56 protein-coding genes (1 of these 56 cut by a window edge) are annotated in these 57,671 nt (G+C 30.3%); 4 read left to right on the forward strand and 52 right to left on the reverse strand.

Going from position 1 to position 57,671, the window contains the following annotated elements; translation table 11 throughout:
* Positions 1-216: 216 nt before the first annotated feature.
* The 5 genes from ACJDT4_RS12040 to dnaG all read right to left on the reverse strand — a co-directional run bounded on the left by ACJDT4_RS12040 (position 217) and on the right by dnaG (position 5,654).
* Positions 217-1,020 carry a Nif3-like dinuclear metal center hexameric protein gene (locus tag ACJDT4_RS12040; RefSeq protein ID WP_406787820.1) on the reverse strand — a complete coding sequence of 268 codons (804 nt, stop codon included), beginning with the start codon at positions 1,018-1,020 and terminating at the stop codon, positions 217-219.
* Entirely contained in the window at positions 1,005-1,700 is a 696-nt protein-coding gene (locus ACJDT4_RS12045) for a tRNA (adenine(22)-N(1))-methyltransferase (RefSeq protein WP_406787821.1), read from the reverse strand. The genes ACJDT4_RS12040 and ACJDT4_RS12045 overlap by 16 nt, the downstream gene beginning before the upstream one ends.
* 16 nt (positions 1,701-1,716) lie before the next feature.
* Entirely contained in the window at positions 1,717-2,604 is an 888-nt protein-coding gene (locus tag ACJDT4_RS12050) for a PH domain-containing protein (RefSeq protein WP_406787822.1), read from the reverse strand.
* Positions 2,605-2,752: 148 nt separating this feature from the next.
* Positions 2,753-3,862, reverse strand: a complete 1,110-nt coding sequence (gene rpoD / locus ACJDT4_RS12055; RefSeq protein WP_406787823.1) for an RNA polymerase sigma factor RpoD — start codon at positions 3,860-3,862, stop codon at positions 2,753-2,755.
* A 22-nt stretch (positions 3,863-3,884) separates the two neighbouring features.
* Positions 3,885-5,654 carry a DNA primase gene (gene dnaG / locus ACJDT4_RS12060; RefSeq protein ID WP_406787824.1) on the reverse strand — a complete coding sequence of 590 codons (1,770 nt, stop codon included), beginning with the start codon at positions 5,652-5,654 and terminating at the stop codon, positions 3,885-3,887.
* 309 nt (positions 5,655-5,963) lie between these two features.
* Between dnaG and ACJDT4_RS12065 the strand changes: the two genes are divergently transcribed.
* On the forward strand, positions 5,964-7,025 hold the full coding sequence (locus tag ACJDT4_RS12065; RefSeq protein ID WP_406787825.1) for a CotS family spore coat protein: 1,062 nt from the start codon (positions 5,964-5,966) through the stop codon (positions 7,023-7,025).
* Between the two features lie 145 nt (positions 7,026-7,170).
* Here ACJDT4_RS12065 and ACJDT4_RS12070 read toward each other — a convergent pair whose 3' ends face one another.
* From ACJDT4_RS12070 to ppdK, 4 genes are all read right to left on the reverse strand, one after another.
* Positions 7,171-7,737: a hypothetical protein gene (locus tag ACJDT4_RS12070; protein ID WP_406787826.1), complete on the reverse strand. Its 567-nt coding sequence runs from the start codon at positions 7,735-7,737 to the stop codon at positions 7,171-7,173.
* 99 nt (positions 7,738-7,836) lie between these two features.
* Positions 7,837-8,550: a protein kinase family protein gene (locus tag ACJDT4_RS12075; protein WP_406787827.1), complete on the reverse strand. Its 714-nt coding sequence runs from the start codon at positions 8,548-8,550 to the stop codon at positions 7,837-7,839.
* Positions 8,551-8,677: 127 nt separating this feature from the next.
* Complete coding sequence (locus ACJDT4_RS12080; protein WP_406787828.1) at positions 8,678-8,884, reverse strand: hypothetical protein; 207 nt, start codon at positions 8,882-8,884, stop codon at positions 8,678-8,680.
* Between the two features lie 236 nt (positions 8,885-9,120).
* Complete coding sequence (gene ppdK, locus ACJDT4_RS12085) at positions 9,121-11,751, reverse strand: pyruvate, phosphate dikinase (protein WP_406787829.1); 2,631 nt, start codon at positions 11,749-11,751, stop codon at positions 9,121-9,123.
* A gap of 588 nt (positions 11,752-12,339) precedes the next feature.
* On the opposite strand from ppdK, the gene ACJDT4_RS12090 reads away from it, so the two are divergent.
* Positions 12,340-14,256 (forward strand): LTA synthase family protein, encoded by a 1,917-nt coding sequence (locus tag ACJDT4_RS12090; protein WP_406787830.1) that lies wholly within the window; start codon positions 12,340-12,342, stop codon positions 14,254-14,256.
* 83 nt (positions 14,257-14,339) lie between these two features.
* On the opposite strand, the gene ACJDT4_RS12095 is transcribed toward ACJDT4_RS12090, so the two are convergent.
* The 25 genes from ACJDT4_RS12095 to gpr all read right to left on the reverse strand — a co-directional run bounded on the left by ACJDT4_RS12095 (position 14,340) and on the right by gpr (position 37,733).
* Complete coding sequence (locus ACJDT4_RS12095; protein ID WP_406787831.1) at positions 14,340-14,930, reverse strand: DUF4342 domain-containing protein; 591 nt, start codon at positions 14,928-14,930, stop codon at positions 14,340-14,342.
* Positions 14,931-14,937: 7 nt separating this feature from the next.
* Positions 14,938-15,681 carry a DNA repair protein RecO gene (gene recO / locus ACJDT4_RS12100; RefSeq protein ID WP_406787945.1) on the reverse strand — a complete coding sequence of 248 codons (744 nt, stop codon included), beginning with the start codon at positions 15,679-15,681 and terminating at the stop codon, positions 14,938-14,940.
* Between the two features lie 43 nt (positions 15,682-15,724).
* Positions 15,725-16,606, reverse strand: a complete 882-nt coding sequence (gene era, locus ACJDT4_RS12105; protein WP_406787832.1) for a GTPase Era — start codon at positions 16,604-16,606, stop codon at positions 15,725-15,727.
* 17 nt (positions 16,607-16,623) lie between these two features.
* The gene (locus ACJDT4_RS12110; protein ID WP_406787833.1) at positions 16,624-17,013 is read right to left on the reverse strand and encodes a cytidine deaminase; all 390 of its coding nucleotides are present in this window, start codon (positions 17,011-17,013) and stop codon (positions 16,624-16,626) included.
* A 67-nt stretch (positions 17,014-17,080) separates the two neighbouring features.
* On the reverse strand, positions 17,081-17,779 hold the full coding sequence (locus tag ACJDT4_RS12115; RefSeq protein WP_406787834.1) for a diacylglycerol kinase: 699 nt from the start codon (positions 17,777-17,779) through the stop codon (positions 17,081-17,083).
* A gap of 140 nt (positions 17,780-17,919) precedes the next feature.
* Positions 17,920-18,420: an rRNA maturation RNase YbeY gene (gene ybeY / locus ACJDT4_RS12120; RefSeq protein WP_406787835.1), complete on the reverse strand. Its 501-nt coding sequence runs from the start codon at positions 18,418-18,420 to the stop codon at positions 17,920-17,922.
* Between the two features lie 6 nt (positions 18,421-18,426).
* The gene (locus ACJDT4_RS12125; protein ID WP_406787836.1) at positions 18,427-20,490 is read right to left on the reverse strand and encodes an HD family phosphohydrolase; all 2,064 of its coding nucleotides are present in this window, start codon (positions 20,488-20,490) and stop codon (positions 18,427-18,429) included.
* Positions 20,491-20,729: 239 nt separating this feature from the next.
* Positions 20,730-21,863 carry a sporulation protein YqfD gene (yqfD, locus tag ACJDT4_RS12130; RefSeq protein WP_406787837.1) on the reverse strand — a complete coding sequence of 378 codons (1,134 nt, stop codon included), beginning with the start codon at positions 21,861-21,863 and terminating at the stop codon, positions 20,730-20,732.
* Positions 21,853-22,155, reverse strand: a complete 303-nt coding sequence (yqfC, locus tag ACJDT4_RS12135; RefSeq protein WP_406787838.1) for a sporulation protein YqfC — start codon at positions 22,153-22,155, stop codon at positions 21,853-21,855. Before yqfC ends, yqfD begins: the two co-directional genes overlap by 11 nt.
* 171 nt (positions 22,156-22,326) lie before the next feature.
* Positions 22,327-22,776: a GatB/YqeY domain-containing protein gene (locus ACJDT4_RS12140; protein ID WP_406787839.1), complete on the reverse strand. Its 450-nt coding sequence runs from the start codon at positions 22,774-22,776 to the stop codon at positions 22,327-22,329.
* Between the two features lie 20 nt (positions 22,777-22,796).
* Positions 22,797-22,973 carry a 30S ribosomal protein S21 gene (gene rpsU, locus ACJDT4_RS12145; protein WP_010964600.1) on the reverse strand — a complete coding sequence of 59 codons (177 nt, stop codon included), beginning with the start codon at positions 22,971-22,973 and terminating at the stop codon, positions 22,797-22,799.
* Positions 22,974-23,111: 138 nt separating this feature from the next.
* A complete protein-coding gene (locus tag ACJDT4_RS12150; RefSeq protein WP_406787840.1) occupies positions 23,112-23,456 on the reverse strand; it encodes a histidine triad nucleotide-binding protein in 345 nt (114 codons plus the stop codon).
* Between the two features lie 31 nt (positions 23,457-23,487).
* A complete protein-coding gene (mtaB, locus tag ACJDT4_RS12155; protein WP_406787841.1) occupies positions 23,488-24,792 on the reverse strand; it encodes a tRNA (N(6)-L-threonylcarbamoyladenosine(37)-C(2))-methylthiotransferase MtaB in 1,305 nt (434 codons plus the stop codon).
* Positions 24,792-25,544 (reverse strand): 16S rRNA (uracil(1498)-N(3))-methyltransferase, encoded by a 753-nt coding sequence (locus tag ACJDT4_RS12160; RefSeq protein ID WP_406787842.1) that lies wholly within the window; start codon positions 25,542-25,544, stop codon positions 24,792-24,794. Before ACJDT4_RS12160 ends, mtaB begins: the two co-directional genes overlap by 1 nt.
* Positions 25,545-25,570: 26 nt before the next feature.
* Entirely contained in the window at positions 25,571-26,506 is a 936-nt protein-coding gene (gene prmA, locus ACJDT4_RS12165) for a 50S ribosomal protein L11 methyltransferase (RefSeq protein WP_406787843.1), read from the reverse strand.
* 74 nt (positions 26,507-26,580) lie between these two features.
* Positions 26,581-26,760, reverse strand: coding sequence for a hypothetical protein (locus ACJDT4_RS12170; protein WP_406787844.1), 180 nt, complete (start codon positions 26,758-26,760; stop codon positions 26,581-26,583).
* A gap of 90 nt (positions 26,761-26,850) precedes the next feature.
* Positions 26,851-27,975, reverse strand: coding sequence for a molecular chaperone DnaJ (dnaJ, locus tag ACJDT4_RS12175; RefSeq protein ID WP_406787845.1), 1,125 nt, complete (start codon positions 27,973-27,975; stop codon positions 26,851-26,853).
* Between the two features lie 192 nt (positions 27,976-28,167).
* The gene (dnaK, locus tag ACJDT4_RS12180; RefSeq protein ID WP_406787846.1) at positions 28,168-30,036 is read right to left on the reverse strand and encodes a molecular chaperone DnaK; all 1,869 of its coding nucleotides are present in this window, start codon (positions 30,034-30,036) and stop codon (positions 28,168-28,170) included.
* A 22-nt stretch (positions 30,037-30,058) separates the two neighbouring features.
* On the reverse strand, positions 30,059-30,682 hold the full coding sequence (gene grpE, locus ACJDT4_RS12185) for a nucleotide exchange factor GrpE (RefSeq protein WP_406787847.1): 624 nt from the start codon (positions 30,680-30,682) through the stop codon (positions 30,059-30,061).
* 17 nt (positions 30,683-30,699) lie between these two features.
* The gene (gene hrcA / locus ACJDT4_RS12190; protein WP_406787848.1) at positions 30,700-31,737 is read right to left on the reverse strand and encodes a heat-inducible transcriptional repressor HrcA; all 1,038 of its coding nucleotides are present in this window, start codon (positions 31,735-31,737) and stop codon (positions 30,700-30,702) included.
* 187 nt (positions 31,738-31,924) lie between these two features.
* On the reverse strand, positions 31,925-33,049 hold the full coding sequence (gene hemW, locus ACJDT4_RS12195) for a radical SAM family heme chaperone HemW (RefSeq protein ID WP_406787849.1): 1,125 nt from the start codon (positions 33,047-33,049) through the stop codon (positions 31,925-31,927).
* A 3-nt stretch (positions 33,050-33,052) separates the two neighbouring features.
* Positions 33,053-34,861: a translation elongation factor 4 gene (gene lepA / locus ACJDT4_RS12200; protein WP_406787850.1), complete on the reverse strand. Its 1,809-nt coding sequence runs from the start codon at positions 34,859-34,861 to the stop codon at positions 33,053-33,055.
* Positions 34,862-34,996: 135 nt separating this feature from the next.
* Positions 34,997-35,521 (reverse strand): hypothetical protein, encoded by a 525-nt coding sequence (locus ACJDT4_RS12205; RefSeq protein ID WP_406787851.1) that lies wholly within the window; start codon positions 35,519-35,521, stop codon positions 34,997-34,999.
* A gap of 53 nt (positions 35,522-35,574) precedes the next feature.
* The gene (locus ACJDT4_RS12210; protein ID WP_406787852.1) at positions 35,575-36,678 is read right to left on the reverse strand and encodes a stage II sporulation protein P; all 1,104 of its coding nucleotides are present in this window, start codon (positions 36,676-36,678) and stop codon (positions 35,575-35,577) included.
* A gap of 68 nt (positions 36,679-36,746) precedes the next feature.
* A complete protein-coding gene (gene gpr / locus ACJDT4_RS12215) occupies positions 36,747-37,733 on the reverse strand; it encodes a GPR endopeptidase (protein WP_406787853.1) in 987 nt (328 codons plus the stop codon).
* 202 nt (positions 37,734-37,935) lie between these two features.
* Between gpr and rpsT the strand changes: the two genes are divergently transcribed.
* Positions 37,936-38,202 carry a 30S ribosomal protein S20 gene (rpsT, locus tag ACJDT4_RS12220; protein WP_406787854.1) on the forward strand — a complete coding sequence of 89 codons (267 nt, stop codon included), beginning with the start codon at positions 37,936-37,938 and terminating at the stop codon, positions 38,200-38,202.
* A 59-nt stretch (positions 38,203-38,261) separates the two neighbouring features.
* On the opposite strand, the gene holA is transcribed toward rpsT, so the two are convergent.
* The 4 genes from holA to ACJDT4_RS12240 all read right to left on the reverse strand — a co-directional run bounded on the left by holA (position 38,262) and on the right by ACJDT4_RS12240 (position 44,391).
* Positions 38,262-39,296 (reverse strand): DNA polymerase III subunit delta, encoded by a 1,035-nt coding sequence (gene holA, locus ACJDT4_RS12225; RefSeq protein WP_406787855.1) that lies wholly within the window; start codon positions 39,294-39,296, stop codon positions 38,262-38,264.
* Between the two features lie 2 nt (positions 39,297-39,298).
* Entirely contained in the window at positions 39,299-41,044 is a 1,746-nt protein-coding gene (locus tag ACJDT4_RS12230; protein WP_406787856.1) for a ComEC/Rec2 family competence protein, read from the reverse strand.
* 68 nt (positions 41,045-41,112) lie between these two features.
* Positions 41,113-43,668 carry a P-type ATPase actuator domain-containing protein gene (locus ACJDT4_RS12235; RefSeq protein WP_406787857.1) on the reverse strand — a complete coding sequence of 852 codons (2,556 nt, stop codon included), beginning with the start codon at positions 43,666-43,668 and terminating at the stop codon, positions 41,113-41,115.
* 87 nt (positions 43,669-43,755) lie between these two features.
* Positions 43,756-44,391, reverse strand: coding sequence for a helix-hairpin-helix domain-containing protein (locus tag ACJDT4_RS12240; RefSeq protein WP_406787858.1), 636 nt, complete (start codon positions 44,389-44,391; stop codon positions 43,756-43,758).
* 318 nt (positions 44,392-44,709) lie between these two features.
* Between ACJDT4_RS12240 and ACJDT4_RS12245 the strand changes: the two genes are divergently transcribed.
* On the forward strand, positions 44,710-45,969 hold the full coding sequence (locus ACJDT4_RS12245; protein WP_406787859.1) for a serine hydrolase: 1,260 nt from the start codon (positions 44,710-44,712) through the stop codon (positions 45,967-45,969).
* 47 nt (positions 45,970-46,016) lie between these two features.
* On the opposite strand, the gene ACJDT4_RS12250 is transcribed toward ACJDT4_RS12245, so the two are convergent.
* The 14 genes from ACJDT4_RS12250 to ACJDT4_RS12315 form a co-directional block, all read right to left on the reverse strand.
* Positions 46,017-46,913 carry an RluA family pseudouridine synthase gene (locus ACJDT4_RS12250; protein ID WP_406787860.1) on the reverse strand — a complete coding sequence of 299 codons (897 nt, stop codon included), beginning with the start codon at positions 46,911-46,913 and terminating at the stop codon, positions 46,017-46,019.
* A gap of 13 nt (positions 46,914-46,926) precedes the next feature.
* Positions 46,927-48,150, reverse strand: coding sequence for an LCP family protein (locus ACJDT4_RS12255; RefSeq protein WP_406787861.1), 1,224 nt, complete (start codon positions 48,148-48,150; stop codon positions 46,927-46,929).
* 9 nt (positions 48,151-48,159) lie between these two features.
* A complete protein-coding gene (yqeK, locus tag ACJDT4_RS12260) occupies positions 48,160-48,729 on the reverse strand; it encodes a bis(5'-nucleosyl)-tetraphosphatase (symmetrical) YqeK (protein ID WP_406787862.1) in 570 nt (189 codons plus the stop codon).
* Between the two features lie 10 nt (positions 48,730-48,739).
* Positions 48,740-49,342, reverse strand: coding sequence for a nicotinate-nucleotide adenylyltransferase (gene nadD / locus ACJDT4_RS12265; protein WP_406787863.1), 603 nt, complete (start codon positions 49,340-49,342; stop codon positions 48,740-48,742).
* A gap of 26 nt (positions 49,343-49,368) precedes the next feature.
* Positions 49,369-49,662: a ribosome assembly RNA-binding protein YhbY gene (gene yhbY, locus ACJDT4_RS12270; protein ID WP_406787864.1), complete on the reverse strand. Its 294-nt coding sequence runs from the start codon at positions 49,660-49,662 to the stop codon at positions 49,369-49,371.
* Positions 49,663-49,672: 10 nt separating this feature from the next.
* A complete protein-coding gene (obgE, locus tag ACJDT4_RS12275; protein ID WP_406787865.1) occupies positions 49,673-50,947 on the reverse strand; it encodes a GTPase ObgE in 1,275 nt (424 codons plus the stop codon).
* A gap of 301 nt (positions 50,948-51,248) precedes the next feature.
* Positions 51,249-51,551, reverse strand: a complete 303-nt coding sequence (rpmA, locus tag ACJDT4_RS12280) for a 50S ribosomal protein L27 (RefSeq protein ID WP_406787866.1) — start codon at positions 51,549-51,551, stop codon at positions 51,249-51,251.
* A gap of 4 nt (positions 51,552-51,555) precedes the next feature.
* Positions 51,556-51,930, reverse strand: a complete 375-nt coding sequence (locus ACJDT4_RS12285) for a ribosomal-processing cysteine protease Prp (RefSeq protein WP_406787867.1) — start codon at positions 51,928-51,930, stop codon at positions 51,556-51,558.
* Between the two features lie 2 nt (positions 51,931-51,932).
* A complete protein-coding gene (gene rplU / locus ACJDT4_RS12290) occupies positions 51,933-52,244 on the reverse strand; it encodes a 50S ribosomal protein L21 (RefSeq protein WP_053241922.1) in 312 nt (103 codons plus the stop codon).
* Between the two features lie 126 nt (positions 52,245-52,370).
* Complete coding sequence (locus ACJDT4_RS12295; RefSeq protein WP_406787868.1) at positions 52,371-53,822, reverse strand: ribonuclease E/G; 1,452 nt, start codon at positions 53,820-53,822, stop codon at positions 52,371-52,373.
* A 1-nt stretch (position 53,823) separates the two neighbouring features.
* Positions 53,824-54,543 (reverse strand): TIGR03936 family radical SAM-associated protein, encoded by a 720-nt coding sequence (locus ACJDT4_RS12300; RefSeq protein ID WP_406787869.1) that lies wholly within the window; start codon positions 54,541-54,543, stop codon positions 53,824-53,826.
* Positions 54,512-56,380, reverse strand: a complete 1,869-nt coding sequence (locus ACJDT4_RS12305) for a TIGR03960 family B12-binding radical SAM protein (RefSeq protein WP_406787870.1) — start codon at positions 56,378-56,380, stop codon at positions 54,512-54,514. Before ACJDT4_RS12305 ends, ACJDT4_RS12300 begins: the two co-directional genes overlap by 32 nt.
* Before the next feature lie 96 nt (positions 56,381-56,476).
* Entirely contained in the window at positions 56,477-57,331 is an 855-nt protein-coding gene (locus tag ACJDT4_RS12310; RefSeq protein WP_406787871.1) for a M50 family metallopeptidase, read from the reverse strand.
* Between the two features lie 41 nt (positions 57,332-57,372).
* Positions 57,373-57,671: the end of a M23 family metallopeptidase gene (locus ACJDT4_RS12315; protein WP_406787872.1), read on the reverse strand. 499 nt of this gene lie beyond the right edge of the window; only the last 299 of its 798 coding nucleotides appear in the window; the start codon falls outside the window, past its right edge; its stop codon occupies positions 57,373-57,375.

A 57,671-nucleotide genomic window follows, 5' to 3' on the forward strand; every position in this document is an offset into this window, starting at 1 on the left:
TTCCCTCCAATTTAATTTAATAGAATCATACGCTGAGCTTGGGTGTAGTTTTTAAAAATATTTTTTATTTGTTTTGTATTACATATATAGCGAAATAAACTGCTTTACTTGTTAGCAATAAAAAATACTAATTGTAAAATCAAAGTCCTCTTATCTTAACTCTTCGTGTGATATATCTATATATAAATAAAAGTAGACACAGTGAAAAAACCATATCTACTTTATTTTGTACGGATCAACATTACTATTTGATACATATACGTCAATATTTAATTTTCTTTCATCCAATGCACTTTGAAGTTTTGAAGCGGCAACCTTAACTGCTGGCCATTCAGTGCCAAAATGTCCAGCATCAATAATACACATACCAAGTTCATTATAATCACTAACATAATGGTATGAAGTATCACCTGTAATTATGCATTGTACACCAAGTTTCTTTGAACTTTCAAAAAAATCTTGACCACTTCCATTTATAATTGCAACTTTATATATTTTTGTATTATCATTTCCACAATATCTTAATTTTTTAATTCCAAGTTTATTCTTTACATTAAGGCATAGATTTTCAAGGGTAATTGGAGTTCGTAGTTCAACTAATCTTCCTATACCAGAATTATCATTGCCATAACTAGCTGCAATAACCTTGCCCCTACCAAAGCCAAGAAGTTCTACAATTATATCATTTAACCCTCCTTGCACACTATCAAAGTTAGTATGAGCTGAATATAAATTAATCTTATTTTCAGCAAGCCTTAGTATTTTTGTTCCTTGAAGAGTTTCGTTTGTTATAGAATTAGGTCTTCTAAAAAGAAGTGGATGATGAGTTACTATAGTATTGCATTTTTTTAATACAGCCTCATCTATTACATCCAAAGTACAGTCTAGTGCCATAAGCACAGAATTCACCTCAGCTTCTGTATTTCCAACCATAAGCCCAACATTATCGTAATCCTCTTTTAAATTTTTAGGTGCAAATTCTTCAATTATATAGCACAAATCCTTTACTTTAAAAGACATGAAAACAACTCCTTAAGAATATAGTTTTTATGAACTAGTTCTTCTTTCCTCTTCAATGCATTACTATTACAAAGATCTATATTATCAATTATATGCTTATTTTTTTTAATTTTATACTCAACATACTGCTTTATAAGTGGATGTTTTTTTTCAATAAGCTTTTCGCTTATTTCATAATATATATCATCCTTAATTACGACATGATTATCGTATCCTACCTTTATTATCTCATAATATTTGTTTTCGTCAATACATAATTCTTCATCAAAAATGTTAAAACCTTCATTATATAAATATTTCCTAAGCACTTCCGGGTTTTGAACCGGTTGAAGTACAGCATATTTTAAGGATTTAAACACTTCCAAATTCTCATGTATAATATCACTTATGAGATTTCCTCCCATGCCTGATATAACAGCACAGTCCACCTCATTCGGATTTATAGTGCTTAGTCCTGCCCCTAACCTGCATTCTATTCTTTCTTCCATTCCATATTTTTTTATATTAATTTTTGCTTTACTTATAGGTCCCTTCTTAATGTCCGAGGCAATCGCAGTACTGCATACGCCATTCTTTATAAGATATATGGGAAGGTATCCATGATCCGTTCCTATATCTGCAATACACCTGCATTTATCAATCATAGAGGCGACGCATTTTAATCTATTTGATATTTCCATACTTTCTCCTTAAACCTTAAAATAATTGCAAAATTCTTATCTGTATTATAAAAAAAACAGAAGATATTATAAGTGATATATATATATATTTATATGCCAACTTTCTACTATACTTAGAATAAAAATATGATACATAATACATACAAAATAATATAATCATATTATATGCTCCATACATCATCTGCTTAAAAGCAAATCCTTTAGCCGTTCCATATACTATAGGGTTAAATTTAGCATCAAAGCTAAGAGGCATTTTGGCAGGCAGCATGTCCTTCCAATAAAATATAAACGGAACTATGGTCATTGCAAGAATAACTATAGTTACAATTACAAAAGGAATCATAAAGTGTCTGTCTTTTCCTAAATTTAATCTTTTATTTTTCTGGTATGCCCAATGTTCAAACGGTATGTTTAAACTCCTCAATTTATCTTCTATTTCTTTTACATTTTCAGGTGAAATAGCATATATCATCTCTTTAATCTTTATATAAATAACATTTTCTGTAGAAGTACAATACATGTTAGTAGTACCTATATTTTCAACAAAAAATATTCCAAAGGCAAATTTATTTTTTCCATAGCCTGAAAGTTTTATGCCATTAATCTCACCTTCAGATTTTTGGTACATATCCATTTCTTTAAAAGGTATTGAAACTTTTTTCAACCCATTAAAAGCTGTTATATATAAATTATCTTCATCATAATAATACTTAAGTGTAATGCATTTCAGCAAGTAATAGATTTGATACAAATTAAATACTACTAAAAACACCTTAAAGAAAACTATAATCGTATATGTATTAATATAGTTACCTATTACAAGTGTAACCATATTAACCAGTACTGAAACTAAAATCACATCTATAGCTAAAAATATGCTTTTGCAAGGTTTTATATACTTCAAGTTTTCACCTTCTTCTAATCTTAATAAAATTCCAGATAGTATTATAGAACTAGTTGCATCTATATCTAAATCACCTTAATGAAAATAGAAAGGACATTGAATCCTTTCTACTATGGATATACTGTTATTTAAAATCATCTAAACTTTTTTAGTCAAGATAATCCTTTAGCTTTTTACTTCTGCTTGGATGTCTTAACTTTCTTAAAGCCTTTGCTTCTATTTGTCTTATTCTCTCTCTTGTAACATTAAATTCTTTTCCAACCTCTTCAAGCGTTCTAGCTCTACCGTCATCCAAACCAAATCTTAACCTTAAAACTTTTTCCTCACGTGGAGTTAACGTATCAAGAACATTTATAAGCTGCTCTTTAAGCATTCTAAAAGCTGCTGCTTCTGCTGGTGCTGGTGCTTCATCATCAGGTATAAAATCACCCAAATGACTATCTTCCTCTTCACCAATAGGTGTTTCTAAAGATACTGGCTCTTGTGCTATCTTCATTATTTCTCTAACTTTATCTACGGACATATCCATCTCTTTAGCAATTTCCTCTGGTTGAGGTTCTCTTCCAAGTTCCTGCAGAAGACTTCTGGATACTCTTATAAGCTTATTTATAGTTTCAACCATATGAACAGGAATTCTTATAGTTCTAGCCTGATCCGCAATAGCTCTTGTTATAGCCTGCCTAATCCACCATGTTGCATAAGTACTAAATTTAAATCCCTTACCATAATCAAACTTTTCAACTGCCTTTATGAGTCCTAGATTACCTTCCTGTATTAGATCAAGGAAAAGCATTCCTCTACCAACATACCTTTTAGCTATGCTTACAACCAACCTTAAATTTGCCTCTGCAAGCTTCTTTTTTGCATATTGATCGCCATTTTCTATTCTTTGAGCCAACTCTATTTCTTCATCAGGACCTAAAAGAGGCACTTTACCTATTTCTTTAAGATACATTCTAACTGGATCATCAATGGCAATGCCTTCAGGTATTGTGAGATCAAGATCTTCCTCTTCAACCTCAACTTCATTCATATCACCAATTACTTCTATTCCAACAGACTCCAGTACCTCATATATCTTTTCAATTTGCTCTGGATTTAAATCAATTTCTTCCAGCTCATCAATTATTTCTTTATAAGTAAGACTTCCCTTTTTCTTTCCCTTATCAATTAGAGTTTTAACTATTTTCATTTTTTCACTTTTTTGACTTATATTATCTTTTTTTGTATTATTACCAGCAGCATTCTTATTTTTCATTAATGATACCTCCTTCCGTTAATTACAGATTGTTTAACTTGCTTTGTACTTCTTCTCTTTTCTTTATGAGTTCAAGCGTTTCTTGAAACAATCCTTTTTCTTCAAGTATCTTTATTTTATTCATAATTTCCTTTTTCGACTCCTCTAACCTAAATTTTTTAATATTTACAATAAAATCATCTATCAGTTTCCTTTCATTACCATCGGAAAGTATTATATTCTCACTAGCTATTTTAATCCATTCAGAATAACTTTCTTCATCATCACATTTAGCTTCAATCATCTTTAGCACGTTTTTTTCATCAAGTTTATTATCTTCTTTAACCACATTTATTATGTTTGTATATATCTTTTTATGACTATCTATTATTAAATCTTCGGAGTTAATTTTAGAGATAATATAATTTAACATGCTCTTATTTTGTATCATAATTTTTAAAAGTGATCTTTCAGATTTAATATATGCTGATTCTACATATAAATTTTGTCCATAATTATCCATTTTATGCATATCATAGCCATCTTTTTGAGACTTTTCACTTAACAAATCATATATAGCCTGCTCACTTATTCCTGTTTTTTCTGACACCATTTTTATATATACATCTTTTTCTACAGGATCTAAATCTTCAATTATGGTAGAAACTTCCCTGATATATTTTATAACACTCTCATTATCCTTAAGATTGACCCTCTCAAAGGCTTCTTTTAATCTATAATCTACTATTGGAAGCGCATTATCTATAAGCCTCATAAAAGCTTCCCTGCCATTATTTTTCACAAATTCATCCGGATCTTTACCCTCAGGTACTTTTATTATACTTACTTCAAGACCAACTTCCCTCAATATTTTGAGACCTCTTAGAGTCGCCATTTGCCCTGCTGCATCGGCATCATAGGATATAATAACTTTATCAGCATATCTCTTCAAAAGTTTTGCCTGATTTTTAGTAAGAGCTGTTCCCAGCGATGCCACCGCATTTTTTATACCATATTGATGCAAGGATATGCAATCCATATATCCTTCTACAATTATAAAAGTTCTATTAATGTTGTTCTTAATAGCAAAATTTAATCCATAGAGATTTATACCTTTTTTGAATAATGCAGTTTCTGGGGAATTTAAATATTTTGGTTTTGAATCATCTAAAACCCTTCCTCCAAACCCTATGACCCTACCTCTATAATCAAAAACAGGAAAAATAACTCTATTTCTAAATCTATCATAAAAGGAATTGTTCTTTTGTATTATAAGGCCAGCTTTTATTAAATCCAGCTCTGAATAGCCCTTTTTTTTCATATAATACAAAAGCCCATTCCAGTTATTTTTTGCGTAACCTAATCCAAAACTTCTAATTACACCTTCTGTAATGCCTCTTGCCATAAAATAATTTTTAGCTGCCTTATCAATTCTTAAGTTAGAAAAAAAGTATCTAGCAGCTTCAACATTAATTTTATATAGTTTATTATTTTGGTTTACAATTTCATTATGTTTAGCATCATTATTCTCAATTGAAATATTAACCTTATCACCTAAAAACTTAACAGCCTCGACAAAAGGAAGGTTTTTTGTTTTCATAACAAATGTTATTACGTTCCCGGATTCTCCGCATCCAAAGCATTTGTATATTTGTTTTTCTTGAGACACACTGAATGATGGTGTCTTTTCATTGTGAAAAGGACAAAGTCCTAAATAATTATGACCTGCTCTTCTTAATTTTACTTTTTCAGATACAACATCAACTATATCATTTAAATCTTTAATTTTTTGAATAACCTCTTCACTTATCAATAAGACATTCCACCTAACATTATATTAAACTTTTCTAATTAAGCAAGATTATATTCGACAAAAAATCATAAATTCCTTCTATATTTAATATTTTCATTAAATATTTCACTAGCGAATAATCTTTTAGAACTACAAATCTCTTATATTTTACCCATTTAATAGTAAATTTTATTCCGATAATGTGATGAATTTTCATCTTCATACAATAATTTATTCTATACAAATATTTAAAATCCTTTTTATTAGATGTATATTATAAAAAAATATTTAATATCATAGTTAATGAAGATAATTTTAGGGAGTGTGAATATGAAAAGTTCCAATATATTACTGCCTTATGATAAGATAAAAGAATTTGTTCTTTCTAAATATAATTTACAAGATTCAGAAATACAGCAAATAAAATTTAAGGATACAGAAAAACAAAGAGCTGTATATGCTGTAGGTTATGGTCCCCAAAAATATTGCTTAAAAAAAGTTTATTATAAAAAAGAGGATTTACTATTTGTATATTCAGCCACAGAATGGCTTTATAGATATAATATAAACGTTACAAGAGTCCTTCCTACCCATAATAATATGCGCTTTGTATCGTATAATGATATGATTTTTATATTAATGCCCTGGGTAAATGGTAGAAAATTCAATTATGATAATAGTAATGACCTCCTTAAAGCATCAAAAAATTTAGCTCTTATGCACAAATGTTCCTCTAGTTTTTTTCCTATACAAGGCAGCAGTTTAAGAAATGGATTTGACAGAATAGATCTTTCAACAAAAAAACACTTCGAACAAATTTTAGATTTTTGTAATACAGCCTATAAGATAAATGATGAGTTCTCAAAGGTACTTTTAAGTAATTCTGAAATTTGCATATCTCTTGCAAAAAAAGCCTTAGAAGCTTCTTCTTTTATTAATACAAATAATTTAAAAAGAAGCCTATGTCATTTAGATTATGTAAATAAAAATATAATCTTCGACGAATCAGATAATATATGGATAATAGACTTCGATAACTGCAAAATGGATTTTTGTGTTCACGATATATCCTATTTTTTGAGAAGAATTCTAAAAAGAGATTCAACTGTATGGAACAATGAAATACTAATAAACACACTAAACAGCTATGAAGATGTTAAAAATTTAAATTTAGATGAATATTTATATATACTATCCTACTTAGCATTTCCACAAAAGTTCTGGAAAATTTGCAGAGATTATTATAAAAATATAAGAAAATGCAATAAAGGTTCTTTTATCAATCTTCTTAAGGACAGTATAAAATACAATAGAGAACAACTTGAATTTTCAAAGAACCTTGCTAATTATATTAATAATAAATTTAATGTTGACCTTAAATATAGTGATTAGTATTGATTCATAATGGCATAGCACTATTAACATAAGCCTAAAAATAAATTAGCCTAAAAATTAGCAATAAGTTGATTCTTTTAATTATATTAAATTTTTAGACTTAATTTATAGTGCTTGCCAAGTATACACTTATTCTGTGTCACTAAATTTCATTAAATATATCTTCTATAAATTTCTCAAAATTTTCTCTTTGAGTGTAGCTATTACCTTCATATATTTCTTTTGAAGTTATTATAGTATTTAATTTATATCCGTCTAATGAACTCATTTTTTCAAATTCATTATTTTCATACAAATCTCTTAAGGTTTCTCCTATTTTCAGAAGACTTTTATAATATCTTCCATTAGAAAATCCTCTAAGCATTGAGCTATGATCATGTTGCTTTGAAAAGAATACTGATTTAGCTAACCATCCCTCATATGCCATTCCTTTTTTCGTAGTTTTTGACAATATAAAATTCAAATACTTTGTAAATTCTGTAAACTCTCCTGTATGGATTTTTATTCCCACAATTGGATACCATAATCCCTTTATTTTCCCACTATTATTTCCTGATGACCTAAAGTATGCCAAAGTTACTCTTTCTATACCATAAATATATTTAATATTTACATCTATCAATCCAATCATCCTAAAATGTTCAACCGAATATAAATTACATCTAAAACTTTCCGTATATATTCTTAGTATCTCTAATGAATTTGGCATAATAAATACCTCCTGCAATTTAATCATATGCTTATTATGAAAAATAAAGCCATACGATATTGGAATCAATCTTCCTAATCATATGGCATATCTTCAATATCAATTTATATTTTTAATTCTTTCAAGTTGCTTTCTTATTTCTTCCATGCTTTTATAATTTTCTCCAATATTCATTAACTTTTTTAAAAAAACTTCTTCCTCAGAATTTAAATCAAGCTCTTCATACCAAGGTCTATCTTCTATTTCAGTTATTTCATATGATGAATAGTACAAATGAATTAAAAAATCACCTATAAACCAATAATCTATATCCTTTACATATCTCTTATTATCAATAATTCTAGCCAATCCAAAGTCAATTAATGCTATATTTTTATTTTCTTTCAATATCACATTAGGAAGCCTAATATCGCGGTGCACTATACCATTATTATGCAATACTTCCACTGCATTTAAAAGCTGCTCTCCAATTTTGTAAATCTCATATTTATTAAACTCATATTTATCTATGGCTAATAAATCTTCGAATACTTTCCCCTCAATATATTCTAATATATAGCCTTCTCTACCTTTATTATTAAACTTTGATATAAATTTAGGGAACATTGGATTATTTAGAGTTCTTAATATCTTCTCTTCATAAAACAATTTTTTTCTAGTACTATTAAGCATATTTTTTTTCAATTGTTTTACAACAAACTTTTCACCTTTACTATTAACTGCTAAATATGCAATCCCATATCTGCCCTCACCTATTATTTTTAAGATACAATATCCATCTATCTTTTCTCCTGCTTTATAATATCTATCCATACTAATAATCCTATAGCTAAAGATAAACCACTCTGAAACTTGAAATTTATTTGTACCAAAATGCCGTCTTTTGTGAGCTATGATGCAAATGAATTTTATTGGTTGAACTGGTTATCTATATTTCATTTCAAACGATATTATCGACTATATGATCTACTTCTCGACCAGCTCCTTGATCTGCTGCTTGACCAGCTTCTTGAACTGCTCCTTGACCAACTTCTTGATCTACTTCTCGACCTGCTTCTTGATCTACTACTTGACCAACTTCTTGATCTACTTCTTGATCTACTGCTAACTTTATAATAACTATGGCCATTATATGATTCATTAACATAAGAATTCATACATAACACCTCTTTTGTACTTTTTAAATCAATATGATTTATTTTTACAATTATATAATATGAATTAAATAAACACTGTGTTACCTATTTAAAAATAATAATAAAAAAATGAGGTGTTGTAACTTCATTTTAAGTTGCAATACCTCACTTTTTATTATTTAATTCCTATCAAATGCTTATTATACAAAGATCTCTAAGAAAAATCATATTATTTTAGTATTCAAATTTATCTAGGATTTTTAACTTGAGCCTGTGCAGCTGCAAGCCTTGCAAGAGGAACTCTATAAGGAGAGCATGATACATAATCAAGCCCAACATCATGACAGAATTCCACAGACGAAGGATCTCCTCCATGTTCACCACAAATTCCAAGTTCCAAATTAGGATTTGTTTTTCTTCCTAATTCAGCAGACATTTTTATAAGTTTTCCAACACCTATTTGATCTAATTTTGCAAAAGGATCAAATTCATATATTTTCTTTTCATAATAATCCTTTAAGAACTTTCCTGCATCATCTCTGGAGAAGCCAAAGGTCATTTGAGTTAAGTCATTAGTTCCAAAGGAGAAGAATTCTGCTTCTTTTGCTATTTCATCTGCTGTAAGTGCAGCTCTTGGTATTTCTATCATAGTTCCAACCTTATATTTTAAATTAGCTCCTTCTTCCTTTATAACCTTATCTGCTGTCTTAACTACTACATCCTTAACAAACTTTAATTCCTTTACTTCACCTGCAAGAGGTATCATAATCTGAGGTTCAATATTAAGATTCTTTCTTCTATTTACATCTATAGCAGCTTCTATTACAGCCGTAGTCTGCATTTCAGCTATTTCAGGGTAAGATACGCTTAATCTGCAGCCTCTATGTCCCATCATAGGATTAAATTCGTGTAAAGATAAAACTGTATTTTTAAGTTCATCAAAGGTGATTCCCATTTCTTTTGCTAAATCCTCTATATCTTCATCGTTAGTAGGTAAAAATTCATGTAAAGGTGGATCCAAGAACCTTATTGTAACAGGTTTTCCTTCCATTGCCTCATATATTCCTATAAAGTCCTCCTTCTGCATTGGCAAAAGTTTAGCAAGTGCTTTCTTCCTTTGTTCTACAGTTTTTGCAAGTATCATTTCTCTAACTGCCGGTATTCTGTCCTCATTAAAAAACATGTGCTCAGTTCTGCAAAGTCCTACGCCTTCAGCTCCAAATTTTACTGCCTGCTGTGCATCTCTTGGAGTATCAGCATTTGTTTTAACTTTAAGCTTTCTAACTTCATCTGCCCATGACATAAATGTTCCAAAGTAACCACTTATTTCAGGAGAGGTTGTTTTTATAGCATATCCGTACACATTTCCAGTACTTCCATCCAGTGAAATAAAATCACCTTCATTGTATACTTTTCCACCTACCTCAAACTTCTTTTCCTCTTCCTTAACAACTATGTCTCCGCAGCCTGCAACGCAGCATGTTCCCATTCCTCTAGCAACAACCGCTGCATGTGAAGTCATACCACCTCTTACTGTTAGTATTCCTTCTGAAGCTACCATTCCTTCTATGTCTTCTGGTGATGTTTCAAGTCTTACAAGTATAACCTTTTCTCCATTTTCATGATGCTGTTTTGCATCTTCTGCTGTAAAATAAATTTTTCCTGAAGCAGCTCCTGGTGATGCTGGAAGACCTTTTGCTATTGGTTCAGCTTTCTCAAGTTCCTTTTTATCAAAAGCTGGATGTAAAAGTGAATCAAGCTGTTTTGGTTCAACCTTGAGAAGTGCTTCGTCTTTGGTTAATAATCCCTCGCTAACCAAATCAACTGCTATTTTTAATGCTGCTTGAGCAGTTCTCTTTCCATTTCTAGTTTGCAGGAAGTAAAGTTTGCCTTGTTCTATAGTAAATTCCATATCCTGCATATCTCTATAATGCTTTTCAAGCTTTTGCGCTATTTCCATAAATTGCTTATAACATTCTGGCAAATCATTTTGTAGCTTTGTTATTGGCTGAGGTGTTCTTATTCCGGCAACGACATCCTCACCTTGTGCATTTATAAGATATTCTCCAAATATTCTCTTATCTCCAAGTGCAGGATCCCTTGTAAATGCAACTCCTGTCCCTGAAGTGTTTCCCATATTTCCAAATACCATTGACTGAACATTTACAGCTGTTCCCCAGTTACCTGGTATATCATTTATTCTTCTATATACTATTGCTCTAGGATTATTCCAAGATCTAAATACAGCAGTAACTGCTTCTATTAGCTGCTCTCTTGGATCTGCTGGAAAATCTTTTCCTAATTCTTTTTTATATAATTCTTTAAACTGGGAAAGTATGTTTTTTAAATCATTTGCATCTAATTCGGTGTCGTATTTAACATTCTTTTCATCTTTAACTTTGTCTATAATATCTTCAAATTTTCTACCATCTATCCCCATTGCAACATTTGAAAACATTTGAACAAATCTTCTATAAGAATCATATGCAAACCTTTCATTATTTGTAAGCTTTTTAACTGCCTCTACAGTTTTATCATTTAGTCCAAGATTAAGTATTGTATCCATCATTCCAGGCATTGATACTCTTGCTCCTGACCTTACAGAAACAAGAAGTGGGTTTGTATCACTGCCAAATTTTTTCCCTGTAATTTCCTCAAGTTTTCTCATATGCTTATCAATTTGTTCATGTACTTCATCAGATATCTTTTCGCCATCTTCATAATATTTTATGCACGCTTCTGTTGTAACCGTAAAGCCCTGTGGAACAGGTATACCAAGGTTGGTCATTTCAGCTAAATTTGCTCCTTTACCTCCTAGTAAATTTCTCATACCTGCATTTCCTTCATCAAAAAGGTATACATACTTTTTTGTTTCCATAGTAACATCCCCTTTAATCGTTTTGTTGTTACAGTTATACCAACTTAAATGGCATATCTTTTTCTATATATAGGATTACTAACTCAACTTTTAATTTATATACGCCTCATATTGTCTTAAACATAACATTTTGAAACATGCATAAATTGAGTTTCGATACAATAATCCTTACTAACGAGAATTTCATCTCGATTAGTTCAACTTAAATCGTTTACTTTCGACATAACAACATGTTAACTACAAGAATTACCCTATTAATGATATAAGCTATTAAATTATAGAAACCCATAATCACTATAAAAATAGTACTAAATACACTTATAATAAATATAAAATTATTAAATTTACATATTCATTATAACATTTTCCAAAAATAATTATTACACCTATTTCTCCAGTTTTTGGTTTAATTCAAGTATAATATGGCTAATTATTTTGAAAATTCTTTAATTTGCTTAATTTTTCATAAATTATTTATTTAATTTGTGCAAGCCATTTAACATAAAAGTTACAAAATAGTTATAGAATAGATTTAATAGCTAATTGAATTTATATTTGTGCAATAGTATACTATTTTGGGTAGAGGTGATGAATTTGAAAATACCCAAACTGATTAAAATTGCGTTGAATAATACATTTATAAAAAATGGTATAGAAATTCTAAAAATTAATGCCGATGTAATTATATTCTTTATAATATTATGCATAAAGCTAATAAACTATGGAAAAAGCATATCGCCCGAATATTTTAGTACAACGGTTATTACACCTATAATTGCATCTCTATTGTTATTATTTAGTTTTTCATTTCTATTAAAAAATAAAAAAAGAATAAGGTATTTATTTATTATAGACATTTTAATAAGTGCTCTTATACTAGCAGATTTAGTTTATTATAGATATTATACAGATATTATAACTATCTCATCTATTGGAAATGCCAAATTATTAGGCGGCGTAAAAGATGCTATAGCAAGCCTTGTAAAAGTTAGCGACTTTTTTTATTTAATTGATATTATAGTATTTATCCCTATATTTAAAATATACTATAAAAAAGTTGATGTTAAAGTTCAGTCATTAGTAGCTAGAATCATTACCTTTTTTATGATATTTACTGTTGGAACGGTAGTTGAGGCTAAGACATTTAAAAAAGTTTCAATAGAACAGCCTACTCTTTTAACTGCTATGAGCGATAGAATTTATTTAACTAAAATGATAGGGAATTTGAATTTTCATATGGTTGACTTATTTAATTTTTCAAATACCAAAATAAAAAATTCAAAAAAACTTTCAGCAAGCGAAGAGAATCAGGTAAAAAGTTATCTTAAAAGTAAAACAACTAAAACAAATCAATTTACCGGTATAGGAAATGGAAAAAATCTTATAATGATTCAGGTAGAGGCGCTTCAAAACTTTGTCATTAATGCTAAAATTAACGGTAAAGAAATAACACCTAATTTAAATAAATGGGTAAATAAAAGCGCATATTTTGACAATTATTTTTATCAAGTAGCTGGCGGAAATACTTCAGATGCTGAATTTATGTCTCTTAATTCACTTTACCCAGCTCAATCCGGGGCAGCATATTATACGTATTGTGGTAACACGTTGAATTCACTACCTAAGGAATTAAACGCCAATGGCTATTATACCGCAGCACTCCATGGATACGCTGAAGGTTATTGGAATAGAAATGTAATGTATAACACTGAAGGTTTTAATGATTTTTTTGGACAATCCAAGTATGATAGGAATGAAAACGTAGGCTTAGGTCTAAGTGATAAATCTTTTTTAAATCAATCATTTGATGAACTTCAAAAATTCAAGCAACCATATTTTTCTTTTCTTATTACTTTAAGCAGTCATTACCCATTCAATGATGTTAAAGGATATGAAAATGGTATGGATACTTTGGATGTTGGAAGTTATAAAAACACTTTGTTTGGAAATTATTTAGAAGGTATACATTATACCGATAAGCAACTTGGGGATTTTTTAGATAAGCTCGAAAGTTCTGGAATAGCAGATAATTCTATTATTGTATTATATGGTGACCATTTTGCTATTCCTAAACAAAATATTAATGATTTATATAAATTTGAAGGCTCAAGTAGTTCAGATGATTTAGCATGGTATCAATATCAAAAAGTACCTTTATTAATACATTTTCCTAAGGATAAAAATAAGGGAACAAACCATACTTATGCATGCCAAATGGATTTACTTCCAACTATAACAAATATGTTTGATTTAAAAAATGATTATATGTTTGGTAAAGATATATTTAGTACTGGCAATAGAAAGGTTACATTTAGGAATGGGTCATTTACAGATGCAAATGTATTTTATGTATCATGGACAAATACATATTATGATATAAAAACTGGAAGTAAGGTTAATGAGACGCCTAAACTTAAGAGTCTGAAAGAAAATAGTTCAAATGAATTAAAATATTCCGATGAGTTATTAAACCATAATTTAATAAAATCATGGATAAAAAAATAAAATGCTTCTCAACTATAAATCTCTGATTTATAGTTGAGAAGCATCTTTTTAATTTATTAAGTCTTTTAATATTTATCTAAATTTTATTTTGTCTCATTATTGTCGCTATTTTTGTTCTCATCTATATCGTCAAATCTTACAGTATACTGATATGAGTTTTCATCATCTTTTTTATCATTGCTGCCCTTAAATTTGTCTTTAAATTCTGATGCTGCATCACTCATTTTTTCTTTGACAGTTGAAACAGTATCTTTAACTACTGTATTAACAACTTCAACAGACCCATCCTCTTTTGTTATTTCCACTGTAACTTTAGCAACTACCGCAGTTAAAAACATAAGTGCTATTGATGGAGCCCATGCTATTCCCGCAGCAACACCACCTACTATACCGGCACTAACAGGTATATCAAGAATAACTTTTTCATCTTTTTTAACTCTTATCCTTGATACATTGCCTTTGTTTATGGTTTCTTTAAGCCATGTAACAAATTCATCCTTGGTGGTATCAAATTGCTCCCTTGCACTTCCAGCTTTCTTTGAATTTTTTTCTACATATACCAAAGCATCAATTACATTTCCATTAGAAGCTTCAAGGGCTTCTTTGGCTTCTGTGTATGTAACCCCTGTTCTTTCTTTAATGATATCAATTTTCTCCAAAGTTATTTCTTCCATTTATAATTCACTCCTTATTCATTAAACTTAATATTTCCAAACTTTTAGGTTTTTTTGCATAATCTTGAGATATAAACTCATTTAATATTTCATATATCTCTTTTTTTATATTTTTATTTAAGTTCACTTTATAAATATTGCCTATAGGAGTTCTATTTAAGTAATTAAGAGCACCATAGGAAGCAGGTGTAATACTTCTTCCTCCTTCTTTTGCACAATCGTCACATAAAAATCCATAATACTTATAGCTTATATAATTAGAAGATGATATTCTCTTTTTGCATTTAGCACAATGCCCAAAATTAAGGCTATATCCAGTATACCTCATAAGCTTTAATTCAAATGCTCTAGCCAAAGTTTCAAGCTCTCCTACTTTATTTTTCATTAAATAAAATGTACTTACAAATTCTCTAAATAAATCTCTGGAACTTTCACCTTCAACCATAGAAATATCTATTAATTCACAAAGATATGAAGCATAAGTGAGAATATCTAGATCATTTAGAAAACCTTGAAAAGAATCGATTATTTCGCCTTCATTTAATATAAACATGCTTTTCCCTTTAAAAAAAACATAATCTCCAAAACAAAAATTTATGGTTATAGGTAGATATTTGCTTCTATTCTTTTGTGCACCTCTAGCAATTGCAGATATTTTGCCCAATTTTTCAGTAAAAATCCAAATCAATTTATCATTTTCATTTAAATTTTGACTTTTTATTACTACACCTCTGCTTTTAAATACCGCCAGATTCTCATCTCCCTCCTTGTTATTTTAACCTTTTTTCTAAAAATTATTTGTATCCTAACTCTTTAAGTACAAAAGGACTGTCTCTCCAATCTTTTTTAACCTTAACCCATAATCTTAAATTCACTTTTTTGCCAAGAAACTCTTCCATACTTTCTCTTGAATATGTCGATATTTTTTTTAACATTTTTCCATTCTTTCCTATTATTATTCCCTTATGTGATTCCTTTTCACAAAGCAAATTAGCTTCAATGTTGTATTTACCATTTTCATTTTGTTTCATTTTTATAATTTCTATAGCTATTCCATGAGGAACCTCGTCAGATAAAAGCCTTAAAGCTTTTTCTCTTATAATCTCCGATACAATAAATCTTTCCTGTTTATCTATTATCATATCCTCCGGATAATATTTAGGTCCTTCTTTCATATATTTAACCATAAGCTCTATTAAGGTATCTACATTTTTGCCTTTAATAGCTGCTATGGGTATTATTTCTTGAAACTCAAAAAAATCAGAATAATTTTTAAGAGTTTTTGCTAGCCTTTCATCCGTAGTTTCATCCATTTTGTTAACCGCTAAAAATACTGGTACTTTAGCACCCCTGAGCTGTTCTAATATATGAATATCTCCCTTTCCTACCTCAACATCAGGAGTAGTTACAAAGACAACCAAATCTACATCATTCACAGCATCACTTGCCACTTTAACCATGTATTCACCAAGTTTATGTCTTGGCTTATGAATTCCAGGAGTATCTACAAAAATAATTTGATAATCCTCACCTGTAAGTATAGTTTGAATATTATCTCTTGTGGTCTGAGGCTTGCTAGATACAATAGATAACTTTTCACCCATTATGTAATTAAGAAGCGTAGACTTTCCCACATTTGGTCTTCCAATAATTGTTACAAATCCAGATTTAAACATAAGTCCTCCTTATATAACTAAAATTTATCGAATGGTTCAGGAAATATATCTTTCATTTCCTTTACTATATACTCTTCTTCGCTTTTAGCAAGAATTATTTTAATATCCTCCGCTGCAAATTCACTTATTACCTGTCTACAAATTCCGCAGGGATAAGTATAACCATCTTCATCGGATACTATTGCAATTGCCTTTATGTCGGTTTTTCCTTCTTCACTTACAGCTTTGAATATAGCTGTTCTTTCAGCGCAATTTGTAGCTCCAAAGGAAACATTTTCTATATTGCATCCTCCAAATATACTATCATTTTCAGTTAAAATTGCTGCTCCTACCCTAAAATGTGAATACGGAACATATGCCCTTTCTTTATACTCCATTGCCTTCCTTATTAATATACTATAGTCCATTGTAATTTTCCCTTCTTTTCTAAATATAATTCACAATCAATAGCTGCTGTAGACTGATAAGTTATTCTTACCTAAATAGCTTAAACAAAATTATTGTAATTAAAACTCCAAAAACTGCACCCACTACTACTTCAAATACAGAATGAATTTCCGAATCAACTCTACTTTGAGCAACTATTACTGCCAATAAATAACTTAAGACTATAACCTCTATTTCTGGCGATATAAGCGTTATCATTGTAGCTAGTGAAAAAGCTATTACACTATGTCCACTTGGCATTCCTCCTCTTAATGGAGTTCCTTCGCCAAATTTTGCTTTAACTATAAGTGTAACAATACATACAATAATCAAAATCATAAATAGCATATATGGATTAGAATTTTTAACTCTAATTATAAGATGATTGGCTGCTGGTTTAAGCTTATTCCAAAATATAACAAAGCCAACTATAACAGCATTTATAGCCGTTACCAAAACTGCTCCAGCTGCAGCATCCTTAGCTATTTTAGCAAGAGGATGATAATAATTTACATATAGGTCTATAACGCTTTCTATTGCTGTATTAATGAGCTCCGCGGCTATTACCATAGTTATAGTTATAGTTATTACAAGAAGTTCAACCTTAGATAAATCTGTAAAAAAGCAAATAGTAAGTATTAATAGAGCGAATATAAAATCTATTCTAATATTAAGTTGCGTTCTTATTGCATATATTATACCTTCAATCGCATAGTTAAAACTATCAACAAGCTTTTTCATTTTCATAAATATCATCCCATACATGTTAAAATTCATTTAGAAAATTATTCTATAATAAATTATATCAAATTATTTTTATAAATGTCACAAAAAACTTTTATTCTAGTGATAGTTATGGCATGCACACAATTTTGTGCATGCCATAACTATCTATCAATTCCAAATTTATTTAATATTTCTTCTTCTCTTACCCTCATTTTTTTCTTATCAGCTTCCTCCATATGATCATATCCCATCAAATGAAGCACCGAATGTACTGTAAGATATAAAACTTCTCTTAAAAAGGAATGACCATATTCTATGCTCTGCTCCTTTGCCCTTTCAAGAGAAATCGCTATATCACCTATGACAAGCCTTCCCTCATCTAAGTATGTATCATCAAATTTATAATTGGAATATACATCCTTAAAAACCATACCTTCCGGATATTCAAGCATAGGAAATGAAAGTACATCTGTAGCATTATCGACCTTTCTAGTTTCTCTATTTATATTTCTTATTTCATCATTATCAATTAATATTACAGAAACTTCATAAGGTGGATTAACGCCTTCTTCCTTAAGCCCATAATCAATTATTTCCTTTATCTTATCGTAAAGTTCCTCTTCTACCTCAATAGCCTTTTGTCTATTATCTATAAAAATCATAAAAATTTACTCCTTTTGCTTTTTTAATTCGCTTTTGTCAACGGGATATTCTATTCTTTGATGATATATCCCAAGCAATGCTTTTAAAAATGCTTTCCTTATTTCTCCAATATCTTTTAAAGTAAGGTCACAATTGCTCAATTGCCCATCATTTAATCTTTCATTTATTATATTGTTTATCATCTCTTCAACTTTACATTTAGTAGGCTCATGTATAGATCTTACAGCTGCTTCTATACTGTCAGCAAGCATTATAATTGCAATTTCCTTGCTTTCTGGAACAGGCCCAGGGTATCTAAAGTTCTCTTCTTTTACTTCATCAGGATTTTCACTTGAATTCTTAAGTGTTATATAAAAATACTTAACTAAAGTATTGCCATGATGCTGCTGAATTGCATTCTGTATTATCTCTGGTATTTTATACTCCTTTGCAAGTTCTATACCATCCTTTACGTGAGAAATTATAACAAGAGCACTTAAATTAGGATTTATCTTAGAGTGAGGATTTTCAACTCCAATTTGATTTTCCTTAAAAAAATACGGTCTCTTTATTTTTCCTATATCATGGTAGTATGCAGACACTCTTGCAAGAAGTGGATTTCCACCAACCTTCTCAACGGCAACCTCTGCAAGATTAGCTACCATTATGCTGTGGTGATAAGTTCCTGGTGCTTCCATAAGAAGTTTCTTCATAAGTGGATGATTAGGATCCGATAATTCAAGAAGCTTGACCGATGTAACTATTCCAAATATATTTTCAAAAATAGGTAAAAATCCTATAGTAAGTATTGAAGATAAAATACCTCCCACAAAAGTAAATGCTGCTTTTTGTACATTATCTATAACATTGTTACTGAGCAAAAATCCAACAGAAAATGCTACAATTGCACTTACAAAAGCTATAAACATAGCGGCATAAATTGTATCGCTTCTCTCCTGCATCTTTCTAAATACTATTGACACTAAAATACAGCTTAATATTGTAAGCATAATTATTTCTGTATTAAACTCACATACTGCAGAAATTAAAATACTATTTAGTATACTTTCTATTAACGCTATTTTGTAATCTAAAAGAAGCGTTAACAGCATAGGTATGCAGGCAAGTGGTATCAAAAATGGTGAAATAACACTTATTGTTCTTGCCAATACGATTGATATTATGTTTAAAATAAATACCATTAAAAGCTTTGCATTGTCATTATAAATTTGCCTATAATATTTAAATATATAATATGTTTCAAGAAACAACATTAAAGAAACAAGCATAGCTAAACTAATATATATATACCAATTATAATTATTTTTACTGTTTAAAAGCCCCAAATCTTCAAGTATTGCAATTTCATTTGCAGTTACTGGTTCTCCCTCTTTAACAATTACCTGTTCCTTTTTTACCATAACAGGGGAAACCTTTTTTGCGATTTCTTCCTTAATATCTTTAGTTTTTTCAGCATCATATGTCATATTAGTCTTTATATATGAATAAGCTATATTCTTTGCTAAATTGTCTTCAATTTTATTTAATTTATCACTTTTAAGCTGTGCATCTACAGCTTCCTTTGCCTTCTTAATATCTTGCAAGTTATCGTCACGTATTTCGCCTTTATATATCTCCTTAATAGTCTTAACTAAAACTTGCTGTAAATTTTTTATATCGTCTTTGCTCATCGATAAAATTGTATTTACATCACTATCGCTAATATTTATCGTAATAGAACCCTTTAATTGTTCTAATTTTTTAGCATTATCAGAATTAGTATCCTTAACAGAATTTATAACAGCAAAATTTCCATTTAAATCATTTAAGCTATCATCCAATACTTGAGAGTTTTTATTATACTGAAGTCCTACAGAATTTACTGCTTGATTTATTCTATCATTAGTTGCATTTCTATCTTTTACGTCTCTAGGTGCTTTTATATCTACCTTAGCAATATCTCCTTCTTTTAAATTATACTTTTTAGTAATTAAAGATGTTAAAATGATTCCAAAAATAATGAAAAAGGAAGCTAATAAAATCAACATCTTTTTAACGTCATTTCTTTTCATAAGCATAAATATTTTCATCACCATTCACCCTTTTGTTTAACACTGCTTATATATATAGTGAAACTAACTCAACTACAAACTATATATGCACCATAATCCCTTGAAGATTGGTATTTTGGAACATAAATAGTTTAAATTCCACAGTAGTTTCACTATAGATAAACCGCTTCAACTATTGAAATTCATGTGCACCAAAATGCCTAGAGAACGGCATTTTGGTACAAATAAATTTCAAGTTTCAGAGTGGTTTATCTTTATTACTGTACAGCTCCAATATTCTCTTCAGTTACCACTAAAATTCTAATTGTACACAAATCGCCACTTGTTGTTGTATCAACACTTTTATTAATTATCTTTATATTTTTATCAAATTTAGAAGTGATTTTTTTATACATTTCATCAGCTTCACTATTAACAAGCTTTTCTTTATTTTGTTTTTCTAATTTATCCTTAACTTCATAATATGTCTCTTTTTTGAAAAAGAAATTATCATCTATTATTCTATCATATTTCTTAAACTTGTTTGCGCTTTTTTTTAAATAAATTTTTTTATTTCCAATTTTTATATAATAATTTTCCATCTCCCGTCCTGTTCTCACCCTAACATGCTTAGATAAGCTTACATCAACAGATTTTTCATAGGAAACTTGTGCAATTACACTTCCTTCAGCATGAACGCTATAAGTACTTCCTTCCTTACCCTGTTCTCCCTTTATAAGTACTTGTCCTTTTTTAACAACATCACCAGTCTTAACAGCAGCAGTACCGGATTTTGTATAGACCCTAAGTACATAACCATCCTTTCCAGCAACAATATCGCAAGGATTTGTATCATTTACTATCTGAGGTGGCTCCTGCCTCTCAGCTATATTAACCTTAAGATGAGAGCCATATATTCTAACTCTGGCCCACATAATATCATTATTTCTAAGAGCAAGCTTCTTTTCAATATCATATACATTTAAACTACTTTTGTTTATCCCAGGTCTTATACCTAAATTATATAATTGCATTCTTATGTTATATGGTGGTACATTTCTTTCCGTACTTATATCAATTCCCCATATAAAACTAGCTAAATAATGTATTAAAAATATAAACGCTGCAACCCCTATGACTAGGGAAAATCGATTCTTTAACTTAATCAAAAAAAATCCAATTCCTCTGGTTTTTATTATTTTAATCCTTGATTTTGTTTTAGAAGCTAATTCCTTTATCTTTCTGTAATCCCTAAGTTCAACTTCTATGCGAATTAAATTCATATCTATTCTGTGTACTTCTATTAGTTTTATTTTATTTTTCCAAAGTAAATTTAAAAATTCCTCAATTTTTTTTGTTCTAACTTCTACTGTTATATAAGCATTTTTTGTTTTTTCAAATTTAATTTTCATCACTATCATCTCCATACATAATGGCTTTGAATTTACCACCAATTATTATTGTACTTTTCCCTATAAAAAGAATTTCAAGTTTAATCCCTTTTACTCTTATAATTCCCGATGTAGTGCTTACTTCAATTAAATTTTCATTGAAGGTAAGAATTTCTTTATGATTTTCTATGGATATCTCTTCATTGCCTAAGATTGAAATGTCTATTTTCGGTATATCCATAACTATATCAGTTGGGAAATCCAGCTTATTTGCTATACTCCTTTTTATGTTACTTAATCTAAATTTCTTCACCCTTCCACCCTCAAACGTTACAACACTTCCATATTAATTTATGACTTTAAACTACGATAAATTACTCCAAAAAATAAAAATGGAAAGAATATTAAATTCTTTCCACCATAATACCTTGCTTTTAAAAATAAGCTAATAAAAGATCCGGAATTACCGGATCTTATTACATTCTTATTTATTATTTAAAAACTCTTTTACAAGTTTATTAACTAATGAACCGTCCGCACGTCCTTTTGTTTTAGGACTTACAGATTTCATTACTTTTCCCATGTCCTTCATGCTATTTGCACCAATTTCTTTAACTACATCACTAATAATACTTTTTATCTCGTCTTCAGTCAATTGCTGAGGAAGGTAATTCATAAGGATTTTAATCTCATTATTAGCTTTATCAACTAAATCTTGCCTATTACCTTTTTCAAACTCAACTAAAGCTTCTCGCCTCTGTTTAACTTCTTTTGATAAAACCTCAATAACTTTTGAATCGTCTAACTTTTCGTTTCCAGTTTTCTCAACTTGTAAAACAGCAGCTCTAGCCATACTGATTATGTTAGCCTTAAATTTGTCGCCACTTTTCAAGGCTTCTTTCCAATCTTGCTGTAGTTTTTCCTTAAGGGACATTCACGTACCTTCTTTCAAACCTATTTAAACTTTCTTTTTCTAGCAGCTTCAGATTTTTTCTTTCTTTTTACACTAGGTTTTTCGTAGTGTTCTCTCTTTCTTACTTCTGAAAGAACCCCCGCTCTAGCACATTTTCTTTTAAATCTTCTTAAAGCACTCTCTAAAGATTCATTTTCGCCAACTTTAATTTCTGACATCTATATCCCTCCCTCCGCTAGCTTAACTATAATTCAAATGCAGCTATTGGGCAAAATAACACAAAACAATTATACAACACATAAAGCTTTAATGTCAACAATTTCATGTATCCATAAAGCAATTTATATGCACAATTTTTAGCCTGGAGGCCAATTAAGGCTTCTACCTCCAAGTAAATGAAAATGAACATGTGGAACACTTTGGCCACCATCTTCTCCACAGTTAGAAACTATTCTGTATCCACCTTCATCAATTCCAAGCTCTTTTACAAGTTTAGGAACAATTTTAAATATATGTGCTATAGTTTCAGCTGCTTCGTCATCAACTTCATTTAAACTTGAAATATGCTTTTTAGGAATAATAAGCACATGTACTGGAGCTTCAGGATTTAAATCTTTAAAGCTTAATATTTTGTCATCCTCATATACTTTATTACTTGGTATTTCTCCATTTACTATTTTGCAAAAAATGCAGTCATTCATATAATCACCCCCTTCTAGTAATACAATATAACTAATCTATAATTTCTCCAAATAGATATTCTCCTTTACAGGAAGTAATATTTACCTTCAATATAGATGAAGATATATTCTTTTGGCTTTGTACTACCACTTTTATATAGTTAGCAGTATAACCTTCATAAAGTTCACTGTTATTTTCAAAATTGGTTTCAAAAAGCACCCTCATACTCCTTCCAATGAACTTACTTATAAATTCAATTTCATTTTTATTATTAAGTTCAATAAGCTTAGCACTTCTCTCTTCCTTTATGTTACCATCAACCTGATCCTTCATGTCTGCTGCCTTTGTTCCTTCTCTTTTAGAATATTTAAATACATGAGTTTTAGTAAGCTTTATATCCTTAAGAAAATTATAGGTTTCATTAAACTCTCTCTCAGTTTCACCAGGAAACCCGACAATAACATCTGTTGTTATTGATACATCATCTATATTTTCCCTAAGCTTTTCTACAATATTCTTGTATTCTTCGGGCGTGTAATGTCTATTCATTCTTTTTAGAGTATCTGCACACCCACTTTGAAGTGATAAATGAAAATGAGGGCACATTTTTTTCATAGTTTTTATCTTTTCAATCACTTCGTCTGTGAAAAATGTTGGTTCAATAGAACCTATTCTTATTCTCTCTATTCCCTCAATTTTTTCGGCCTCTTCAATAATTTTAATTAAATCCCAATCATTTTTAAGGTCGATACCGTAAGATGCTATGTGTATTCCTGATAATATAATTTCCTTAAAACCATGCTTTGCAAGTTCTTTTATCTCCTGTATCACCTTGTCAGGATCTTTACTGCATATTCCACCTCTTGCATATGGTATTAAGCAGTAGGAACAGAATCTATTACAGCCGTCTTGTATTTTTAGAAATGCTCTTGTTTTATCATGATATTCTTCTATTTTTAAATCTTCAAATTTCTTATCTCTGAAAACATCCTTGACATTTACTATTTGCTTTCTTTCTCCAATAAATTCATTTAGATATTTTATTATATCTCCTTTATTTTTAGTACCAAGTACTATGTCAACTCCATTTATCTTAGATACTTTTTCCGGCTCAACTTGTGAATAGCATCCCACAACTGCTATGAGAGCATCCTCATTTAATTTTTTTGCCTTACTTATCATTTGTCTTGATTTTCTATCACCCATGTTTGTAACTGTACATGTGTTTATAACATAAACATCAGCCTTGTCTTCTGGCTCAACAAGTTCATACCCCTCTTTGATAAACTTTTCAGCCATAGCTTCGCTTTCATAGGAATTTACTCTGCATCCGAGTGTGATAAAAGCAACCTTCATTATAAATTTCCTCCAATATCGGATAGTTCATACATAACAAGAGAAGTACATACAAATCCTGCCGTTTCAGTTCTAAGAATTCTAGGTCCTAATGTAATTATATGTGCTCCAATTTGTTTTAGTTCTTCTATTTCTTCTTCATCAAAACCGCCCTCTGGTCCTATTACAACTGCTGCACTTTTAATATTGCCACCTTTTATCTCCTGCATTACTTTTTTTAGTCCAATACCTGTTTGATTTTCATAAGGAACTAACACAAGATCAAAATCTTTTAGCTTATAAAGCATGTCATTAAATTCAATTACATTGTTTACTTTAGTTATTAAACTTCTTTTACTTTGCTTACATGCTTCAAATGCAATTCTATTCCATCTATCAAGCTTCTTAAATTCCTTCATTTCACTTTTTACAACTACTCTTTTCATAATGACAGGATTTATTTCCTTTAGCCCAAGTTCGCAGCCTTTTTGAACTATAATATCCATTTTAGCTGCCTTAGGTACTCCTTGAAACAGGTAAACATCAAGAGGGCTTTCATTGTTTATCTCTAATTTTTCTGTAATTTTAGCTTCTACAACATTTTTATCTATATGAGTTATTTCTGCTATAAATTCCTCTCCACTACAGTTATTTATGCTTATTTTTTCTCCCTCTTTAAGTCTTAAGACTTTATATATATGTTTCACATCGTCGCCATATATATTTACAATATCACTTACTATGTTTTCTTTGGCGACAAAAAATTTGTGCATATTCTAAAACACTCTCCTTAAATATTTTATGCTTTTGCAACAATACAAACCCATTCTCCCTGATTATTAACTTCTATTATATCAAATTTATTTTTTCTCAATTCTTCAATTACATCCTTAGCTCTATCTTTTATTATACCAGATGATATAAAATATCCTCCCTTTGTAATAAATTTATTTACATCAGGTATTAAGATTTTTATAACTTCTGCAATAATATTTGCTACAATTACATTTGCTTTGCCTTCTACAACTTCCATTAAATCTCCGTGCTTAATCTCAATGTTATCTAAATTATTGTACTTTAAATTTTGCCTTGCCGAATCTACTGCAACAGGATCAAGATCCACACCTAAAACTTTACTTGCATTTAACTTGGCTGCTGAAATAGCAAGTATACCAGAACCTGTTCCTATATCAAAAACAGTTGAATTATCGTCTACATACCTTTCAAGTGCCTGTATGCACATTCTTGTGGTTTCATGCGTTCCTGTTCCAAATGCCATTCCTGGATCAAGTTCAACAACTAATTCGTAATCTTTAGGGTCATATTTTTCCCATATAGGCTTTACTACAATTCTAGCACCAACCTTAGTAGGCTTATAATATTTTTTCCAGTTATTTTCCCAATCCTGTTCATTGACCTTATTACTTATTACAAGTCCCTTACCTTTATCTATTCCAAATTCATGTAAGTTGTCAATGCTTTTTTTTATGTATTCAAGGTTATTTTCAAATTCGTCATCTTCTTTATAATAACCCTTTATTACTGCACCTTCTTTTATGTTGAGAAGTTTTTCATCAAAATAATCCCAGTCACCATGATGTTTTTTCTTAAATTCAACATCATTTGAATCTTCAATGGAAACTCCCTTAACAGGTGTATTGTAAAGTATTCCTGTAACTGCCTCAACAGCTTCACTACTTGTTACAATACTAACTTCTATCCAATCTTTATCCAATTTTATTCCTCCAAATATATTATTTACAAAAATACAAGTAAGACATTTAATTCTTACTTGTACTTAATATTGTATCAATCTTTCACTTGACTATCTATTTTGCTAAGGAGTTTTTTGTAACCTCTTATTACATTTCTGAGTTCATCTTCACTATCTTCATATTCTTCATCCATATCGTAACGTAATTCTTGTATTCTCGTGTTTATAAGATTCTTTATTTTCTTTACCTCACTTACGTCAAGATCAAGCATCATAGAGCATCATTCCTTCCACATCATAGTCAAATTACTTGTGATAATTAACTATATTCTATATTATGCTCTAAAATCCTTCTTTAAAACAGTTTAGAAAAACTTAAATTTGCCCTTTTTTTCTTTTGAAGTAGTTTCACCACTAGCTTCCATAAATAACTTAAGAGCTTCTTTTTGTTTCTCGTTTAGAGTTTTAGGAACATCAACTATAACTTTTACATATTGATCTCCTCTTCCCGAGCTGTTAACTCTAGAAATACCCTTTCCTTTTAGTCTAAACACAGTTGCTGATTGTGTTCCAGCTGGTATTGTATATTTTACGTCACCATCAATAGTAGGGACTGTTATTTCTGTTCCTAATGCTGCTTTAGGGAAACTTATATGGGTATCCATGTAAATATCAAAACCTTGTCTCTTAAACTGTTTACTTGGAATAACCTTTATATTTATATATAAATCTCCTGCTGGTCCTCCATTTTTACCATGCTCTCCTTGACCCCTAAGAGGTATCACGTTGCCAGTATCCACACCCGCTGGTATATTAACTGATATTTTTCTTCTTTTTCTTACACTTCCCGAACCGTGACAATCTGGGCATGGATCTGTAATTATTGTTCCTTTGCCTCCACATTTATCACAGGAGGTTTCAGTTACAAAACTTCCAAGTGCAGTATTCCTCTGAACTCTTATTCTACCTGAGCCTCCACATTTATCACACTTTTTAGCCGATGTTCCAGGCTTTGCTCCTGTTCCATGACACGTTTCACAAGCTTCATTTCTAGTTAAATTAATCTCTTTTTTAACTCCAAAGACTGCTTCTTCAAAAGTCAAAGTAATAGTATATTCAAGATCATTTCCTCTTTCTGGAGCATTAGGATTTCTTCTTGCTCCTCCGCCTCCAAAACCTCCGCCAAAGAATGAACTAAATATATCTCCAAGGTCGGAAAAATCGCCGAACCCTCCTTGAAAATCGCCAAAGCCCCCGCCTGCGCCATTAAAATCGGCTGTTCCAAATCTATCATAATTAGCCTTTTTTTCTGGATCCGACAAAACTTGATAGGCTTCATTTATCTCTTTAAATTTTTCCTCAGCCTCTTTGTTCCCTCTGTTCTTGTCAGGATGATACTTTATTGCAAGTTTTCTAAATGCTTTTTTTATTTCGTCTTCTGAGGCTCCTTTTTGAAGCCCAAGTACTTCATAGTAGTCTTTTTTTGCCATCCCTTTCACCACCCAAAATCTACAATTATATTACTAAATCTTCGTTAACTCAAAATTAAGGGAAGGGTAAAAACCCATTCCCTTACATTCAGGAAACAAATTAAGTTTTCAAACTAAATTAAACATTCAATCACTCTTAACATTGGTTTCCCTTTAATTATACTTATAAATTAATTTTTTTCAAATATTTTTTTATTTATCATTATCAACTTTAAAATCTGCATCAACTACATTATCATCTCCGCCGTGACCTGCTCCAGCTCCTGGATTTGCTCCTGCATTTCCAGCTCCTGCAGCATTAGGATCTCCCTGTGGAGCTGCTCCTGGATTTTGTTGATAAATTTTAGTAGTTACTGCATACAAAGCTTGAGTTAAATCTTCTGATGCTTTCTTTATAGCTTCTGTATCGTCACTATCTTTAATTTTCTTAAGAGCTTCTAATTTTGAATCGATATTAGTTTTATCCTCAGCAGCTACTTTATCTCCAAGATCTTTTAATGTTTTTTCGGTCTGGAAGATCATTTGATCTGCATTATTTTTAACTTCTATTTTTTCCTGCTTTTTCTTATCTTCTTCTGCAAATTTTTCTGCATCCTTTACAGCCTTATCTATTTCTTCATCTGTTAAGTTTGTTGAAGCTGTAATTGTGATATGTGATTCTTTTCCTGTTCCCTTATCTTTAGCAGAAACATTTACTATACCATTTGCATCTATATCAAAGGTTACTTCTATTTGAGGTATTCCTCTTGGAGCTGGTGCTATTCCATCAAGAGTAAATCTTCCAAGGCTCTTATTGTCAGCAGCCATTTTTCTTTCACCCTGTACTATATTAATTTCAACTGATGGCTGATTATCTGCTGCTGTTGAGAATACCTGACTCTTTCTTGTAGGTATTGTAGTGTTTCTAGTTATTAATGGAGTTGCAACTCCTCCTAAAGTTTCTATTCCAAGAGTAAGAGGTGTAACATCAAGAAGAAGTACATCTTTAACATCTCCTGTTAAAACTCCTGCCTGTATTGAAGCTCCAACTGCAACACATTCATCAGGATTAACTCCCTTTGAAGGTTCTTTTCCTGTAAACTGCTTAACTGCCTCTTGAACAGCTGGAATTCTTGTTGAACCACCGACAAGTACTACTTTATCTACTTCATTTATTGAAAGTCCTGCATCGTTAAGTGCTTTCTTCATTGGCTCTATTGTTGCTTGAACTAAATCATGAGTTAATTCATTAAATTTAGCTCTAGTTAAATTCATATCTATATGCTTTGGACCTGTTGCATCTGCAGTTATAAATGGAAGATTTATGTTAGTCTGCATTGAAGATGATAATTCTATTTTTGCTTTTTCAGCAGCTTCTTTTAATCTTTGAAGTGCCATTTTGTCGTTTCTTAAATCTATTCCATTTTCTTTCTTAAACTCTTCTGCAATGTAATCCATTATTTTCTGGTCGAAGTCATCTCCACCTAGACGAGTATTACCATTTGTTGATTTAACTTCAAATACTCCATCTCCAAGTTCAAGTATAGATACATCAAATGTACCACCACCAAGGTCATAAACAAATATCTTCTGGTTTGTATCCATTTTATCAAGACCATATGCAAGTGATGCTGCTGTTGGTTCGTTTATTATTCTTAAAACTTCAAGACCAGCTATTTTTCCTGCATCCTTTGTTGCTTGTCTTTGGCTGTCATTAAAGTATGCTGGAACAGTTATAACTGCTTGAGTAACTGTTTCTCCTAAATAAGCTTCTGCATCAGCCTTTAATTTTTGAAGTATCATTGCTGAAATTTCTTGTGGTGTATAATCTTTTCCATCTATTGATACTTTATGGGATGTTCCCATTTCTCTCTTTATAGATATAATTGTCTTATCAGGGTTTGTTATTGCTTGCCTTTTTGCAACCTGACCTACAAGTCTTTCTCCATTTTTCTGAAATGATACTACTGAAGGAGTAGTTCTTGCACCCTCAGCATTAGCTATAACAACAGGTTCTCCACCTTCCATAACAGCCACACATGAATTTGTTGTTCCTAAATCAATACCTATAACTTTTGACATAATAAAAACCTCCTATATATTATTAGTTTGCTACCTTTACCATACTATGTCTTAATACCTTATCTCCTCTTTTATATCCCTTTTGAAGAACTTCAACTATTTCACTTTCTCCATAGTTTTCATCTTCAATATGCATAACAGCATTGTGGAAATTAGGATCAAATGTACCTTCACCTGGTATTTCCTCAACACCGAGTTTCTCAAGAGCACCTTTAAACTGCCTTATTGTCATATCAATACCTTTTTTTATATCTTCAGCATTTCCATTAGCTGTAGCAGCTCTCTCTAGATTATCTAAAGATGGAAGCATTTCATTTATCACATCACTACATGCATCAGTATATATGCCTTCTTTTTCTTTAGCAGTTCTTTTTCTATAATTTTCATATTCTGCTGTTAGTCTTAAAAGCCTATCTTTAATAGTTCCAAGTTCGTTTGATAACTTTTCATTTTCATCTTTTAATTTAGAATTTAATATTTTCATATCTTCTAACTCTTTCTTTTCAGGAGCTTCTTTCTTTTCTTCTTCTCCCTCTATTTTTTTCTCCTCATTTTCTTGGCTCTCTTTTAAGACTGACTCATCTTCTTCTAAAACTTCATCTTTATTTTCTTGAGCTTTTTTATTATCTTTTTTATTATTTTTCATCAACTTCACCTCTTGCTTTATTCATCATTATCATATAATCTAGTTAAATTATCGTTGATTTGATCAACAACTTCCTTTATAACTCTTATAACATTAGAATAAGGTATCCTTGTAGGTCCAATAACTCCAATAGACCCAAATGGTCTTCCATTCACACCGTATACCGATGAAATTATGCTGCATTCCTTAGCCTCAAAAACATTATTTTCATTTCCTATGCTTATGGTAAATCCATCTGAAGCACCAAAAAGATTTTTAATTATTTCATTGTTTCCTACAAGTGAAAGAAAATCTCTAACCTTTTCAATATCCCTAAACTCAGGATAATTGAATATGTTTGTCGTTCCTTCCATATAAACTCTAGATGAATCTGATTGCTTTAATATAGTGTATATATTTGTAATTATAGACGAGAATATATCTTCATAACCTCGCAAATCATTTTTAAGGTTATTTATTACTTCTAAATTTATCTCTTCTATAGTAAGACCTTTTATTCTTTCATTAATTAAAGCCGTCATTTTCATTAAGTTTTCATCACTAACACTCTTTGATATTCTTATAATACTATCTTTAATAAATCCATTATCAGTTATTATTACGCATAATACACTGTTTGAAGAAACATTAATAAGCTGTATGGATTTTATATAACTTTTATCAGCTGATGAAGCTTTAACTATACATGTAAGCTTAGTCATATCAGAAATTAAGGACATAGCCTGCTTGATAATTTTGTCAACTTCAAAAAGAGCTTCATCAATTATCTTTGCTTTTATTATCATCTCTTCCTCTGGTGATATTCTAGGTACTTTCATAAGCTTATCTACATAAAGTCTATATCCCTTATCAGAAGGTTTTCTTCCTGAAGAAGTGTGAAGTTGTTCTATATAGCCCATATCCTCAAGATCCGCCATTTCATTTCTTATAGTGGCAGAACTTATACCTAAATCATATTTTTTTGCAATAGTTCTTGATCCTACAGGCTCACCAGTGCTTATATAGTCATTTATTATTGCTTGAAGGATTTTAAGTTTTCTTTCCTCCATTTCCATATTCTCACCTCTTTATTAGCACTCACCTTGTTTGAGTGCTAATGACTATGTTTATAAAATAACACCTTGATTTGTATTTGTCAATACATCTTACTTTACGCAAAAATCTCATTTTTAAGCTTATAAGTTAAATATCAAAAATATTTTTATTTTTTGCTTGTTTTTCTCTATTTTTCTTTAAATATCATCATAGAATAAAATCAGACATTATAGAATTAGAAATATGCACTGCTTCTTCTGTTAAAAAAATTTTATCACTTTGAATTTTAATAAGTCCTAAACTTTCATATTTCCTAATTACAGAACCATATATATCAAAAATATTAATATTATATCTATTTTTAAAATCACTTATTCTTATTCCATCGGTCTTCCTGAGTCCTAAAAACATGAACTCTTCCATATTTTCCTCTTTGCAATTTTTATGCTTTTCAATTGATGCATCTAAACCACTTAAAATTTTCTCAATATATCTTTTTACATTATCCTCATTTTTATTCCTTATACCGTTAAAATAAGAATGAGCAGAGGCTCCACAGCCTATATACTCATCCATACTCCAATATATTAAGTTATGCTTGCACTCTTTATTCTCTTTAGAAAAGTTTGATATTTCATACTGTTTATATCCGTTCTTCTTTAAGAACTCCACAGTAAAGTTATACATTTTAACTTCAACTTCTTCTTCTGGAAGCACCAATTTTCCTTCTTCATTCATTTTATAAAATGGAGTTCCTTCTTCAACAATAAGACTGTAGCACGAAATATGCTCTGGTTTTAATATATTTACCGTCTCTAAAGTCTCTTTCCACTGATTAAAGCTCTGCTTTGGAATAGCAAACATTAAATCTATATTTATATTTTCAAATCCAATGTCTCTTGCCATCTCAAAGCCTTTTAAAAACCCACTAAAGTTATGAATTCTTCCCAAACTTTCCAAAAGTTCATCTTGACACGCTTGAAGCCCTATGCTTATCCTATTTGCACCGGCGCTCCTTATGATTTCAAGCTTATCCCTATCAAATGAACCCGGATTACATTCAACTGTAAACTCACAATCTTCATATTTATTAATTTTGCATAAAGTTTCTTTTAAAATTTTCCAGGCTTCCATGGACAAGTAGCTTGGAGTTCCTCCTCCAATAAATATAGTGCTAAATTTTTTACCCTTACACTTGTTTTCCATTTCAATGCACAATGCTCTAGCATAATCAATCATATAATTTTCCATAGAACAATAAGATGGGAAATCACAATACAAGCATTTCCTTTTACAAAAAGGAATGTGTATATATAAACCTAAGTTTTCCATAAATTAATCCACCTTCAGTATGGACATAAATGCTTCCTGAGGAATTTGAACACTTCCAACCTGTCTCATTCTCTTTTTTCCTTCTTTTTGCTTTTCAAGAAGCTTTCTCTTTCTAGAAATATCTCCACCATAGCACTTTGCAAGAACATCTTTTCTCATTGCCTTTACAGTTTCTCTTGCTATAACTTTTCCACCAACTGCCGCTTGAATAGGTATTTCAAACAGCTGCCTTGGTATAATTTCCTTTAATTTTTCAGCTATAGCCCTTCCTTTTCCGTAAGCCCTTTCCTTAGGAACAATCATTGAAAGTGCATCCACTACTTCTCCATTAAGCAGCAAATCCAGCTTTACTAATTCTGTTTTTTCATATCCATTAAGCTCATAATCAAAAGATGCATAGCCCTTTGTTCTTGACTTTAACGCATCAAAAAAATCATATATTATTTCATTTAAAGGAATTATATAATTTAACATAACTCTTGTGGTTTCTATATACTGCATGTCAATAAAGTTGCCTCTTTTATTCTGGCAAAGCTCCATAACAGCTCCAACATAATCAGAAGGAGTAATTATTTGTGCCTTTACAATTGGTTCCTGCATATAATCTATTTCCGTAGTTTCTGGAAGATTAGCAGGATTAGTAATATCTATAAGTTCTCCGTCTGTTTTCTTTATCTTATAAACAACTGATGGCGCTGTAATTATAATATCAAGATTAAATTCCCTTTCTATTCTCTCCTGTATTATTTCCATATGCAAAAGCCCAAGAAAACCGCATCTAAATCCAAAGCCAAGTGCTACAGAAGTTTCTGGTTCAAAATTTAAAGCTGCATCATTTACTCTGAGCTTTTCAAGTGCATCTTTTAATTCTGGATATTTTGCTCCATCTACAGGATATATTCCACTGTATACCATTGGTATAGCAGGTCTATAACCTTCAAGCCTTTCACTTGCTGGGTTATCCGCATCTGTCATGGTATCTCCAACTCTTGCATCTCTTACATTTTTTATGGATGCTGTAACATATCCAACATCTCCTGCTCTTAATTCGTCAACCTTAAGATAATCAGGAATAAAAACACCAACCTCTGTAATTTCATATTCTTTGTTAGTGGCCATAAGCTTAGCTTTTGTTCCAGCTTTTATAACTCCATCAATTACTCTTACATGGCATACTACACCTCTATAGCTGTCATAATATGAATCAAATATAAGTGCCTTTAAAGGTTTATTCTCATCACCATTAGGACATGGTATTTTTTCTACTACAGCTTCAAGTACATCCTGAATATTAAGTCCAGTTTTTGCTGAAATAAGCGGTGCATCCTGAGCCTCTATTCCTATTACATCCTCTATTTCGTTTTTCACCTCATCTGGTCTCGCACTTGGTAAATCTATCTTATTTATAACAGGCACAACTTCTAAGTCGTGGTCTACTGCCATATAACAATTTGCTAAGGTCTGAGCCTGTATTCCTTGAGTAGCATCTACCACAAGTACTGCTCCCTCACAAGCAGCCAAACTCCTTGATACTTCGTAGTTAAAATCTACATGACCTGGAGTATCAATCAAATTAAGAGTATACTCTTCTCCATCGGAGGGTCTTTTATATATGAGCCTTGCAGCCTGTGATTTTATAGTAATACCTCTTTCTCTTTCTATATCCATATTATCAAGAACCTGCTGTTCCATTTCTCTTTCTGTAAGAGTTCCCGTTATCTCTAAAAGCCTATCTGCAAGTGTTGATTTTCCGTGATCTATGTGTGCAACTATACAAAAATTCCTTATATGTTTTTGCCTATTACTCTGCATGCTGCAAATCCCCCTTTAATATTATAATTGCATTTAAAAAACATCCATCTAACTTTTAAATATTATTTTCAAACGTTTATAAATCAAAATAAATTATAGCATATATAGAAGGTTTTTTGTCAACAATAGAAACTTTTACAGTTTGTTCATTGTAGTTTTTAGATTTTTTAAACTATTTTCTATATTTTTATTAAAAGTTGTTTCAAATGCATATGTTTCCTTTTCAATTTCTTTAAACCTTAAGCTTACTTCATTTTCATAATTTAAAAATGCATTATTTATATTTGTAAATTTGTTTTCAAGTGTAAATGTAATTTCATTGTTAATATAAAATTTATAATTCTCAGTTTCTATTCTTGCATCAAAAGGATTGGATCTAAAAAGTATTCTAACTTTAGGAACATAAACTTTTTCAATAACCTCAGAAATCTTATTTTTTTCTTTGCTATTTTCATCTTTATTTTCCAAATAGTCAAGATGCTTTTCCATATCATCTAAATTGTAATCGTTAGTCTTGCTCATTAAATCTTGTTTACTTTTTTTTATATGTAAATCATTGCAATATATATTTCTATTTAGTTGTACATTATTAATGCAAATTGAAACTAGGGTTATGATCACTAATATACTTATAAAAATTACTTTTAACTTTTTTGTCATAAATAAAAAAAGCACCTCCTAATTATAAGGATGCACTTTTTTCAATTTATTATTCATTTTTTTCCATTTAAATACTCTGCAATAATTCTAGCTATATATTTTTGTGTAGCCTTTGCTTCATCTAAAGTATTTACTTGAGAACCTATTTCAATCAAAAATGCATTATTGCTTTTTGCCTGATTAAAATAATTTGTACCATAATCATATGGATATATTCCACTTCCAATACACAGCTGAGGAAAATATTTATTTGTAATTGAAAGAAGTCCGTTAACTAAAGCTATATTTTTACTGTAATGAGGATTCTTCCTTGCCATTACAAACATAAATTTAGCAACGTTTTCTCCATTTATTTTAGCAGTAACAGCATCTTTACTAGGGCTAGAATCCCTATGCATATCAATTATCATTTTAAAGTCACCATATTTCTTTAAATACTTATCTAAGGTTTCTCCAGAACGTGTATAACTTTTAGTATATACTGCATTATGAAGTGTTTTATCGTTTATTGCAGATATTCCATAATTTTGTTCAAGTTCCTTTACAAGTTCATCTCCAACAGCACATACATTATGATCATCATCAAAATCATCTTCATTGTAAGGCTTATAGCTTTCGGTGGTATGGCTATGATATATCAAAACTTCTGGTTTAGATTCATCTAATGTTTTCTTTAGCTTAGGATCGTATGCCGCAGAAGTAGTACTCTTTGAATCACTCGATGTTTTATCTCCTGCTGACTCTTTTGATATATCACTGCTATTTAGGCTAAAATCGCCAGTGTCACCATTATCCTTATTATCATTAAATGCCATTTTACTTTCTGATACGTCACCATTAAAGCAGGATACTTCCTTTGATAGTATTTTTTCAGGATTATATATATCTACTCCAATAAGTGATAATGCCAAGTTCTTTATAGAATAACTATTTTCACTCATATCTTCTTCATCAAAGTTTAAAACTTTGACTGATGGTAGTGCATAATTAATTATTTGAATATAAGCTACATTATTTCTAGAATTCTTCTTATCCGCTCCTGCTTTAACTGTATTAAAAATGCACATAAAAATTAGCAGGTTTATCAAAAGCGTAAATATACTTATTTTTACTATAAGCTTATCTTTATCTCCGTTAATCAATCTTTTATAATACATCACCACATCCCTCCTATATAAAATATACTTGGAAAATGTGATTTTATTACAATAAAATTATATAGCACTCAGCCTATATATTTACTTATCTCCTTAAGTTCAAGTGCTGGCTGAAGTGCAACATTTATTCCCGTTGATATCACTTTAGATAAAACATCTACTACCATATCTACTTCCTTAGGAGTAACCATTAAGTTTCCTATATATGGATCAAGTATCTCGTGTATCATTTTTTCCTTTTCTGATTTATCAATCTCCTTTAGCATATTGTAAAAACCACTACCCTTTGTAGCCGCACCAGTCATCTCTTCTATAACAAGATCTATAGTATCATTAGCCATAGTAGCAGCATCCACTACAGTAGGAACGCCTATAGCCAAAACCGGTATTCCCAATGTTTTTTCGCTTATTTCCATCCTTTTATTTCCTATTCCAGACCCAGGAGATATTCCAGTGTTTCCTATTTGAATGGTTGAATTTACTCTTTCCATCTTTCTTGACGCCAAAGAATCTATGCATATTACGAGATTAGGCTTTATTCTATCAACTATACCTCTTATTATCTCACCTGTTTCCATGCCCGTTATGCCTAAAACTCCTGGAGCAATACCGCATACAGGTCTTATACCTTCATCTATGCTGTCTGGTATGTACTCCTTTAAATGCCTTGTAATCATAATTTTAGAGATAACCCTAGGTCCAAGTGCATCAGGCGTAATGTTCCAATTTCCAAGGCCTACTACTAAAGCTGTCATATCCTCACGAAAATTCGTATTCTTAATAATCTCTAGTATTTCCTTGCCTAATATTTTACCTACTCTATCAATATCTTCTTGTTCATAATTGGTAAGCTTAGGTATATCTAATGTAATATATGTTCCTTTAGGCTTATTTAAACTTCTTTCTCCTTCATCATTTTTTATATCCACTCTTGTAATTTTAACATCATCTTCTGAACTGTTTTCTACTGCAACTCCATCTATAGCACCTTTTTTATTTTCCTTAGAATATATTTCTGTAGCCTCGATAGCAAGGTCAGTTCTAATGCTAATCATATTAAATCCTCCTTAGTTACACATTAATTTATCTTTATTTTTCCTTAATTCACTTATACTATTCTTAAATTGTATAAATTTCACTTGATAAATCTCTCCATTAATGCTATAATGGCTTTTGTTAAACGTTAAATATGGATGTTACTTATACGCAGATTTCCCCAAAGCTGTGTGGTTATATAAAATTTGAGGTGGTGAAAAAATGGCAAATATAAAATCAGCTAAAAAAAGAATAAAAGTAATCGAAACAAAAACTCTTAGAAATAAAATGGTTAAGTCAGCTTTAAAGACTTACATAAAGAAATTCGAAAGTGCTGTTGAAGCTAAAAATGTTGAAGAAGCTACAAAAGCTTATAAAACAGTTTCTGTATCTTTAGATATGGCTGCTTCTAAAGGTATAATTCATAAAAATAAAGCTGCAAGAAAAAAGTCAAGATTAGCTTTTAGATTGAATGCTTTAAACGCATAGAAAAAAACCGGTTTATCCGGTTTTTTATTTTTGATTTTTTATAAGTACTGCTTTTAAACTCATCTCAAAATCGCTATATTAATTATTAAAAGCTCCATTTTAAACTTTGCCTCTCCAGATAAGCTCTTGAGTTCTTTTTCCGTACTTAAACACAGATCAATTGCCTTTACAAGCTTGTTTACACTAAAGTTCTTGCATTGATTCATCATTTTATCACATATGTATATGTTTAATCTCAATTCCTTAGAAAGAGCTTCTTTACTTTTCCCTTTTTCCATGCCTATTCTTAAATTAAGCATTATTCTAAATTGCCTTTCTATCATATATAGTATAACGCTGGCTTTTTCCCCTTTAAACATGATTTCATTTAATATTTCAATGGCCTTTTCTGGTTTTGATTGAGATATAAAATCAACCAGGTTAAATATGTCATTGCTCTCCTTAGGATGGCATAATAATTCTATATCATCATGAGTTATATCCCTATCTTCCGCATAGCAACACAATTTTTCAGCTTCATTAATTATAATATCAATATTATCGTCTACCTTACTGCAAAAAAAACTCAGTTCTGCTTTACCTATGCTCTTACCCTTACTTTCAAAAATTTCCTTAGCTTTTTTTTGAAGTCCCAATCCTTTAAGCTTTGAAAATTCAACTATACAAGCTTTTTTTTCAAAACTTCTTATTTTCTTTGTAATTTTTTCTCTTGGATTATCAAATACATAATACATTATAAAGATACTTTGCTCAGGAATCTTAGTTATATAATCTTCAAGCCTCTTTAATATATCTTCTCCATTTTTATTAAAGTTTTTTGAATTGTCTCCCAAGAAATTTGCCCTATAAACTACCACAACTCTTTTTTCACTCATAAAAGGCACTGTTTCAAGAGCGTTATATATTGAATCAAAATCTACAGTACTTCCGTCAAAAACATCATAGTTTAAACTTATAAAATCATTATTTACAAGCTTATTTGTAATCTTTTTTATATAATCCTTAATGAGCTGTTCATTAAATCCAAACATTATATATGAATTTTTAAATTTTCCCTTTTTTATTTCATCATCTAGCTCTAGGTAATTTACCAATCTTATTCACCCCTTAAAACTAATATCTTGCCAAAAATAATAAACGCCGAAGCTTTTGTTTTATATAAATCATATTTCTGAGCCTTACTCATTTTAATTATACCATATCCACTTAAATAACTTCTTCTATAAACTATATTATCACCGTCGCTTTGAAATATCTTTTTACCATCATCGTAAATTTTAACATCATTCCTTAGGCTATCTACTAATACTTTATAATTTTTATTTACAATAAACGTTTTATAATTATAAACAAAATTATTTACGTTAAACCTATTTTTGATTTCATCTTCGTCTTTTTCACTTTTAGTGCAGCCATTCATAACTGCTACAGCTTTATCTTTGTAATTTACTATTAAAGCACTGCCTTTTTTTAGTGCAACATAGCTTATTTTAGGGAAAAAGCAGCAGCTTGAAAAAACAACACTAATGAATATAACTATAGGAAAATATTTAAACTTCTTATGTCCATTTAAGTAAACAGCAAAGCTTATAAGTATAAATATAAGCGCAATTCCTGTAAAACTTGTTACATAAGTTACAGCTGGAGTAACAATAAGTAAATCATCTATGACTCCATCTAAAGCTTTTAAAATAATATCAATGCAATTACACAATATAGAAAACAAATAGTTAAATTCAAATAAAAATATTCCTGCATTTCCAAGTAATACAATTAAAGAGTATACTGGTACAACTATAAGATTTCCAAGTATAAAGCCCCCGCTAAAACTGTTCAATACTAAAAGGCAATAAGGAACAGAAAAAAACTGTGCACTTAAAGTAACACTTAAAGCGTCATTTAATTTTTGAGGAAGCTTATACAGCCCTCTCCTTATTTTTTTATAAAAAATTATTATTCCTAAGGTAGCAAGATAAGAAAGATCAAAACCTATGTTTAATAAATAATATGGGTATAATATGAGCATAATAAGAGCTGAAAAGGCTAAAGAAGCCAAAGCATTATAATTTCTATATATTTTGTAAGATAATTTTACAATAGCTATCATTATAAATGATCTAACGGTAGCTGGTAAACTCCCTGTAAATACTACATATGCTAATGAGACTATAAGGGCTGGAAATATACCCAAAAACTTTTCCATAACCATATATATAACACCTATATGCATTCCAGATACACTTACAGCATGTATTATACCAAGTGTCTTTAAACTGTTTTTATATTCACTGCTTAAATTTGAAGTATCTCCAAAGCAAAGAGACATAACAATCCCTGCATTATCCTCTCCCATTTTCTCCTTATACCTTTCATATATCCTTCTTCTAAAATCATATATGTGAGAAATAAAATCCTTTTTAATATATTTAATTTTTTTGATATTAAGTTCTCCTATTACCCCATTATCATAATCTATATCTTTATTGAATTCGCAATAAACTTCTACCAAATCTCCGACGTTTACTTTATTTAAGCTTCCCTTTAAATTAAAGTTTCTCCCCGAATAACTTCCTTCACCATAATATTTATTTTTGCTATTTATTCTAACTTCTAAAGTCACCTGTTTTGGAATGTTAACATTAAAATATAAATAGGAACTTGCAAAACCAATACCTGTAAATAGAATGCATATAACAAGAAATTTTTTATCTACATTAAAATATAATATTACAAAAAAAGATGCAGCTATTACTGCACCTAATAAAATATTATAATTTAGTATAATATATGATAAAATTCCTATTATAGTGCTGATACAATAAAATACAAGTGGATTACTCATAAGTAAAACACACCTCCACCTTTTAAATTGTAACCACCACTATAAAGTTTAATCATTAATATAAATGTCTAAGAAAATATCTTTTTAATTGCTAGCAAAACACCTTCAGCTAAAAGCACTACCCCTAATACCTGTAATTCATATAAATTTAGAGCATTAATTCCCATGAGAACCTTACCTGCACTAGTAAATAAGAATAAGCTTTCTACAGCAATATTAGCAAACATAAAAATATAAAAATGCGAATTTTTTTCAAATTTATTTACAAAAACATATATAATACTTGAATAAATCATACTGTATAAAATAAAATTTTCAGTACCTGCTATATGTTTATAATCTGAAAGAAAATAGTATCCAGAGAAACTAGCAGCCAATATAAATACGCTACTTAGCAAAATTGAAAATATATTTATATCCCATAAATTATCTTTTTCAACCTCATAATCATATTCAACAGAAACCTTAGTATAATTTGATAATACAGCTATTCCATTTAAATTAAAACAAATAAATATCATCCACACAATTCCATACACATTAAAAGGCATACTCTTATTTTGCAGAGAAAATATAAGCAATACGAGCATAATACAAATATCCCCTAATATTATATTTCTAATCATATCTCTTATGGATACTATTAACCTCTTACTATTCTCTATTATTTTTAATATTTTTCCAAAATCATTTTCTTCAAAAAATATATCACTAAGCCTCTTTACTATTTTATTGCACTTTTTTCCAGAGGATATAAATAAATTTGCCTCTTTTAGTATTGGAAGTTCCGTAAGCTTAGAACCACTTATAATAATGTTATGTCCAAAATCCCTTAGCGTTTTAACAATCTTTTCTTTATTTTTATTTGAAACTCTAGAATACATGCCAATCTTCTCAACATGCCTCTCAAATTCATCGTTTAGCATATTTTCAAGTTCAATACCAGATATTACTGTATTTCCCTCTCTCAAAATACCCGTTTTATTTCCTACAGATAGTGCTGTAAGCTTACCATCTTCAGTAAATATAACAGGCTTAATCTCATCATTTCTACACCTTTCGAGAGTATATTTAAAATCATCTTTTATTGGGTTTTCAAAACCTATTAACCCTGCAAAGACAAAATTACTCTCTATATTTTCATTTTCACTAGGTTTATAGTTAAAATTTCTATAGGCAAAGGCCATAACATATAGTGAATCACTGCTCATTTGTATATCTGCCAATTTTATCTTGTTTATGATTTCATCTGTAATTTCTCTTTCTGTACCATTAATCATAACATGAGTACACTTCTCCAGAATAACATCTAGTGCACCTTTTGCATTTGCTCTATACTTTCTATCTATCTTATTAACGGTTGTTTTTATTCTCTTATCAGCGTCATAAGGTATTTCAAAAATTCTCTTAATTCCTTTAACCTCAAAAATGTCAATGCCTCTTCTTTCCACATAATCTAAAATAGATCTTTCTACAATATTCAATGCAGTATGAGAATAATCTTTAGGATTGTAATCATTACACAAAATACCTATATTCATTATTCTTTCTATGTTATCTGTCCACACCAAATCCTTGTCAGCAGTTTTTAAATCCGTATTATCGTATATACTTTTAATAAACATCTCATTTTTAGTAAGAGCATCCTCTTTTTCTATACAAATTACATTTACTTGAGATAATTCTTCTATTATGGATAAATTTTTCAGCACGATCTTATCTTTTTTTAAATACTGCTTAGAAATATAAAATATTTCAAATAAAATAAAGGTGATTTCTATAGGCATTCCAGACATGCATATCAGTGCACTTTCATAAATACCTTCGTAGGAGGCTTTTTTATATATAAGTAAACATACTGCTACCAAAAAAGAAATCATAGTAAAAACATTAATGGTCTTTTTAACTCTATCAGTTATAAAATTCCTATTGTTGCCTGCATTAAAAAATGAATCCATTATCTCGCCAAATTCAGTATTCATGCCTACAGAAACAACTACACCTTCTCCTTCTCCAGACACAACCACTGAAGATTTAAAAAGCATATTTCTCATTTCAGATATAGGTATGTCGTCTCCCCCTATTTTAGCCGAAAATTTCTCTACAATACTTTCATCTCCTGTTATATTAACTTCATTGACCATAAGCTTATCACAATCAATTATTCTAATTTCTGCTGGAATTATATCCCCTTTAGAAAAAGTAATAATGTCACCTACTACTACTTCTTCGGCAGTAAGTCTTGTAAGCTTTCCTCCTCTTAATACATTACACACACTATAATTAAGTTTTTCAATATTTTTTATTTCTTTATATTTTCTATAATAAGTATTTATCATAATAGCTAAATCCAAAAGCATAAAAACAATCATAAGTAAAAAAATATCTAACTTTCCCAAATAAATAAATACTCCAGAAATTATTATAAGCAGTGCAATCCATGGCTTAAACATTTCCCTTAAGGTACTTAAAATAAATTTTTTCTTACTTATTTCAATTATTCTATTATTTCCGTAAGTTTCTCTATTAGAAACAACTTCATCAGAATTGAGTCCTCTTATGCTATTACTCTTAAATAGCTTGACCACATCAACTGCAGCTAAACCATACCAATCAGCAATCATTTAATCCCCCCCAGTAAAACATACATATACTAATATCGTAATTCTTCTTAATATCTTTATTTTTTAGCTGATTTTTTAACTAACTTTTTAATTTATTTCAACATATTTGCTAAAACTTTCTCCTCTCTTAGGTCCTATCGCCTTTTTTAAATCCTCAACAGAATTTATTTTACCACCATTCTTCTCTCTATACTCAATTATTTTTTTCGCCATCCCTTCTCCAATTCCTTTTATCTTTTTGTTAACAATATCCTGCTCCGTTGCAGAATTAATATCAATTTTTTCTACATCACCTTCACCCACAGTAGTTTTACCATTTGTACTGCTTTCACTTGGTGAACTCACACTAATACTTTTTTCTCCCTTTGCCTTTACATATATATTTGCTCCATCGCTTACCTTTGCAGCTCCATTCACACTATATTTGTCTGCTTTATCTGTAAATCCACCTGCACAATTAACCAGCACCTCTATTCTATCATCAGAATTAAGAGAATACACTCCAGGTTTATTTACTTCGCCATAAATTTGAGCCTTAATTTCTTTTTTAGAAGTTTTAGTATCATTAGAGTTTTCTTTTTTACTGTCACTTTTGACAAAAGAATCTTCAATTTTAAAGTCATTATCAGTTTTGTTTTTATAAGACATATATCCTATACACAATATTCCTACAAAAATAACTAAAATTATAATAGATCCTATTAATTTCTTTTTATTTTTCATCGTAACCACCATCATTTTCATAATATTTAGTCTTATCTTAAATTTTTATGGTATGTATAGATAAGCAACTTTAAAATTTCAAGTTCTAAGTTTATCCTAAAAAAACAGTATTCAACTTAGAGTACAGAGTACAATTAACAGCATAAACTTGGTATTGTAAATTTAAATCTTTCACGTTGTCTATCTTTATACAATCCGTAATAAAAAATTTTAAATTTTATTATAATTATTACCAAATAAAATGAACTTTAAGCACTTTTTTGCTATAAGTGAGTTTTTTTGATATACTATTAACATAATCATTTTTAGGAGGTCATTATGAAAAAAATAGCATGCGCTATATTTATTTTAATAACGCTTACTTTAAACATAGGTTTTGAAACTTATGCTGCAACAGCACCACCATCAGTTAGCTCTGATAATGCAGTTTTAATAGATGGAAAAACAGGTGAAGTTTTATATGATAAGGGCATGAATTCCCCTTTTCCACCAGCTTCAACAACAAAACTTATGACAGCTTTACTAACACTTGAAAATTGCAAACTCGAAGATACCTTCACTGTAAGCAATGATTTTCTTACTAAAAATTCAAAATACATAGATGGTAATAGAATATACATAGAAAATGGTGAACAACTTAAAGTTAAAGACTTGCTATACTCGCTACTTTTAATGTCTGCAAACGATTCTGCTGTTGCACTTGCAGATCATATAAGCGGTTCTGTACCAGAATTCGCTAAACTTATGAATAAAAAAGCTAAAGAAATAGGGTGTACTAGCACTAATTTTGAAAATCCTAACGGTTTATATGATGGCAAACATAGATCTTCAGTAAAGGATCTTGCTTTAATGATGAAGGAACTGCTTAAATATCCTGACTTTACTAAAATATCAACTACATTAGTATATGAGATGTCACCTACAAATAAATTTAATGCTGATAAAACAAAATCAACGAGAAAATTTTGGAATGAGGATAAACTATTATTCAAGCAATCAAGTGCTTACTATGAAGGTGTTCTAGGTTCTAAATCAGGATATACAGTTCAATCGTTTCATTCTTTTTCTGCAGCAGCTTCTAGAAATAATTCAACCTTTATAGTTGCTTTTCACGGCAAAACGAAAACCTTTTACGAAGATACTAAAACTTTACTAAACTATGCATTTAATAATTTTGAGGATAAAAAATTGTTTTCAAAGGGAGATGTTGTTGCCTATTATAATTTGAATGGAACAAAGATTCCCCTTGTTGCAGCTGATGATTATTATTATGTTATTCCAAAAGGGACTCAATATAAGCCTCAATATTCCATAAAAAAAGGTTCAATAAAAAAAGTAAGTTTTAACAAAGGAGCCGAGCTACTAACATTGAAACCTAAACTTAACAATAAAGATTTGCCTGATTTAAAACTTATAAGTGGTACCAATTACAAGCTTAATACTATTGAAACAAATAACTCATATAATAACTCATTGTATATTATATTGGCAGTTTTTTGCCTTATACTGATAATTGGATGTCTATTTACATTTTTTAAGATTAAAGCTAAAAGAGCAAATAAAAACATATATTATTAAAAAAAATAGTATTAAGGAGAAAAGAATAATTGCTTTCCTCCTTAATACTATTTTTTCAGCTTACTTACAAGCTCTTTCATATCATTAGGCAGTTCAGTTTCGATATCTATTATTTTTCCGGTCCTTGGATGTGGAAATTGAAGCCTATATGCATGAAGCGCCTGCCTGTTTATATATTCCTTTTCTTCAATTCCATAAAGAGAATCACCATATATAGGATTTCCCATGCTACTTAAATGAACACGTATTTGATGTGTTCTTCCAGTCTCTAGAGCCAGCCTTACCATTTCTCCACCTTCGTATTTTTCAATAACCTCATAATGTGTTATACTTTTTTGTCCTCTATCATCTATTGTCCTCTTTAGTGAACCTCCTTCTTCTCTATAAATAGGCTTATCTATGGTTCCGCTTTCAGGTTTTAGGCATCCATGAACTATAGCTATATACTCTTTTTTAAAGCTCTCTTTAATCATATCCCTAGCAAGTGCCATGTGAGAAAATTGATTTTTGGCTATTAAGACGAGCCCTGAAGTATCCATATCCAGCCTATTTACAAGTCTTACTATACAATTTTCTCCTTTTTCTCTGAAGTAGTATATAAGCCCATTGGACAACGTTCCACTTTGATAACTCTTTGTAGGATGTACCACCATTCCTGGTGATTTATTCACGACAATAACATCAACATCTTCATACACAACATCTATATCCATCTTTTCAGGTTCTACATTTTGACTTTCATTTTTCGTAACTTCAATTTCAATCTTATCTCCATGCTTTAACTTATATGAAAGCCTCACAATTTCTCCATTTACAAAAAGCCTATTATCAAATGCTGCACCCCTTACAAATCTTGTTGAAAATCCTTGAACTCCTTTTAAATAGTCTTTTATTTTATGCCCTTCATATTGCTTTTCTACAAAAAAACTAAGTTTACTATCCATCTAAAAAGCCTTCCTATTCCTTAAAGTCTTCACCTATAATTATAATAACATCAAATTTCTCAGACTTATTATTGACCAGCTCGGTATTTTCAATTCCAATTTTACTTTTAATTTGGGAAGCAGTGCTCTCATCAACACCATACAAGGTTACCCTAGTTTCCTTTACTGGCTTTTTCGATGCATTGCCTGTAGTAATATTAGTAAATCCATTTCTTATAAGCTGATCCTTATATCGTTTTGCAAGTCCACCTGTTTCAGTTCCATTTAAAACTTCTATCTTTAAGCTTTTAACATCAGCACTTTTAGTTTCAGATTCTCTACTTTTATCATCAACTATCTGGCTACTGCCTTTAGGATCACATACAAAATATGAAACTCCGCCTATATACATAGCTGTTCCCTTTATAGTACTCATATTAATGTTGCTTTTATCTACTTTTAAAGCTGCTAGTCCATACTTTACTATATCTGAAACTGCCATATTAGTTTTTGTATTTTTAGCAATTGCTTTAAGTATTGATGGCAATTTAAATATTGCTCTTTTAGTCTTTAATTTTTGAACTACTGCTTCCATAAAATTATGTTGAGATTTTATTCTGCCAATGTCTCCTTCAGCAAATCCTGTTCCATCATTATTTTTTCTCCACCTAAAAAACTCTTCTGCTTTCTCACCATTTAAATGCTGTTTTCCTTTATTAAAATGGATATGCAAATTTTGAGCAGGATCATCATAGTTCATTTCATTTTCAATATCTACATCTATTCCTCCAAGAGAATCTATTATGCTTCTAAATGCTGCATAATCTACCTGCATATAATAATTTATATTTATACCAAGAATGCCTTGAACTTCATCTGCAAGAAGTTTAGCCCCACCTATTGGCACAGCAGAATTAATTTTAGCATTTTTTCCGTTAATTTTTATTTTTGTATCTCTTGGTATAGAAATAAGCTTAATAGTTTTAAGATTTGGATCGTAACTAACAACCATAATTGTATCTGTTCTCTGTGAAGCATTATCAATTCCAGCTTCTGAGCTTCCTATATCAACACCAGTTAATAAAAAATTTACATTTTCTTTTCCTTCCGGTTTAGAAGCTTCTAAATTTATATCTTTTGAGTTAGTTTTCATAGCTGATAGAGATATATAAGAAAAACCAATAACGCCCACAACCAAACATACTAGCACAACAGAAATGGTAATAAGCGATTTTTTTACTGTATTTGAACTTCTCACTACATACACCTACTCTTTATGACAAATCATATAATTTCTAGCTTCTACAGTATCTAAATGAATTAGCATGCCTCTTTCTATAACATACTTTATTGTTTGGTCGAAAGAAATAAGCATTGCTTCATCTAAATTATTATTTACTGCCTCTCTAAGCTCATTTACACCCGGAAAATCTCTTAGTGGTTCTACATAGTCGGCTATGTAAATAATTTTTTCAAGCAGTGTCATATTTTTCTTACCAGTAGTATGAAACCTTACGGCATTTAATATTTCTTCATCATTTATTCCCATTTTATTCTTAGCTATTATACTGCCAGCAAGTCCATGAGCAATGCCTGGGTTTTCAAGTTCCACTTCATTTAAAACGTAACCTGCCTCAGTACATATGTCCACTATTTCTTTAGCTTCCATATTTTTAGCACAATCATGAACAAGCCCAGCAGTACTGGCTCTTTTAACATCACAGTTATATTTTTCTGCAAGCCTAACTGCAGTATCTCTAACACTTAAACTATGTTCAAATCTGCTTTGTTTAAGATTCTTTTTTAAATACTCCATAATTTCATTTTCTGTCCACATAATTAACACCTCAAATATAAAGTTTATTATTTTTTATTATAGCATAAACTTCCTTAGGTACTAAATACTTTATTTCTTCATGCTTACTTACTTTTTTTCGTATTTGTGTAGAGGATATATCTAAGAGTGGTATATCTATAAATATTATATTATGCTTATATTTGCTTTCAACTTCATTTTTTTTCTTCATAATATCAGCTTTATTATATCCAGGTCTATTTAATACAACAACCTTGCTAAGTTCAAATATTTTGCTTGGATTTTTCCACTCGTCAATATACATTAAACAATCTACCCCAGTTATAAAAAATAGTTCTGTATTCTTCTCAACTCCGTTTATATATTCAAGAGTTTTATAAGTATAACTATATCCTTTTTTATCTATTTCATACCTGCTAACCTTAAATTTTTCTTCACCTGTTATAGACTGTTTTATCATATCATATCTAATTTCAGGTGAAGTTATCACTTTATCACTTTTATGAGGTGGACTTCCCGCCGGCATAAATATAATCTCATCAAGTTTAAGCCTGTATAAGCTCTCATAAGCTATATTCATATGACCGTTATGAAAAGGATCAAAAGTACCTCCTAAAATTCCCTTTCTTTTCATTGTATCCCTCTTCATTAAACTTATATTTATTGAGGAATTTCTATTTTAGGCTTTTTCTTGGATTTTCTGTATAAAACCAATTTTCTTCCTATAGCCTGTATTCCCTCACTATTTAATTTGCCGCATATAACATCACTTGCTTCTCTAGGTGTAAACTCACTATTTTCAAGAATATTTATTTTAATTAGCTCTCTTGCTTCAAGTGCATCATCTATTTGCTTTAAAAAAGTTTCATCTATTCCATTCTTCCCTAATTGAAAAATTGGATTTATAGTATTTGCCATACTTCTTAAAAATGCTCTTTGTTTACCAGTTAACATAAAAATCCTCCTAAAGTAAAAACTCAAATTCAAAATCATTTAATCTAACTAAATCGCCATCTTTTATTCCAAGTTCCATAAGTTCATTCATTATTCCCTTATTCTTTAATACCTTATGGAAGTATCTAAGTGAATCTGGCTCATTTACATTTACACTATTTAAAAGTCTATCAACAAAGCTACCTTCAACAATATAACAATTATCTTCTTTTCTAATGGTATAAGTGAATTTCTTATCCTCTGGTATAAACTTATCTTCTTCTGATATTTCTATATCAGTTACAGGTATTGTACTTAAAATTCTAGCACTTTCCTTTATAAGTTCATCTACACCAAGCTTAGTAGCTGCTGAAATTTTAAATACATTCTTGTAGCCTAATTTAGAAACCTTATCTTTAAATTCTTCAAACTGCTTATCATCATAAAGCATATCGCTTTTATTAGCTGCAACTATTTGAGGTCTATCCCAAAGCTTCACATTGTATTTTTTTAATTCCTCATTTATTTTTAGAAAATCTTCAAAAGGATCTCTTCCTTCAGAAGCTGAAATATCGACAACATGGATTAAAAGCCTAGTTCTTTCAATATGTCTTAAAAATTCAAATCCAAGTCCAACTCCTTCAGCAGCCCCCTCTATAATTCCAGGTATATCTGCCATTACAAAACTATTTATGCCTGGCAAACTTACAACTCCAAGATTAGGTGTGATAGTTGTGAAATGGTAATTTGCAATTTTAGGTCTTGCTTTTGATACCACTGAAAGAAGCGTTGACTTTCCTACGTTTGGAAAACCAATAAGACCTACATCTGCAAGAAGCTTTAATTCAAGCTTTATCCATCTATCTTCTCCTGGCATTCCAGGTTCTGCAAAATTAGGTGCCTGTCTTGTAGGAGTACAAAATTTCACATTTCCTTTTCCGCCTTTTCCACCCTTTGCAACAACAAATTTATCTCCTTCATGGGCAAGATCCGCCATAATTTTATCGCTTTCGAAGTCTCTTACAACTGTTCCCATAGGAACTTTTATGTATAAGTCTTCTCCATCTTTTCCATAACACTTTGACCCTCCACCGTTTTCTCCATCTTTAGCTGCATATTTTCTTCTATATTTAAAATCAAGAAGAGTAGTCATATTAGGTTCAACTGTTATTATTACACTTCCGCCTTCTCCACCGTCGCCGCCATCAGGTCCTCCAAGTGGAATGTACTTCTCTCTTCTAAAAGAAATAGCTCCATCTCCACCCTTACCTGATTTAACCAATATTTTTGCTGTATCTATAAACATTTTTCTCACCTTTTACCTTTTAATTTTAATTAGTAGCTTTATTTAAAGATAAACCGCTCTAAAACTTGAAATCAATTTGTACCCAAATACCCGTCTTCTAGGCATTTAGTGACACATGGATTTCAATAGCTGAAGCAGCATATCTATATAAGAATTTTGATATTATATATTATAACCATTAGTTACATAACTTTTATCAATATTCTTTTAAATCATAGCTTTATTATCTTCATTTTCAGGGATTTTTATCAGCAAAATTCAAGAGTTTTAAAAAAGCACCCTTTAAATTAGGGTGCTCTTACTATTCTGCTACGCTTTCTTCAGCAGCAACTGGATAAACACTTGCTACTTTTTTAGATCTACCTACTCTTTCAAACTTAACTATACCATCAACTTTAGCAAAGAGAGTATCGTCTCCACCTCTGCCTACGTTTGCACCAGGATGAATTTTAGTTCCTCTTTGTCTAACAAGTATATTGCCAGCTAAAACGAACTGTCCATCTGCTGATTTAGTTCCAAGTCTTTTAGATTCACTATCTCTTCCGTTCTTTGAACTACCTACTCCTTTTTTGTGCGCACACAACTGAAGGTTTATTATTCTCATATAACTACACCTCCTCCAAGGTTATATTCATATATTCTCTATAAGTTAATTCCAAATTTTTAAGACCTATAAATGTAGTCTCCATCAAAACTTGAGTCTTTTTAATTTCACTCGAAGCTAGATTTTCTAGATTTAAAGCTATGTATCCTTCTTCTACGGTACATTTCACTTTTAATTTTAATACTTCTTCAATTCCAAGTATGCATATCTGACCTAAAAGTGACACTCCGCTGCACGCTATATCATCATATATCATGTTAGTTTCAGGATCATAATTGTCATTACTTTTCTCAAAGCTTTTAGCATTGCGGTCTGCATGACCTCTTATAATATAAGAAACAAGCATCCCATCTTTTTTCTTAAAAGTTATATCAATCATAATTATGCTTCAATCTTTTCTACTACAAGTTTAGTATAAGCCTGTCTGTGTCCATGTTTTCTTCTGTAGTCTTTCTTTCTCTTGTATTTAAATACAATAACTTTTTTAGCTTTTCCTTGTGCTGCAACTTTAGCAACAACTTTAGCTCCTTCAACTACAGGTTTTCCAACTACTATTCCATCTTCTTTTTCAACTAAAAGAACATTTCCTAATTCTACACTTGAATCAACTTCAGCTTCAAGCTTTTCAACGTAAATTACGTCTCCTTCTTGAACTCTGTATTGCTTTCCTCCTGTAACAACTACTGCATGCATTAATAAAACACCTCCTCATATACGGTCTCGCCAGTGAGGGTACACTTTTACGTGTTTAATAAAAACCCTTTTTGTGCGGTCTACAAATGCCATTGTAACACATACATCAATCTTTGTAAAGTAATTTTATCCATAAATCTTAAACTGACTTAGCTTTTCAATTTTGTCTTCAAAAACAACAAGTTCAACCTTAAAAAATCTCATGTTATCCTTAAAATCTATATATATGTTTCCATCTTCTACCCCAATGTCAGCTGCAAAAGTTTTTGTATCGGTTAATATTCTTTCTTTATATCTTTTATCAATTTCTATATAAATATTTTTTTCACCACTGTGATCGTTCAAGCATCTTGCAACTTTATTGCCTATGAGATTTTTCATATACCTTAAGCTAAGCTGTTTTCCATTTCCACTACAAAACTCACACTTTTCTTGTATATATTCACATATGGATTTTCCTTTTCTTCTTCTAGCAATTTGTACAAGATTTAACTCTGTAAATGGATAAACTACAGTCTTATTCTTGTCATTTTTAAAGCCTTCCTCAAGTATATTTAAAATTTTTCTTTTGATACTGATGTCACTAATATCTATGAAGTCCACTACTATTATGCCGCTTAAATTTCTCAATTTTATTTGACGCACTACTTCTCTTGCAGCTTCTAAATTAGTGACTACAGCCGTCCGTGCTATGTCTCTGCCTTTAACATTTTTTCCCGAATTCACATCAATAGCATACAGAGCTTCGGTTTTATCTATTACTATAAAACCACCACACTCAAGCTTTACTTCTTTATTAGTTAGCTCTAAAATTTCCTGCTCTATACCGTAATAATCCATTAAGTTTATAACATTATCATGGAAACTAAGTTTACAATTTATATCCTTTTTACTTTCAACATACTCTTTTATATAATCAAAATCTTTTTTATCATTAACTATTATTTCAGCTGTTTCTTCATCTACTCTATCCCTTAAAACCTTTGCTATTGCCCCACCAGCATTATATAACATACCTCTAAGGTTTGAATTTTTACTTTTAGAAATTATATTTTTGTATATATCATATAGCTTTTTTATTTCTATATTTACAGTTTCAAAATCAACTTTAAGTGCATTTGTTCTAATCATAACGCCCACATCCTCAGGCTTTAATATGGAGCCTTTAAGATTATTTATATATTCCTTATCAGTTATTTTTTTTGAAATTTCTATTTCCTTGTGTGATGTCATGATTACCGCATATCTTCCCGGCACAGTTATAGCGTTACTAACCTTAGGTCCTTTACTTCCTGAAGCTTCTTTAATTATCTCAACTAAAAGCTCTTCTCCTTTTCTTAAATTCAAGTTATTAAGCTTACTATCCATATAAAGATATGCACTTTTAGTCTCTCCAATATCTACAAAAGCACACTTTATAGCAGGTACTATATTTTTTACAATGCCCTTATATATTTGTCCTGAACATATATCATTATCCTCTTCAATAAAGCACTGCTCAAGTTTTCCATCTTGTTTTACAGCTATACGTAAAGTCTTTCTGCATCTTTCCACATATATTTGTTTCAATAAAAACACCTCATATTTTGAAAAATTTAAAAAGAGAAACTAAATTATTTTCCTTAAGTCCATACATTTCTTCCCTTTTAACTTCACAAAATAAATCAAAATCTGCACAGCTAGTATTATCCTTTATATAATTACACAAAAGCTCAGGTGAAAGATTTTCTCTACTGCCACAGGACAATAATGTATCTATTCGCAAAGTACTGCCTTCTATTTTATAATTTAATTTTCTTATCATAGCCTTTATGTTAACCATTTTTTCAGTTTTCTTACTTTTTTTAAGAGTAATCCACTCTTTTTTATTTAAAAGCTCTTTTAGTTCTGCTTCTAATTTTTCTGTATTTTTATATCTTATATTTATAGAATACCTTGCTGCATCAACTGCTGCCATAGATTGTTCAACTTTTTTACCATCATCATAATATTTTTTTTCAATTTTTAAAACATCAATAATCTTCAAATCTACAGGTGAAACTTCATTAAACTTATTTTTTATATCTTCTTCCTTTACTTCTTCTAAAAATTCCACATCCATATATTCTCCATCAGAATAAACACCAACAGAAAGAGGCTGTGCTATGGACATTATCATATGTGGATTAAATCCATTTGAGTGTTCTACTGGAAGACCGCTTCTATTAAAGGCCCTTTGTATATTTCTCATTATATCTAAGTGAGAAACAAATTTTATATCATAACCCTTACTGTACTTTATTAAATAACGCACCTTCAAAACACTCCTCTTCCTTAAAGCTTTTGTTTATACCACAATTTTTACATCCTTGCCTACAATCTGGTGTTACAACTGCCTTTTTAGCTTTTTCATTTTCACTCATTAAAAAGCTCTTTGACACTCCAACATCTATAAAATCCCAAGGAAGAACTTCATCGTAGCTTCTATCTCTATAAACATAAAAATCTGGATTTACGCCACATTCTTTAAAGGCTTCCATCCATATGTCATTATTAAAATACTCAGACCAGCCATCAAATTTAGCACCTTTTTCAAAAGCCTTTATAAGAACATCACATACTCTTCTATCTCCTCTTGCAAAAACCGCTTCAAGAAAGCTTACTGGAGTTTCATGCCAGTTATAAGTTATAACTCTTGCATCTGAAAGTTCTTCTCTAAGTTCTCCAATTTTTCCTCTTACATTTTCTATATTATCCATAGGCGCCCATTGAAATGGCGTAAATGGTTTTGGTACAAATATTGAGGTACTTAAAGTTACCTTAAGACCCTTTTTTCTTACTTCCTTTGGAACCTTATAGTATTCAGCTACTACCTTCTTGCCCAAATTGCCAATTCCTCTAACATCCTCTGGAGTTTCATATGGAAGTCCTATCATAAAATAAAGCTTTATTGTAGTCCAGCCATTTTTAAAGGCACTGCTTACAGAATCCATAAGATTTTGTTCTGTAACTCCTTTATTTATTACATCCCTCATTCTCTGTGTTCCAGCCTCTGGTGCAAAGGTAAGCCCCGATTTTCTTACCTTTTGAATTTCCTTTATTAAATCTACAGAAAAGGAATCTATCCTAAGGGATGGAAGTGAAACACTTACTTTTTTTTCTTTGTACTTTTCTACTAGACCCTTTATAAGGTTCTGAATATCTGAATAGTCACATATACTTAGTGATGTAAGTGACAATTCTTCATATCCAGTATTTTTAATAAGTTTATCTGCAAGCTCTATCAATTTATCAGTTTTCTTTTCCCTTACAGGCCTATAAATCATACCTGCCTGACAGAATCTACATCCTCTTGTGCAACCTCTAAAGGTCTCAAGCATTATCCTATCATGAACAATTTCATTATATGGAACTACTATTTTATCTGGATAAACAACGTCATTAAAGTTTTTAATTATTCTCTTTTTAACTTTTGCGGGAACATCATCATATAAAGGCTTAAACTCATCAATTGTCCCATCTTCCTTATATGTGACATTGTAAAGACTTGGTACATATGTTCCTTCTATGTGAGATGCCATCCTTAAAAATTCTTTCTTAGAAATTCCATCATTCTTGCATTTTTTATATAAATCTAAAACCTCATTTAAATGCTCTTCACCCTCACCAAGTGAAAACAAATCTGCTATATCATATAGAGGTTCTGGGTTATATGCACAAGGTCCTCCACATAGTACTATTGGATCTTCCTCTTTTCTTTCTGATGCCCTAACAGCTATACCTGAAAGATCAAGCATATTAAGTATATTTGTATAACTCATTTCATATTGAAGTGTAAAACCTATAAAATCAAATTCGCAAAGAGGATCTTTTGTTTCAAGAGCATATAATGGAATATTATTTTCTCTCATCAATTTTTCCATATCCGGCCATGGAGCATAAACTCTTTCACAATAAGTATCCTCTCTTAAATTTAAGACATGATAAAGAATTTTGATTCCAAGATGTGACATTCCAACTTCATAAACATCTGGAAAACAAAATGCAAATCGCATATCTACTTTTTCTTTATCTTTAATTACCGAATTATATTCTTTTCCAACATACCTTGCTGGTTTTTCAACCTTATATAAGATATCATCTGAACATTTGTTCATTAATTTTTCCTCCTAAATTTTCTCTAATGTAAAATCATTTAAACTTAGACATTTTAATATTTTAACACATATATACCTAATGACTCAACCATTAAGTTACTCATTGTTTTTCTTTATTTGAATAAGTTCCTCAAAAGTAATATTTCCATACTCTTTAAGAGCATTTATTATTTCTTCCTCGTAAATAGTTTTCATTGTTTTCATGTTTTCATTTAAAACAGTTAGCATAGTATATTTATTTTTGTCCACCATACTTAAGCCAAATAACAGGTCTTTTTTATAAAAAATAGATATTGTTCTATTTTCTATAACCCCATTTTTTATAAACTTTAATTTTTTTTTCATTATGTCCTCCATAATTACATAGACTATTCTTCTTCTTTCCTTAAAGGAACAAAACAAAATAAATAATGAAATTAAAATTAAATTTGGATTATCAGCTCCACAAAATAAAAATATAAAATACATCATTATAAGCATTATTGACAATACTATACTTAAATAAACAGTTATTTTGCTAGCTTTTTTATACGAGAATTTTTTACACAAAATATCTCTAAGTATTCTTCCACCATCTAATGGAAATGCTGGAAGCAGATTGAATATGCCTAACGATAAATTAATTATAAAAAAATTATAAAGTTCAGTGCAGTCATATTTTCTTAAGGCAGCATAAAAAATAACCGCCAGAACAAAATTCATTATGGGACCCGATATAGAAATAATTAATTCCTCTTTATAAGATGCCTCCTCTAAATTTCTAAATTTAATTGATGCTCCAAAAGGAAGTATTTCTATATGAAAACCCGAAAATCCTAATTTTCTAGCAGTTAAATAATGTACAAATTCATGAAGTATTACAAAAACAAACACAGGTAAAAGCTGTCTTCTAAATCCAATCAAGAACAGTATTATAATATAAGGAATACTGTATTTATTTAATTTAATCATTAAAAGCCCCACATTAATTGCTCATACGCAAATCCCAAAACTTAATTTTGAGCTGACGTATCTATGTTAAAATAACTCTCAGGATTTTTATTTTCTCCCATGTACATAATTTCAAAATGAAGATGAGCTGGCTCGTTCTCTGCTTCTTTTCCGACCTTTCCAACATTGTCTCCTTTAGTTACTCCATCGCCTTTTTTAACACTTATGGAACTCAAATTTCCATACTTACTTTCTACTCCATTTCCGTTATCGATTATAACATATTTACCAATTTCGCTATTTTGATTCACTAATTCCACAGTACCATCATAAACTGCTTTTACATCGCTGCCTTCTGAAG

It is taken from the genome of Clostridium neuense, from assembly GCF_045310695.1.
GTDB lineage: Bacteria > Bacillota > Clostridia > Clostridiales > Clostridiaceae > Clostridium_S > Clostridium_S neuense.

Coding starts and splice junctions, on each gene's coding strand:
- ACJDT4_RS12150 (WP_406787840.1), bottom strand. CDS start 23,456: ATGAATGACTGCATTTTTTGCAAAATAGTAAATGGAGAAATACCAAGT.
- ACJDT4_RS12170 (WP_406787844.1), bottom strand. CDS start 26,760: ATGATGCTTGATCTTGACGTAAGTGAGGTAAAGAAAATAAAGAATCTT.
- ACJDT4_RS12040 (WP_406787820.1), bottom strand. CDS start 1,020: ATGTCTTTTAAAGTAAAGGATTTGTGCTATATAATTGAAGAATTTGCA.
- ACJDT4_RS12210 (WP_406787852.1), bottom strand. CDS start 36,678: ATGTATTATAAAAGATTGATTAACGGAGATAAAGATAAGCTTATAGTA.
- ACJDT4_RS12095 (WP_406787831.1), bottom strand. CDS start 14,930: ATGGAAGAAATAACTTTGGAGAAAATTGATATCATTAAAGAAAGAACA.
- ACJDT4_RS12080 (WP_406787828.1), bottom strand. CDS start 8,884: ATGTTAATGAATCATATAATGGCCATAGTTATTATAAAGTTAGCAGTA.
- nadD (WP_406787863.1), bottom strand. CDS start 49,342: ATGAAAAGAAAGGGAATTTTAGGAGGTACTTTTGATCCTTTTCATAAC.
- ACJDT4_RS12240 (WP_406787858.1), bottom strand. CDS start 44,391: ATGAAAAATAAAAAGAAATTAATAGGATCTATTATAATTTTAGTTATT.
- ACJDT4_RS12205 (WP_406787851.1), bottom strand. CDS start 35,521: ATGACAAAAAAGTTAAAAGTAATTTTTATAAGTATATTAGTGATCATA.
- ACJDT4_RS12310 (WP_406787871.1), bottom strand. CDS start 57,331: ATGATTAAATTAAATAAATACAGTATTCCTTATATTATAATACTGTTC.
- mtaB (WP_406787841.1), bottom strand. CDS start 24,792: ATGAAGGTTGCTTTTATCACACTCGGATGCAGAGTAAATTCCTATGAA.
- ACJDT4_RS12230 (WP_406787856.1), bottom strand. CDS start 41,044: ATGAGTAATCCACTTGTATTTTATTGTATCAGCACTATAATAGGAATT.
- ACJDT4_RS12075 (WP_406787827.1), bottom strand. CDS start 8,550: ATGGATAGATATTATAAAGCAGGAGAAAAGATAGATGGATATTGTATC.
- ACJDT4_RS12110 (WP_406787833.1), bottom strand. CDS start 17,013: ATGGACTATAGTATATTAATAAGGAAGGCAATGGAGTATAAAGAAAGG.
- rplU (WP_053241922.1), bottom strand. CDS start 52,244: ATGCATGCAGTAGTTGTTACAGGAGGAAAGCAATACAGAGTTCAAGAA.
- yhbY (WP_406787864.1), bottom strand. CDS start 49,662: ATGTTAACTGGTAAACAAAGAGCATTTTTAAGAAGTATGGCAAATACT.
- ACJDT4_RS12045 (WP_406787821.1), bottom strand. CDS start 1,700: ATGGAAATATCAAATAGATTAAAATGCGTCGCCTCTATGATTGATAAA.
- ACJDT4_RS12245 (WP_406787859.1), top strand. CDS start 44,710: ATGAAAAAAATAGCATGCGCTATATTTATTTTAATAACGCTTACTTTA.
- ACJDT4_RS12115 (WP_406787834.1), bottom strand. CDS start 17,779: ATGAAAATGAAAAAGCTTGTTGATAGTTTTAACTATGCGATTGAAGGT.
- ACJDT4_RS12160 (WP_406787842.1), bottom strand. CDS start 25,544: ATGCACAAATTTTTTGTCGCCAAAGAAAACATAGTAAGTGATATTGTA.
- rpsT (WP_406787854.1), top strand. CDS start 37,936: ATGGCAAATATAAAATCAGCTAAAAAAAGAATAAAAGTAATCGAAACA.
- gpr (WP_406787853.1), bottom strand. CDS start 37,733: ATGATTAGCATTAGAACTGACCTTGCTATCGAGGCTACAGAAATATAT.
- yqfD (WP_406787837.1), bottom strand. CDS start 21,863: ATGAAAATTAAATTTGAAAAAACAAAAAATGCTTATATAACAGTAGAA.
- dnaJ (WP_406787845.1), bottom strand. CDS start 27,975: ATGGCAAAAAAAGACTACTATGAAGTACTTGGGCTTCAAAAAGGAGCC.
- hemW (WP_406787849.1), bottom strand. CDS start 33,049: ATGGAAAACTTAGGTTTATATATACACATTCCTTTTTGTAAAAGGAAA.
- ACJDT4_RS12250 (WP_406787860.1), bottom strand. CDS start 46,913: ATGGATAGTAAACTTAGTTTTTTTGTAGAAAAGCAATATGAAGGGCAT.
- ACJDT4_RS12070 (WP_406787826.1), bottom strand. CDS start 7,737: ATGCCAAATTCATTAGAGATACTAAGAATATATACGGAAAGTTTTAGA.
- grpE (WP_406787847.1), bottom strand. CDS start 30,682: ATGAAAAATAATAAAAAAGATAATAAAAAAGCTCAAGAAAATAAAGAT.
- ACJDT4_RS12140 (WP_406787839.1), bottom strand. CDS start 22,776: ATGTCCCTTAAGGAAAAACTACAGCAAGATTGGAAAGAAGCCTTGAAA.
- ACJDT4_RS12090 (WP_406787830.1), top strand. CDS start 12,340: ATGAATTTGAAAATACCCAAACTGATTAAAATTGCGTTGAATAATACA.
- ACJDT4_RS12285 (WP_406787867.1), bottom strand. CDS start 51,930: ATGATTGATATAACTTTTAAGAAAAAAGATGGGATGCTTGTTTCTTAT.
- dnaK (WP_406787846.1), bottom strand. CDS start 30,036: ATGTCAAAAGTTATAGGTATTGATTTAGGAACAACAAATTCATGTGTG.
- rpmA (WP_406787866.1), bottom strand. CDS start 51,551: ATGAGAATAATAAACCTTCAGTTGTGTGCGCACAAAAAAGGAGTAGGT.
- era (WP_406787832.1), bottom strand. CDS start 16,606: ATGTTTAAATCTGGATTTGTAACAATTATTGGAAGACCAAATGTGGGA.
- rpoD (WP_406787823.1), bottom strand. CDS start 3,862: ATGAAAAATAAGAATGCTGCTGGTAATAATACAAAAAAAGATAATATA.
- ppdK (WP_406787829.1), bottom strand. CDS start 11,751: ATGGAAACAAAAAAGTATGTATACCTTTTTGATGAAGGAAATGCAGGT.
- rpsU (WP_010964600.1), bottom strand. CDS start 22,973: ATGTCAGAAATTAAAGTTGGCGAAAATGAATCTTTAGAGAGTGCTTTA.
- yqeK (WP_406787862.1), bottom strand. CDS start 48,729: ATGTGGACAGAAAATGAAATTATGGAGTATTTAAAAAAGAATCTTAAA.
- ACJDT4_RS12305 (WP_406787870.1), bottom strand. CDS start 56,380: ATGAACAAATGTTCAGATGATATCTTATATAAGGTTGAAAAACCAGCA.
- lepA (WP_406787850.1), bottom strand. CDS start 34,861: ATGCAGAGTAATAGGCAAAAACATATAAGGAATTTTTGTATAGTTGCA.
- ACJDT4_RS12125 (WP_406787836.1), bottom strand. CDS start 20,490: ATGAAAATATTTATGCTTATGAAAAGAAATGACGTTAAAAAGATGTTG.
- obgE (WP_406787865.1), bottom strand. CDS start 50,947: ATGTTTATAGATACAGCAAAAATATTGGTTAAATCAGGTAAGGGTGGA.
- hrcA (WP_406787848.1), bottom strand. CDS start 31,737: ATGGAAATGGAGGAAAGAAAACTTAAAATCCTTCAAGCAATAATAAAT.
- ACJDT4_RS12235 (WP_406787857.1), bottom strand. CDS start 43,668: ATGATTGCTGATTGGTATGGTTTAGCTGCAGTTGATGTGGTCAAGCTA.
- ACJDT4_RS12065 (WP_406787825.1), top strand. CDS start 5,964: ATGAAAAGTTCCAATATATTACTGCCTTATGATAAGATAAAAGAATTT.
- ybeY (WP_406787835.1), bottom strand. CDS start 18,420: ATGATTTTTATAGATAATAGACAAAAGGCTATTGAGGTAGAAGAGGAA.